50 protein-coding genes and 2 rRNA genes are annotated in these 55,794 nt (G+C 66.2%); 33 read left to right on the forward strand and 19 right to left on the reverse strand.

Annotated elements, in window-relative coordinates:
* Together rrf (AC5O77_RS16840) and rrf (AC5O77_RS16845) are read left to right on the forward strand one after the other, a co-directional pair.
* Positions 1-104: ribosomal RNA gene (gene rrf, locus AC5O77_RS16840) — 5S ribosomal RNA — on the forward strand; the annotation flags it as partial.
* Positions 105-237: 133 nt separating this feature from the next.
* Positions 238-352: ribosomal RNA gene (gene rrf / locus AC5O77_RS16845) — 5S ribosomal RNA — on the forward strand.
* Between the two features lie 496 nt (positions 353-848).
* On the opposite strand, the gene AC5O77_RS16850 is transcribed toward rrf (AC5O77_RS16845), so the two are convergent.
* Positions 849-2,564: a M28 family metallopeptidase gene (locus tag AC5O77_RS16850; protein ID WP_049421206.1), complete on the reverse strand. Its 1,716-nt coding sequence runs from the start codon at positions 2,562-2,564 to the stop codon at positions 849-851.
* 86 nt (positions 2,565-2,650) lie between these two features.
* Positions 2,651-3,313: a DUF4097 family beta strand repeat-containing protein gene (locus tag AC5O77_RS16855; RefSeq protein WP_032129713.1), complete on the reverse strand. Its 663-nt coding sequence runs from the start codon at positions 3,311-3,313 to the stop codon at positions 2,651-2,653.
* Between the two features lie 95 nt (positions 3,314-3,408).
* Between AC5O77_RS16855 and AC5O77_RS16860 the strand changes: the two genes are divergently transcribed.
* Both AC5O77_RS16860 and AC5O77_RS16865 read left to right on the forward strand, forming a co-directional pair.
* The gene (locus tag AC5O77_RS16860; protein ID WP_478058102.1) at positions 3,409-4,707 is read left to right on the forward strand and encodes a murein hydrolase activator EnvC family protein; all 1,299 of its coding nucleotides are present in this window, start codon (positions 3,409-3,411) and stop codon (positions 4,705-4,707) included.
* A gap of 108 nt (positions 4,708-4,815) precedes the next feature.
* Positions 4,816-6,420 carry a S41 family peptidase gene (locus tag AC5O77_RS16865; protein ID WP_494506977.1) on the forward strand — a complete coding sequence of 535 codons (1,605 nt, stop codon included), beginning with the start codon at positions 4,816-4,818 and terminating at the stop codon, positions 6,418-6,420.
* An 83-nt stretch (positions 6,421-6,503) separates the two neighbouring features.
* Here AC5O77_RS16865 and AC5O77_RS16870 read toward each other — a convergent pair whose 3' ends face one another.
* Positions 6,504-7,196: a rhomboid family intramembrane serine protease gene (locus tag AC5O77_RS16870; protein ID WP_019662230.1), complete on the reverse strand. Its 693-nt coding sequence runs from the start codon at positions 7,194-7,196 to the stop codon at positions 6,504-6,506.
* A gap of 226 nt (positions 7,197-7,422) precedes the next feature.
* Here AC5O77_RS16870 and AC5O77_RS16875 point away from each other — a divergent pair, with 226 nt between their 5' ends.
* Together AC5O77_RS16875 and pnuC are read left to right on the forward strand one after the other, a co-directional pair.
* The gene (locus tag AC5O77_RS16875) at positions 7,423-8,772 is read left to right on the forward strand and encodes an outer membrane protein transport protein (protein WP_478058100.1); all 1,350 of its coding nucleotides are present in this window, start codon (positions 7,423-7,425) and stop codon (positions 8,770-8,772) included.
* A gap of 142 nt (positions 8,773-8,914) precedes the next feature.
* Entirely contained in the window at positions 8,915-9,487 is a 573-nt protein-coding gene (pnuC, locus tag AC5O77_RS16880) for a nicotinamide riboside transporter PnuC (RefSeq protein ID WP_032968313.1), read from the forward strand.
* Between the two features lie 118 nt (positions 9,488-9,605).
* On the opposite strand, the gene putA is transcribed toward pnuC, so the two are convergent.
* Entirely contained in the window at positions 9,606-12,824 is a 3,219-nt protein-coding gene (gene putA / locus AC5O77_RS16885; RefSeq protein WP_494506978.1) for a bifunctional proline dehydrogenase/L-glutamate gamma-semialdehyde dehydrogenase PutA, read from the reverse strand.
* Positions 12,825-13,098: 274 nt separating this feature from the next.
* On the opposite strand from putA, the gene AC5O77_RS16890 reads away from it, so the two are divergent.
* From AC5O77_RS16890 to AC5O77_RS16915, 6 genes are read left to right on the forward strand one after another with little or no spacing between them, the layout of a single operon-like run.
* Entirely contained in the window at positions 13,099-13,575 is a 477-nt protein-coding gene (locus AC5O77_RS16890) for a DUF2244 domain-containing protein (RefSeq protein ID WP_004153894.1), read from the forward strand.
* Positions 13,576-13,586: 11 nt separating this feature from the next.
* On the forward strand, positions 13,587-14,540 hold the full coding sequence (coxB, locus tag AC5O77_RS16895) for a cytochrome c oxidase subunit II (protein WP_164162233.1): 954 nt from the start codon (positions 13,587-13,589) through the stop codon (positions 14,538-14,540).
* 59 nt (positions 14,541-14,599) lie between these two features.
* A complete protein-coding gene (ctaD, locus tag AC5O77_RS16900) occupies positions 14,600-16,207 on the forward strand; it encodes a cytochrome c oxidase subunit I (protein WP_004153896.1) in 1,608 nt (535 codons plus the stop codon).
* Between the two features lie 8 nt (positions 16,208-16,215).
* Positions 16,216-16,416 (forward strand): hypothetical protein, encoded by a 201-nt coding sequence (locus AC5O77_RS16905; RefSeq protein WP_317218320.1) that lies wholly within the window; start codon positions 16,216-16,218, stop codon positions 16,414-16,416.
* On the forward strand, positions 16,413-17,003 hold the full coding sequence (locus AC5O77_RS16910; RefSeq protein ID WP_494506979.1) for a cytochrome c oxidase assembly protein: 591 nt from the start codon (positions 16,413-16,415) through the stop codon (positions 17,001-17,003). Before AC5O77_RS16905 ends, AC5O77_RS16910 begins: the two co-directional genes overlap by 4 nt.
* A gap of 14 nt (positions 17,004-17,017) precedes the next feature.
* Positions 17,018-17,893, forward strand: a complete 876-nt coding sequence (locus AC5O77_RS16915; RefSeq protein ID WP_478058097.1) for a cytochrome c oxidase subunit 3 — start codon at positions 17,018-17,020, stop codon at positions 17,891-17,893.
* Positions 17,894-17,913: 20 nt separating this feature from the next.
* Here AC5O77_RS16915 and AC5O77_RS16920 read toward each other — a convergent pair whose 3' ends face one another.
* The gene (locus AC5O77_RS16920; protein WP_010484233.1) at positions 17,914-18,132 is read right to left on the reverse strand and encodes a twin transmembrane helix small protein; all 219 of its coding nucleotides are present in this window, start codon (positions 18,130-18,132) and stop codon (positions 17,914-17,916) included.
* Positions 18,133-18,189: 57 nt separating this feature from the next.
* Here AC5O77_RS16920 and AC5O77_RS16925 point away from each other — a divergent pair, with 57 nt between their 5' ends.
* The 6 genes from AC5O77_RS16925 to AC5O77_RS16950 all read left to right on the forward strand — a co-directional run bounded on the left by AC5O77_RS16925 (position 18,190) and on the right by AC5O77_RS16950 (position 24,041).
* Complete coding sequence (locus tag AC5O77_RS16925) at positions 18,190-18,906, forward strand: SURF1 family protein (protein WP_494506980.1); 717 nt, start codon at positions 18,190-18,192, stop codon at positions 18,904-18,906.
* 109 nt (positions 18,907-19,015) lie between these two features.
* Positions 19,016-19,585, forward strand: a complete 570-nt coding sequence (locus tag AC5O77_RS16930; protein WP_032129724.1) for a redox-active disulfide-containing membrane protein — start codon at positions 19,016-19,018, stop codon at positions 19,583-19,585.
* A gap of 10 nt (positions 19,586-19,595) precedes the next feature.
* Positions 19,596-20,759: a COX15/CtaA family protein gene (locus tag AC5O77_RS16935; RefSeq protein WP_099551635.1), complete on the forward strand. Its 1,164-nt coding sequence runs from the start codon at positions 19,596-19,598 to the stop codon at positions 20,757-20,759.
* Between the two features lie 4 nt (positions 20,760-20,763).
* The gene (cyoE, locus tag AC5O77_RS16940; RefSeq protein WP_010484229.1) at positions 20,764-21,657 is read left to right on the forward strand and encodes a heme o synthase; all 894 of its coding nucleotides are present in this window, start codon (positions 20,764-20,766) and stop codon (positions 21,655-21,657) included.
* Positions 21,658-21,809: 152 nt separating this feature from the next.
* Positions 21,810-22,616: a calcium-binding protein gene (locus tag AC5O77_RS16945; RefSeq protein WP_329893863.1), complete on the forward strand. Its 807-nt coding sequence runs from the start codon at positions 21,810-21,812 to the stop codon at positions 22,614-22,616.
* A 681-nt stretch (positions 22,617-23,297) separates the two neighbouring features.
* Complete coding sequence (locus AC5O77_RS16950; protein WP_478058096.1) at positions 23,298-24,041, forward strand: hypothetical protein; 744 nt, start codon at positions 23,298-23,300, stop codon at positions 24,039-24,041.
* A gap of 117 nt (positions 24,042-24,158) precedes the next feature.
* Here AC5O77_RS16950 and AC5O77_RS16955 read toward each other — a convergent pair whose 3' ends face one another.
* From AC5O77_RS16955 to rpsU, 6 genes are all read right to left on the reverse strand, one after another.
* Entirely contained in the window at positions 24,159-25,130 is a 972-nt protein-coding gene (locus tag AC5O77_RS16955) for a bile acid:sodium symporter family protein (protein WP_478058095.1), read from the reverse strand.
* A gap of 28 nt (positions 25,131-25,158) precedes the next feature.
* Positions 25,159-25,659 (reverse strand): protein tyrosine phosphatase family protein, encoded by a 501-nt coding sequence (locus tag AC5O77_RS16960; protein WP_478058094.1) that lies wholly within the window; start codon positions 25,657-25,659, stop codon positions 25,159-25,161.
* A gap of 28 nt (positions 25,660-25,687) precedes the next feature.
* Positions 25,688-27,427 (reverse strand): DNA primase, encoded by a 1,740-nt coding sequence (dnaG, locus tag AC5O77_RS16965; protein ID WP_012509841.1) that lies wholly within the window; start codon positions 27,425-27,427, stop codon positions 25,688-25,690.
* Between the two features lie 59 nt (positions 27,428-27,486).
* Positions 27,487-28,431: a YihY/virulence factor BrkB family protein gene (locus AC5O77_RS16970; protein ID WP_050509858.1), complete on the reverse strand. Its 945-nt coding sequence runs from the start codon at positions 28,429-28,431 to the stop codon at positions 27,487-27,489.
* 103 nt (positions 28,432-28,534) lie between these two features.
* Positions 28,535-28,978, reverse strand: coding sequence for a GatB/YqeY domain-containing protein (locus AC5O77_RS16975; RefSeq protein ID WP_004153909.1), 444 nt, complete (start codon positions 28,976-28,978; stop codon positions 28,535-28,537).
* A 133-nt stretch (positions 28,979-29,111) separates the two neighbouring features.
* Positions 29,112-29,327, reverse strand: a complete 216-nt coding sequence (gene rpsU / locus AC5O77_RS16980; protein ID WP_002808376.1) for a 30S ribosomal protein S21 — start codon at positions 29,325-29,327, stop codon at positions 29,112-29,114.
* Positions 29,328-29,493: 166 nt separating this feature from the next.
* Between rpsU and tsaD the strand changes: the two genes are divergently transcribed.
* On the forward strand, positions 29,494-30,519 hold the full coding sequence (tsaD, locus tag AC5O77_RS16985; RefSeq protein ID WP_049421188.1) for a tRNA (adenosine(37)-N6)-threonylcarbamoyltransferase complex transferase subunit TsaD: 1,026 nt from the start codon (positions 29,494-29,496) through the stop codon (positions 30,517-30,519).
* Between the two features lie 41 nt (positions 30,520-30,560).
* On the opposite strand, the gene AC5O77_RS16990 is transcribed toward tsaD, so the two are convergent.
* Complete coding sequence (locus AC5O77_RS16990) at positions 30,561-31,214, reverse strand: hypothetical protein (protein WP_032130383.1); 654 nt, start codon at positions 31,212-31,214, stop codon at positions 30,561-30,563.
* A gap of 516 nt (positions 31,215-31,730) precedes the next feature.
* Here AC5O77_RS16990 and folB point away from each other — a divergent pair.
* The 4 genes from folB to AC5O77_RS17010 all read left to right on the forward strand — a co-directional run bounded on the left by folB (position 31,731) and on the right by AC5O77_RS17010 (position 36,416).
* Complete coding sequence (gene folB, locus AC5O77_RS16995; protein WP_025878255.1) at positions 31,731-32,084, forward strand: dihydroneopterin aldolase; 354 nt, start codon at positions 31,731-31,733, stop codon at positions 32,082-32,084.
* A gap of 62 nt (positions 32,085-32,146) precedes the next feature.
* A complete protein-coding gene (locus AC5O77_RS17000; RefSeq protein ID WP_478058091.1) occupies positions 32,147-33,418 on the forward strand; it encodes a mechanosensitive ion channel family protein in 1,272 nt (423 codons plus the stop codon).
* Between the two features lie 128 nt (positions 33,419-33,546).
* A complete protein-coding gene (locus tag AC5O77_RS17005) occupies positions 33,547-35,721 on the forward strand; it encodes a glycoside hydrolase family 3 N-terminal domain-containing protein (protein ID WP_478058090.1) in 2,175 nt (724 codons plus the stop codon).
* Positions 35,722-35,852: 131 nt separating this feature from the next.
* Positions 35,853-36,416 (forward strand): hypothetical protein, encoded by a 564-nt coding sequence (locus AC5O77_RS17010; RefSeq protein WP_478058089.1) that lies wholly within the window; start codon positions 35,853-35,855, stop codon positions 36,414-36,416.
* A 70-nt stretch (positions 36,417-36,486) separates the two neighbouring features.
* Here AC5O77_RS17010 and AC5O77_RS17015 read toward each other — a convergent pair whose 3' ends face one another.
* Positions 36,487-37,653, reverse strand: coding sequence for a PQQ-dependent sugar dehydrogenase (locus tag AC5O77_RS17015; protein WP_478058088.1), 1,167 nt, complete (start codon positions 37,651-37,653; stop codon positions 36,487-36,489).
* 169 nt (positions 37,654-37,822) lie between these two features.
* Between AC5O77_RS17015 and yiaA the strand changes: the two genes are divergently transcribed.
* Positions 37,823-38,278 (forward strand): inner membrane protein YiaA, encoded by a 456-nt coding sequence (gene yiaA / locus AC5O77_RS17020; RefSeq protein WP_478058087.1) that lies wholly within the window; start codon positions 37,823-37,825, stop codon positions 38,276-38,278.
* A gap of 52 nt (positions 38,279-38,330) precedes the next feature.
* On the opposite strand, the gene AC5O77_RS17025 is transcribed toward yiaA, so the two are convergent.
* The 6 genes from AC5O77_RS17025 to AC5O77_RS17050 form a co-directional block, all read right to left on the reverse strand.
* Positions 38,331-38,660: a hypothetical protein gene (locus tag AC5O77_RS17025; RefSeq protein WP_478058086.1), complete on the reverse strand. Its 330-nt coding sequence runs from the start codon at positions 38,658-38,660 to the stop codon at positions 38,331-38,333.
* A 141-nt stretch (positions 38,661-38,801) separates the two neighbouring features.
* Positions 38,802-40,097 (reverse strand): APC family permease, encoded by a 1,296-nt coding sequence (locus tag AC5O77_RS17030; RefSeq protein ID WP_201117951.1) that lies wholly within the window; start codon positions 40,095-40,097, stop codon positions 38,802-38,804.
* Positions 40,094-40,855 (reverse strand): L,D-transpeptidase family protein, encoded by a 762-nt coding sequence (locus AC5O77_RS17035; protein ID WP_478058085.1) that lies wholly within the window; start codon positions 40,853-40,855, stop codon positions 40,094-40,096. Before AC5O77_RS17035 ends, AC5O77_RS17030 begins: the two co-directional genes overlap by 4 nt.
* A 15-nt stretch (positions 40,856-40,870) precedes the next feature.
* Positions 40,871-41,719: a MurR/RpiR family transcriptional regulator gene (locus AC5O77_RS17040; protein ID WP_107432958.1), complete on the reverse strand. Its 849-nt coding sequence runs from the start codon at positions 41,717-41,719 to the stop codon at positions 40,871-40,873.
* Positions 41,720-42,125: 406 nt separating this feature from the next.
* Positions 42,126-43,220, reverse strand: coding sequence for a dipeptide epimerase (locus tag AC5O77_RS17045; protein WP_032130035.1), 1,095 nt, complete (start codon positions 43,218-43,220; stop codon positions 42,126-42,128).
* Complete coding sequence (locus AC5O77_RS17050) at positions 43,221-44,657, reverse strand: SH3 domain-containing protein (RefSeq protein WP_478058084.1); 1,437 nt, start codon at positions 44,655-44,657, stop codon at positions 43,221-43,223. It lies immediately after the preceding gene.
* Positions 44,658-44,789: 132 nt separating this feature from the next.
* Between AC5O77_RS17050 and AC5O77_RS17055 the strand changes: the two genes are divergently transcribed.
* The 9 genes from AC5O77_RS17055 to hglS all read left to right on the forward strand — a co-directional run bounded on the left by AC5O77_RS17055 (position 44,790) and on the right by hglS (position 55,741).
* A complete protein-coding gene (locus AC5O77_RS17055; RefSeq protein WP_478058083.1) occupies positions 44,790-46,280 on the forward strand; it encodes a transglutaminase-like domain-containing protein in 1,491 nt (496 codons plus the stop codon).
* A 51-nt stretch (positions 46,281-46,331) separates the two neighbouring features.
* Positions 46,332-49,334: a TonB-dependent receptor gene (locus tag AC5O77_RS17060; RefSeq protein ID WP_478058082.1), complete on the forward strand. Its 3,003-nt coding sequence runs from the start codon at positions 46,332-46,334 to the stop codon at positions 49,332-49,334.
* Positions 49,335-49,397: 63 nt separating this feature from the next.
* Positions 49,398-50,951 carry a serine hydrolase domain-containing protein gene (locus AC5O77_RS17065; RefSeq protein ID WP_478058081.1) on the forward strand — a complete coding sequence of 518 codons (1,554 nt, stop codon included), beginning with the start codon at positions 49,398-49,400 and terminating at the stop codon, positions 50,949-50,951.
* A complete protein-coding gene (locus AC5O77_RS17070; RefSeq protein WP_478058080.1) occupies positions 50,884-51,597 on the forward strand; it encodes a M15 family metallopeptidase in 714 nt (237 codons plus the stop codon). The genes AC5O77_RS17065 and AC5O77_RS17070 overlap by 68 nt, the downstream gene beginning before the upstream one ends.
* 231 nt (positions 51,598-51,828) lie before the next feature.
* The gene (locus AC5O77_RS17075; RefSeq protein ID WP_012509861.1) at positions 51,829-52,200 is read left to right on the forward strand and encodes a hypothetical protein; all 372 of its coding nucleotides are present in this window, start codon (positions 51,829-51,831) and stop codon (positions 52,198-52,200) included.
* Between the two features lie 232 nt (positions 52,201-52,432).
* Positions 52,433-52,843 (forward strand): EF-hand domain-containing protein, encoded by a 411-nt coding sequence (locus AC5O77_RS17080; RefSeq protein WP_004139214.1) that lies wholly within the window; start codon positions 52,433-52,435, stop codon positions 52,841-52,843.
* 95 nt (positions 52,844-52,938) lie between these two features.
* Positions 52,939-53,691, forward strand: a complete 753-nt coding sequence (locus AC5O77_RS17085) for an HAD family hydrolase (protein WP_049412263.1) — start codon at positions 52,939-52,941, stop codon at positions 53,689-53,691.
* A 31-nt stretch (positions 53,692-53,722) separates the two neighbouring features.
* Positions 53,723-54,211 (forward strand): hypothetical protein, encoded by a 489-nt coding sequence (locus AC5O77_RS17090; protein WP_478058079.1) that lies wholly within the window; start codon positions 53,723-53,725, stop codon positions 54,209-54,211.
* Between the two features lie 165 nt (positions 54,212-54,376).
* Entirely contained in the window at positions 54,377-55,741 is a 1,365-nt protein-coding gene (gene hglS / locus AC5O77_RS17095) for a 2-oxoadipate dioxygenase/decarboxylase HglS (protein ID WP_293796367.1), read from the forward strand.
* Positions 55,742-55,794: the final 53 nt, after the last annotated feature.

Genomic DNA, 55,794 nt, shown 5'->3' on the forward strand with positions numbered 1-55,794 from the left:
TAGCGCTGTGGAACCACCCGATCCCATCCCGAACTCGGAAGTGAAACGCAGCTGCGCCGATGGTAGTGTGGCTCAAGCCATGCGAGAGTAGGTCATCGCCAGGGTTTACACCCAAAACCCCGCTGCTCACGCAGCGGGGTTTTTCTTATTAAGTGAAGGCACTGCATTTTCCGGGTACCTTCCGCCCCAAGGGCAAGATCGCGAAGCTGGCGCTGCAAGCGCTGCTGCAACCGTCTCCCTGGTGAAATTAGCGCTGTGGAACCACCCGATCCCATCCCGAACTCGGAAGTGAAACGCAGCTGCGCCGATGGTAGTGTGGCTCAAGCCATGCGAGAGTAGGTCATCGCCAGGGTTTACACCCAAAACCCCGCTGCTCGCGCAGCGGGGTTTTTCTTTGTGCGCGCGAAATGCGGGTAGTGCCGGCCGCTGGCCGGCACTGCCGTGGCTGCACACCGGCCGGTAGATCCACGCCATGCGTGGATGGCTGTCCCTGCGAAGAGCGGTGCCAACCCCCGGCAGCAGGTCCAGACAGTGCGCGTGGCTGTGATTGCCGGCCAGCGGCCGGCACTACCAGTAGATCCACGCCATGCGTGGATGCCCTCCGTGAGGAACCACGGCGCCAACCAAGGTTGGCAGCTACCAACAGCTGGCCCACACAGCGATCGTTTGCCGGCCAGCGGCCGGCACTGCAAGTAGATCCACGCCATGCGTGGATGCTCTCTGCACGGAACCACGGCGCCAACCAAGGTTGGCATCTACAACTGCAGGGCGCGATCACACACAAAAAAGCGGCGCCCTTGCGGGCGCCGCCTTGGCTTGCTTCAGTACTCAGTCGAGCAAGCTCGACGCTACTTCGCCGCAGCCGGGGCCTTGTCCTTCATCATCGCGTCGCGGGCTGCCTTGAACGGGTTGCCTTCGTACCAGTTCGGCCAACGATCGCCACCGGCCAGTTCCTTGCCGACGCCGTACATCAGCTGCAGGTCTTCCACGGTGCCGTCCAGCTTCCAGGTGGCCGCATCGAACTCGTCCTTCGGGCCGTGGTAGCGGTTGGCGCCGTAGTCGGCTGCAGCCTTGCGGCCCGCGTCCACGCCACCCTCGCGCAGGTCTTCGCCGCCATCGGCGTACAGGGCCGGCACACCGGCCTTGGCGAAGTTGAAGTGATCGGAACGGAAGTAGAAGCCACTCTGTACCGAGGTCTCGCCGTGCAGGGTACGGTCCTGGGCCGCGGCCAGCGGCTTGAGGATGTCTTCCAGCTCCGAGCTGCCGAAGCCGGTGACGGTAACGTCCTTGGCACGGCCGGCCACCGACATCGCGTCGATGTTGATCACGCCGGCGATCTTGTCCAGCGGGAAGGTCGGATGGGCAACGTAGTACTTCGAACCCAGCAGGCCGGATTCTTCCAGGGTCACCGCCAGGAACACCACCGAACGTTCCGGCTTCGGCTCCTGGTGGGCCATTGCTTCAGCCACCTCGAGGATGCCGGCCACGCCGGTCGCGTTGTCGACCGCGCCGTTGTAGATGTTGTCGCCGGTCTCGCCCTCGTGCTTGCCCAGGTGATCCCAGTGCGCCATGTACAGCACGGCCTCGTCGGCACGCTTGCTGCCCGGCAGTACGCCCACCACGTTGCGCGATTGCTTCTGCGCGATCTGGCTCTTCAGATCGACTGCAGCGGTGGCCTTCAGCGGCACCGGCTTGAAGCCGCGCTTGCTGGCGTCCTTGTAGGCCTGCGCCAGGTCCAGGCCGGCACCGGCGAACAGCGCCTTGGCAGCGTCGGCACTCAGCCAGCCCTGCACCGGAATGCGGGCTTCCGGGTCATCCTTGGCCGGCAGGTCGTACTGCGGGCCTGCCCAGGAGTTCTTCACCACATCCCAGCCGTAGGAAGCGCCGGCGGTGTCGTGCACGATCAGCGCGGCAGCGGCACCCTTTCGCGCAGCCTCCTCGAACTTGTAGGTCCAGCGGCCGTAGTAGGTCATGCGCTTGCCGTCGAACAGCTTCGCGTCATCGACATGGAAACCCGGGTCGTTGACGAACATGACGACCGTTTTGCCCTTCCAGTCCTGGCCGGCGTAGTCGTTCCACTTCTGCTCCGGCGCGTCGACGCCGTAGCCGACGAACACTAGGTCGCTGGCATCGACCTTCACCTCGGCCTGGCCGGTACGGGTACCCACCACCATGTCGGTGCCGAACTTCAGCTCGGTGGTCTTGCCGCCCTGGGTGATCTTCAGCACGGTCGATTCGTCGGCCGTAGTCTCGGTCATCGGCACATCCTGGAACCAGCTGTCGCCGTTGCCGGGCTGCAGGCCGATGCGCTGCATCTGGTCGCGGATGTAGTTGACCGTCAGTTCCTCGCCCTTGCTGCCCGGGGCGCGGCCTTCGAATTCATCCGAAGCCAGCGTCTTGACCATCTCGGCGAAGTCGCCGGCGTTGATCTCCGGCGAGAACGCATGGGCCGCCGGCTTGGCAGCGGCGGTGTCGGTGGCCGGCGCGGGCGCCGGAGTGTCTTCGCCTTTGCAGGCACTGAGCGCGGCCGCAGCGGCCAGGCACAGGAGGAGTTTGCGGGGCATCGTCGATTCCTGGAAAACAAAGGGCGGCCGCACCACGTGTACGACCGGTAACAGCGAGTATCACCGAACCGATGGGCGCGGTGTGCTCAGTCCGCCGGAGCGGTTTCGGTGTCGAACGGGATCGGCTCGGCGCCGGTGACCGGGCCGATGCGGGCCGTGCGGTGCACGTACAGCACCACCTCGCGTTCGAACTGCAACGGGCCGTCGACCACGGCATTCGGACCGATGATCACGCGTGGCTTGCGGCTGGCGGTCAGCGAGACGCTGAAGTTTGGCTTGCGCACGTGCACACCGCCCTTGACCTGCGAACCGATGCCCACGGTGATGTCACCGTTGACGGTTTCCACGTCGTTGCCGACGCGGCTTTCGACCAGCCCGATGCCACCGTTCACGGTTTCAACGCCGCCTTCGATCTGGCTGCCGCGATCGCTGAAGATGCTGCCGTTGACGGTGCTGACGCTGCCGTGTGCGATCACTTCGCGGCCCAGGCGTACGCCGCCGTTGACCGTTTCGATCTTGCCGGTGCGCGCGCGATCGGCGACCTTGACCCCGCCGTTGACGGTGTCGATGCTGCCGGTCTCGACGCCTTCGCCGACGCGGATGCCGCCGTTGACGGTGTCCAGCTTGCCGTAGCGCTGGCCGGGTTCGGCGCTGATGCTGCCGTTGACCTTGCTGATGTTTTCCTGCGCTGCCACTGGCCCGGTGACCAGCAGTACGCCCAACAGCAGCGGAATGGAGAGAGCTTTCATGGGGACCTCGATGGATGTGCGGCTGGCAGGCCGCGTGCGGAGATGTCACCATTCCCCGGTACCCCCTGCAACTGCCTGAAGTCACTGGAAAGCCCTTGCGCAACAACGCCTTCCCATCACGCCGACATCACATCGCCGCTGCTCGCGGCGGGCGCTGCCTGCTGTTGGGGCTGGCTTTGGCACTGGCGTTGCCGCTGCCGGGTGCCGCGCAGACCACGCGCGAGACCGAGCGCAAGCTGCAGAAACTGCGCAGTGAGCTGAAGGGCGTGGCGCAGGAGCGCCGGCAGATCGAGGGCCAGCGTGGCCAGGCCTCGCAGCAGCTGCGTGAGGCCGACGAGAAGGTGGCCCGCACCGGCCGAGCGCTTGCGCAGACGGAAACCGCGCTGCGCGAGCAGGGCCACGCCCTGGCCGAGGCCGAACAACGCCGCAGCACGCTGCAGGTCAACCTCGCCCAGCAGCATCGCGAGCTGGCCGGCCTGCTGCGTGCGGCCTACCAGCTGGGCAACCACGCACCATTGAAGCTGCTGCTGTCGCAGGACACGGTGGCCGATGCCAATCGCGCCCTGGCCTACCACCGCTACCTGCAGCGTGAGCGGGCCCAGCGCATCACCACGCTGACCGCCGACCTGAAGGAACTGGAAGCGCTGCAGGCGCAGATTGTGGAGCGTAAGCAGAAGCTGCAGGGGGCGCAGCAGGACCAGAAGCAGCAGGCAGCGGCGCTGGAAGCCGACCGCCGCGATCGTGCAAAGACCGTGGCCTCGCTGGACGAGCGCTTCAAGGACCAGCGCGAGAAGGAACAGGCGCTGGGCCAGGACGCCAAGGCGCTGGAAACACTGCTGGCCAATCTGCGTGCGGCCGCCGCCCGTGCCGAGGCCGAGCGTCGCGCGGCTGCGCGCCGTGCGGCAGCGGAGAAGGCCGCTGCCGAACGTGCCGCACGCCAGGCCGCGGCACAGGGACGGCCGCCACCGCCGACCAAGGTTCCGCCGGCGGTGGCTTCCGCACCGGCCCCGAAGGTGGGGGGCCTGGGCTGGCCGTTGTCCGGCAACCTGCTGGCCCGCTACGGCGGCAAGCTGCCTGACGGGCGTACCAGCAGCGGCGTGCTGATCGGCGCACCGGCCGGCAGCACCGTCACCGCCGTGGCCGACGGCACCGTGGTGTTCTCCGACTGGATGACCGGCTACGGCATGATCCTGATCGTTGACCACGGCAATGGCTACATGAGCCTGTACGCCCACAACGACACCCTGCTCAAGGACGCCGGTGCACGGGTCAGCCGTGGTGATGCGGTGGCCAAGGTCGGCAACTCGGGGGGCCAAGGGGTCACCGCGCTGTACTTCGAGCTGCGTCGTGGCGGGCAACCGGTGAATCCGGACAGCTGGCTGCAGCGGCGCTGAATCCCCGCTCGCCACGTGCGGGCTGGATTCAACGGGAATTTAGCTGTGCTTCGCGCATAATCCGTGCATGTGCCTTGGGCACCATGCCACCGTCGACAGGAGTGATCCATGCGCGCAGCCCGTACCGCCACCCTCTTGCTGGCCCTGTTGCCAGCGCTGTCCTGGGCGCAGCAGACCGCGCCCGCCCCGAGCCAGGAAACCGGCGGGCAGGCAGCGAGCAGCGAGGAGGCGGTGACCTCGAAGGTGCCGCTGGAGGACATCCGCCGCTTCGTGGCCGTCTACAACGCAGTGCGGGCCGCCTACGTCGATCCGGTCGATGACAAGAAGCTGATGCAGGCAGCGGTGCGTGGCCTGCTGCTCGACCTCGACCCGCACAGCACCTACTTCAACAAGGAAGACGCGCAGGCCTTCGACGAACAGGCCAGCGGCGCCTACGAAGGCATCGGCGTGGAGCTGCAGCAGCAGCCGGACAACGCCAGCATGAAGGTGATCTCGCCGATCGACGACACGCCGGCGGCCAAGGCCGGCATCCTCGCCGGTGACCTGATCATCGCCATCGACGGCAAGCCGATCAGCGCGATCGATGCCAGCGAACCGCTGCGCGGACCGGCCGGCAGCAAGGTGGTGCTGACCATCGTGCGCGAAGGCAAGCCCAAGCCGTTCGATGTCAGCCTCACCCGCCAGACCATCCGCGTGACCAGCGTGCGCAGCCGCCTGCTGGAACCGGGCTATGGCTACATCCGCCTGAGCACCTTCCAGGCCGACACCGGTTCGGACTTCCAGAAGCATGTGCAGCAGCTGCAGAAGCAGTCCGGTGGCCAGCTCAAGGGCTTGGTGCTGGACCTGCGCAGCAACCCGGGTGGCCTGCTGACCGCTGCCGTGCAGGTGGCCGACGACCTGCTCGACAAGGGCAACATCGTCAGTACCCGCGGCCGCATCAGCATCAGCGATGCACGTTTCGATGCAACGCCGGGCGACCTGCTGAAGGGCGCACCGGTGGTGGTGCTGGTCGACGCCGGTTCGGCCAGTGCCTCGGAAGTGCTGGCCGGCGCACTGCGCGACAACAAGCGCGCCCGCGTGGTTGGCAGCCGCACCTTCGGCAAGGGCTCGGTGCAGACCGTGCTGCCGCTGGACAACGGTGACTCGGTGAAGCTGACCACCGCGCGTTATTACACGCCCAGCGGCAAGTCGATCCAGGCCACGGGCATCGTGCCGGAGGTCGAACTGAAGCCGGCCGCTACGCCGGCCGAGGATGCACTGCCGGCCAGCCTGAGCGATTACAGCGAAGCGACCCTGCCGGGTCATCTGCGCGGTGACGACGAGGGCACCGAGGGCTATCACGCCGGTGCGGTACTGCCGGGCGATGGCCCGATCAACGACGCGCTGGCCGAGCTGAAGAACCCGGGTTCGGTGGCTGCACGCTTGAAGGCCGAAGCGGCGAAAGTGGATGCGGCCAAGGCTGCGAAGGCCGCTGCCGCGAAGCCGGAGGCGAAGGTAGAAGCGAAGCCAGAAGCGAAGCCGGAAGCGAAGCCAGAAGCGAAGCCGGAAGCGAAGCCAGAAGCGAAGCCGGAAGCGAAGCCAGAAGCGAAGCCAGAAGCGAAGCCAGAAGCGAAGCCAGAAGCGAAGCCAGAAGCGAAGCCAGAAGCGAAGCCAGAAGCGAAGCCAGAAGCGAAGCCAGAAGCGAAGCCCGCACCCGTCCCGGCCAAGCCCTGATTCTGTAGAGTCGAGCCGTGCTCGACTGATCCAAGAACGAGCGGGTGCGCGTGGAGCCGGCCAGCGGCCGGCACTACCAGGGCTCAGAAGCCGTGGCGCTTGCGCAGGCGGCGGGCGATGGCCGCCCGCACGTAGACCCCGTACACCACGCCGAACACGAAGCCGCCGATGTGCGCCCACCAGGCCACCATGCCGAAGCTTGGGCCGATATGGGCGAACACCACCTGCAGGGCGGCCCAGACGCCGATGAGCAGATAGGCCGGGGCGCGTACGAACTCCAGGAACAGGCCGAGCGGAATGACCACGCCCAGCCGTGCACCCGGGAACAGCGCCAGATAGGCGCCGATCAGTGCGGACACCGCGCCGCTGGCGCCGATGATGATCTGGTCCGGGCTGCCCATGGTGTAGATCGCCACCAGATTGGAAACGGCACCGCCGACCAGGAACAGCAGCAGCAGCCGCCACGGGCCCAGCACCCGCTCAGCAGGCAGGCCGAAGATCAGCAGGAACACCAGGTTGCCCAGCAGATGTGACCAGTCCGCGTGCAGGAACAGGGCCGTGAACAGCCGCAGCACGCTGCCGTCCTGCAGGGTCGCCCACCAGTCCAGCGGGTGGGTCAGGCCGGTGGACAGGGCGCCCCAGTCCAGCCAGAGGCTGCCCCGGGCGTCGTCCGGACGCGAGATCGACCACAGGAACGCCAGCCACAGTGCCGCAAACAGCACGGGCGTGGCCCAGCGCAGGGCCGCCTTCTTGCGCGACGGGAGGGAGACGAACATGGGCAATAGCCTAGCGTGCGGGCGCTTACGGCGGGGATTGTCCTGTTCAGCTTCTGGGACGAAAAAAGCGCCTGCGCTGTTATTGTTTCATTAACAGCTCTGGGTAATACTCGCATACGGCGTCGTATGTCGGGAGGGGAATCCGGCGCGCTCCGAAGGGCCCCAAGGCCTGCCGGGCGCAGGCGCACTCAGAGCACCATCACCGCTTACCGGAGAGAGAACTACGATGCAAACCGCTTCCACCATTGCCCGTCTGACCCTGCTGGCCGTCGGCGTTGCCGGTGCGCTGGCCGCCGCCGACGCCAACGCTGCTGCCTTCCAGCTGAAGGAAAACAGCGCCAAGGGCCTCGGCCGCGCGTTCGCCGGTTCCGGCAGCGCCGAAGGCGACGCCTCCATCATCGCCGTCAACCCGGCCGGCATGCGCCAGCTGGAAGGCACGATGGTCCAGGGCGACCTGAGCGCCATCAGCTTCAAGGCCGAGTTCAAGGGCCAGGGCCGCAATGCGGCAGGCCGCCCGCAGACCGGTGGTGACGGCGGCGACGCCGGCATGATCGCTCCGGTCCCGGCTGCGTACTTCCACATGCCGATCGGCGAGAAGGCCCACTTCGGTGTGTCGCTGACCGCACCGTTCGGCTTCAAGACCGAATACGACAACGGTTGGGTCGGTCGTTACAGCGGCCTGAAGACCGATCTGAAGGCCATCGACCTCGGCTTCGCCGCGTCGTATGACGTCAACCCGTACGTGTCCTTCGGCGCGTCGGTGTTCGTCGAGCACCTGACCATCGAGCTGAGCAACGCCGTCGACTACGGCAGCATCCTGGCCGGCGCCGGCGTTCCGGGCTTCGCCCCGGGCAGTTCGGATGGCACCCTGAAGATCGAGGGTGACAACAATGCCGTGGGCTGGACCGTCGGTGGCCTGTTCTCGATCGACGAGAACACCCACATCGGCCTGAGCTACCGTTCGAAGGTCGAGCACAAGATCACCGGTGGTGATGCGACCTTCCGCGACGCCGACCGCGCACGTTCGCTGCTGACCAACTCGCCGCGTACCCGCGGTTGGTTCATGGACACCAGCGGCAAGGCCACGGTGACCATGCCGGCCTCGGCCACCCTGAGCGTGACCCACAAGGTCAACGACCGCTGGACCGTGATGGGCGACGTGACCCGTACCGCCTGGTCGACCGCCTTTGACAGCGTCACCGTCGACTACGCGTCGCCGCAGGCGGACTCGGTCCTGGAGTTCGGCTACCGTGACACCACCTTCGTGTCGCTGGGCGCCGACTACAAGCTGAGCGACACCGTCACCCTGCGCGGTGGTGTTGCGCTGGACCAGACCCCGACCACCGACGCCCACCGCGACGTGCGCGTGCCGGATACCAGCCGCAAGTGGCTGTCGCTGGGCGTGGGCTGGACCCCGTCGGCAAACACCGAGTACAACTTTGGCTACACCCACCTGTTCACCAGCGATCCGAACGTGAACGTGCGTGCGACCACTGCCAACCAGGGCAACTCGCTGTCGGGCAAGTACAAGGTCCGTGGCGACGTGCTGGCGGCTTCGTTCCAGTACAAGTTCTGATTCGGGCCTCGGCCTGACGCAGCACACGGAAGGCCCCGCGCAAGCGGGGCTTTCTTTTTCTGTGGCCACGGGCCATCCACGCGAGGCGTGGATCTACTGAAGATCGCAGCCATCCACGGTGCGGATCCACGACAATAGCGCCATGAACCTGTCCGATCCGAACTTCCAGCTGGAGCTGGCTGCCAACATCGCCGTCGCCGGCTCGATCCTGCTGGCCGGACGCAACAACGTGCACACTTGGTGGCTGGGCATCGTCGGCTGCGCATTGTTCGCCGCTGTGTTCGAGCGTTCGCACCTGTACGCGGACATGGTGCTGCAGTTCTTCTTCATTGCCATCAGCGTGCTGGGCTGGTGGCAGTGGCTGCGCGGCGATCACGGTGCGCCGCTGCCGATCACCTCATTGCGACCGCGTGCATGGGCCTGGCTGGCGCCGCTGGCGGTGGTGGCCACGTTCGGCTACGGCTGGATGCTGACCCGCCTGACCAATGCCTATGCGCCGTACATCGATTCGGCGGTGCTGGTGCTGAGTGTGATCGCGCAGATCCTGATGATGCGGCGCAAGCTGGAATCGTGGTGGGTGTGGCTGCTGGTGAATACCGTTGCAGTGCCGCTGTACTACAGCCGAGGCCTGCACCTGACCTCGATCCTCTACGTAGGTTTCTGGATCAACGCGCTGGTGGCATTGCGCCACTGGCGGCACCTGATGCGGGGGTAGCGCCGAGCCCTTGCTCGGCTGCACCGTGCAAGCCGAGCATGGGCTCGGCGCTACAGGAAACAAGGCACAAAAAACCCCGCTTTCGCGGGGTTTTTCGTTCACCGCATCAACCGGGCGATCAGTCGCCCAGGGTCAGCAGCGAGGCGTTGCCGCCGGCAGCGGTGGTGTTCACCGTTACCGTCTTTTCAGTGGCGAAGCGCAGCAGGTAGTGCGGGCCGCCGGCCTTCGGGCCGGTGCCGGACAGGCCCTGGCCGCCGAACGGCTGCACGCCGACCACCGCACCGATCTGGTTGCGGTTGACGTAGACGTTGCCGACATGGATGCCATTGCTGATGCGGTCGACGGTCTCGTCAATGCGCGAATGCACGCCCAGGGTCAGGCCGTAGCCGGTGGCGTTGATCTGGTCGATCACCGCGTCGAGCTGGTCGCCCTTCCAGCGGATCACGTGCAGGACCGGACCGAACACTTCCTTCTGCAGCTGGCCCAGGTCCTTCAGTTCGTACGCACGTGGCGCGAAGAAGGTGCCATTGGCCGCTTCGGCAGACAGCTCGGCGGCAGCAATCAGGCGCGCTTCGCGGTCCATGCGTTCGGCGTGGTCCTGCAGGATCTTCAGCGCGTCGGCGTCGATCACCGGGCCGACGTCGGTGGACAGCAGGCCGGGGTTGCCGACCTTCAGTTCCTTCATCGCACCGGCCAGCATGGTCATCACCTTGTCGGCGATGTCGTCCTGCACGAACAGCACGCGCGCGGCCGAGCAACGCTGGCCCGCGGAGGTGAAGGCCGAACCGATCGCGTCCTTGACCAGCTGTTCCGGCAGTGCCGAGGAGTCGGCGATGAAGGCGTTCTGGCCACCGGTCTCGGCAATCAGCACGCCGATGGCCGCGTCACGTGCGGCCATGGCGCGGTTGATCGCACGGGCGGTGTCGGTGGAGCCGGTGAAGGCCACGCCGGCCACGCGCGGGTCGGCGGTCAGCGCGGCACCGACGGTGGCACCGTCGCCCGGCAGGAACTGCACCACCTCGGCCGGCACGCCGGCGTCGTGCAGCAGCTTCACCGCGTAGTAGCCAATCAAGTTGGTCTGCTCGGCCGGCTTGGCGATGACGCTGTTGCCGGCGGCCAGTGCAGCAGCGACCTGGCCCAGGAAGATCGCCAGCGGGAAGTTCCACGGGCTGATGCAGACGAACACGCCGCGGCCGTGCAGCTGCAGCTCGTTGGATTCACCGGTCGGGCTGGGCAGCTTCTCGGCGTGGCTGAACTGCTCGCGCGCCTGCTTGGCGTAGTAGCGCAGGAAATCCACGGCTTCGCGCACTTCGGCGATGCTGTCGGGCAGGCTCTTGCCGGCTTCCTTCACGCACAGCGCCATGAACTCCGGCATGCGCGCTTCCAGCTGGTCGGCGGCGTGCTCGAGGATGGCGGCGCGGCTGGCGGCCGGGGTGCGGTTCCAGGCCGGCTGCGCGGCCACGGCGTTGGCCAGGGCTTTCTGCACGGTGGCGGCATCGGCGGCCAGCCACTGGCCGACCACTTCGCGGGTGTCGGCCGGATTGGTCACCGGCAGCGCGGCGCCGGCCGGGTTCGCACCCGGCACCAGCGGGGCGGCCTGCCACGGCTTCACTGCAGCGTTGATCTGCTCGGCGAGGGCGCGCAGTTCGTTGTCGTTGGCGAGGTTGGCGCCCATGGAGTTCTTCCTGTCGTGGTTCTGGCTGCGCAGCAGGTCAACCGGCAGCGGGATCTTGGGATGCGGAATCGATTCGAACGAAGCAACCATCTCGACCGGATCGCGGATCAGGTCGGCGATCGGCACGCGCTCGTCGGTGATGCGGTTGACGAAGCTGGAGTTGGCGCCGTTTTCCAGCAGGCGGCGCACCAGGTACGGCAGCAGGTCCTCATGCGAACCGACCGGCGCATACACGCGGCAGGGCAGGTTCAAGCGATCGGCCGGCACTACTTCGGCGTACAGGTCGTCGCCCATGCCGTGCAGCTTCTGGTGCTCGTACACGCCGCCATTGGCGATGCTGCGCACGGCCGCGATGGTGTGCGCGTTGTGCGTGGCGAACATCGGGTAGATCGCGTCGGCATGCGTGAACAGGCGCTTGGCGCAGGCCAGGTAGGAGACATCGGTGTTCTGCTTGCGGGTGAACACCGGGTAGCCCGGGTAGCCTTCGATCTGCGCGCGCTTGATCTCGGCGTCCCAATAGGCGCCCTTGACCAGGCGCACCTGCAGGCGGCGACCGGCGCGGCGCGCCATGTCGGCCAGGTGGTCGATCGTGTACGGCGTGCGCTTCTGGTAGGCCTGCACGACCACACCAAAGCCATCCCAGCCGCCCAGCGAGGCGTCGGAGAAGACCTGCTCGATGATGTCCAGCGACAGTTCCAGGCGGTCGGACTCTTCGGCGTCGACGGTGCAGCCGATGCCGTAGCTCTTGGCCAGTTGTGCCAGTTCCAGCACGCCCGGCACCAGGTCCTTCAGCACGCGCTCGCGCTTGGCGTGCTCGTAGCGCGGGTACAGCGCCGACAGCTTGATCGAGATGCCCGGGGCGTTGTTGACGTCGCCGTCCGGACGGCCGCCGCGTGCCTTGTGGTCGCCGCCGATGGCGTGGATCGCACGACGGTAGTCTTCCAGGTAGCGCAGCGCGTCCTTCATGGTCAGCGCGCCTTCGCCCAGCATGTCGAACGAGTAGCGGTAATTCGCGTTGTCGCCCTTGTGCGAGCGCGACAGCGCTTCGCTGATGGTGCGGCCCATGACGAACTGGTGGCCCATGATCTTCATCGCCTGGCGCACGGCCAGGCGCACCACCGGCTCACCGACGCGGCCGACCAGGCGCTTGAACGCACTGGGCGCATCGGCACGGGTGGCGTCGTTCATCTGCACCAGCTTGCCGGTCAGCATCAGGCCCCAGGTGGAGGCGTTGACCAGCACGGAGTCGCTGCCGCCCAGGTGCTTTTCCCAGTCGGCATCGGCCAGCTTGTCGCGGATCAGCTTGTCGGCGGTGTCCTGGTCCGGAATGCGCAGCAGCGCCTCGGCCACGCACATCAGCAGCACGCCTTCCTCGCTGCCCAGGTCGTACTGGCGCATGAAGGCTTCGATCGCGCCCTGGTCCTTGGCACGCACGCGCACGCGGCCGACCAGGTCGGCGGCCAGCGCCTGCACCTTGGCCTGCTCTTCGGCGGGCAGGCGGGCCTGCGCCAGCAGCTCGCGCACGTGGCTGGCCTCGTCCTTCAACCAGCCATCGGTGATGGCCTGGCGGAACGGGTTGGGGGGCGCCGGCAGTTCCGGCGACAGCAGCGCGCCGGGACGCGGAGCGTCGTGGGCGGCAGGGGAGGAGGAAGGTGCGTTCATGCCGGTCCGGCCAGTGGAAAACTTGGCGATTTTAATCATTTTTGCGGGTTGCGGAAGTGCCCATCAGCCACCTTCGTGACACGCTGATAGCCCCTAGCTGCGGTGGATTCAGCGTGTTCAGCAAGCTTGGCAGAATTTGTGCTGAATTCGTCATTCGTGCCGCCGACCTCATGCTGTGTTGCAGCATGGTAAAAAGTGTGAATGCACCCTTGCTACCGGCGAGAGGGCGGGGCTACCATCGAGACGTTTCCCGCGGCAGGAACGCGGTTGCGACATGATCGAGGTGCTTCCAGCTCCGGATGGGTCAGGTACGCAGCTGCGGCTGCGTCCCCCACGGGCGCTCGATGCCCGGCAGTTCGTCCTGTTGTTCACCGTGTTGTCGGGTGCGATGTGGCTGGTGTCCGCCCTCGGGTGGTTGGCCGGCAATGCATTCGCCCCCCTGTTCGCGCTGCTGTACAGCCTGGTGCTGGCGGCGGCACTGCGTGCCTTGTGGCGCAGTGGTGAACGGCAGGAGGAGATCCGGGTAGTGCCGGCGTACGTGGAGGTCATCCCCGTACCCGGTGGATCGCCGGTGTTCCGGGCCCACCCCCACTGGGTGCGCCTGCTCACCGACGACGAGAGGGTCCGGCTGGCATCCAGCGGCCGGCAGGTGGAGGTGGGGAGTTTCCTCGCGCCGGCCGAACGTCAGACGCTCGCAGAGACACTTGAAAGCTTGCTCGCCGCCAGCGATGGCGGCAACCGACGACGCTAAGGGTCTAGGCAATGAAGCAAAGCAGCAGGTGGGGCACGAAGTGCGTTGCAGCGGTCGCCGCCATGGTGGCCGGGGGACTGATGCCGGCGTTGGCCTGGGCCCAGGCGGCCGATCCCAAGCCGTGGCAGCTGAACATGGGCAAGGGGGTGACCCAGACCTCGCGCCTGGCCTGGGAATCGAACAATCTCTCGTTGATCATCTGCACGGTGATCGGCGTCATCGTGTTCGGGGCGATGGCCTACGCCATCTTCAAGTTCCGCAAATCCAAGGGCGCGGTCGCCGCCACCTTCAGCCACAACACCAAGGCCGAGATCATCTGGACGGTGATCCCGGTGATCATCCTGATCGTGATGGCATGGCCGGCCACGGCCAACCTGATCAAGATGTACGACACCCGCGATGCCGAGATGACGGTGAAGGTCACCGGCTACCAGTGGATGTGGAAGTACGAATATCTCGGCGAGAACGTCACCTTCACCAGCCGCCTGGACCGCGAATCCGACCGCGTGCGGCAAAGTGGCATCGTGCCGACCCGCGAGAGCCATCCGCACTACCTGCTGGATGTCGACAACCGCCTGGTGCTGCCGGTCGATACCAAGGTGCGTTTCGTCATCACCTCTGATGACGTGATCCACGCCTGGTGGGTGCCGGCGCTGGGCTGGAAGCAGGACGCCATCCCCGGTTTCATCAATGAAGCCTGGACCAGCATCGAGCAGCCCGGCGTCTACCGCGGCCAGTGCGCCGAGCTGTGCGGCAAGGACCATGGCTTCATGCCGATCGTGGTCGAGGCGGTGTCCAAGGAAGAGTTCAAGCAGTGGCTGGCGCAGCGTAAGCCGGCGCCGCCCGCCGAGCCGGCAACGCCGGCGGCACCTGCCGAACCGACTGCACCGACGGGAGAGGCACCTGCAGCGCCTGCCGCTGCTGAAGCCGGCAGCGCGCCTGCCACCGCGGCCAGCGGAGCGTGATGTAAAGCCCGCGGCCGTTCGCGGCCGTGGTGACAACCGATTCTGAGAGGTGTTTTGCAATGGCGCACTCGGCAGTTGGGCACGACGATCACCATCACCAGCAGAGTTTCTTCGAGCGTTGGTTCTTCTCGACCAACCACAAGGACATCGGCACGCTGTACCTGGGTTTCAGCTTCATCATGTTCATCATCGGTGCGGCGATGAGCGTGGTGATCCGCGCCGAGCTGGCACAGCCGGGCCTGCAGTTCGTCAAGCCCGAGTTCTTCAACCAGATGACCACCGTGCATGCGCTGGTGATGATCTTCGGTGGCGTGATGCCGGCCTTCGTCGGACTGGCCAACTGGATGATTCCGCTGCAGATCGGCGCGCCGGACATGGCGCTGCCGCGCATGAACAACTGGTCGTTCTGGCTGTTGCCGGTGGCTTTCAGCCTGCTGCTGCTGACCCTGTTCCTCCCTGGCGGTGCACCGGCCGGCGGCTGGACGTTGTACCCGCCGCTGTCGCTGCAGGGCGGCTACAACGTCGCCTTCAGCGTGTTCGCCATCCATGTGGCCGGCATCAGTTCGATCATGGGCGCGATCAACATCATCGCCACCGTGCTGAACATGCGTGCGCCGGGCATCGACCTGCTGAAGATGCCGATCTTCTGCTGGGCCTGGCTGATCACCGCGTTCCTGCTGATCGCGGTGATGCCGGTGTTGGCCGGTGCGGTGACCATGCTGCTGACCGACAAGTTCTTCGGTACCAGCTTCTTCAACGCCGCCGGTGGCGGTGACCCGGTGATGTACCAGCACATCTTCTGGTTCTTCGGGCACCCCGAGGTCTACATCATGATCCTGCCCGCCTTCGGCGTGGTCAGCGAGATCATCCCGACCTTCAGCCGCAAGCCGCTGTTCGGCTACCAGGCGATGGTGTACGCCACCGCCGCCATCGCGTTCCTGTCGTTCATCGTCTGGGCCCACCACATGTTCACCGTGGGCATGCCGCTAGGTGGCGAGATCTACTTCATGTTCGCCACCATGCTGATCTCGATCCCGACCGGGGTGAAGGTGTTCAACTGGGTCAGCACCATGTGGCGTGGCTCGCTGACGTTCGAGGCACCGATGCTGTGGTCGGTGGCGTTCGTCATCCTGTTCACCATCGGTGGCTTCTCCGGCCTGATGCTGGCCATCGTGGCGGCTGACTTCCAGTACCACGACACCTACTTCGTGGTCGCGCACTTCCACTACGTGCTGGTGACCGGTGCGGTGTTCGCGCTGATCGCGGCGGTGTACTACTGGTGGCCGAAGTGGACCGGGCGGATGTACAGCGAGAAGTGGGCCAAGGTGCACTTCTGGTGGTCGATCGTGTTCGTCAACCTGCTGTTCTTCCCGCAGCACTTCCTCGGCCTGGCCGGCATGCCGCGCCGCATTCCCGATTACAGCGTGGCCTTCGCCGACTGGAACCTGATCAGCTCGATCGGCGCGTTCGGCATGTTCGTCACCCCGTTCATGATGGCCGCGATCCTGCTGTCCTCGCTGCGCAATGGCGAGAAGGCCGAGGCCCGTTCCTGGGAAGGTGCGCGTGGCCTGGAGTGGACGCTGCCGTCGCCGGCACCGGCGCATACGTTCACCACGCCGCCGACCATCCGCCCGGGGGATCTGGCGCATGACGACATCACGCATTGAGGTGGGGCATGCATAACGAAAGCCCGCTCCCGATCGGTAGAGTCGAGCCATGCTCGACTGACGAAAAGCAGCCGACCAACGGTCGGCTCTACCAGGGTGGAAGCATCGAGCAGCAACGCCAGCGCGCCAGGCGCACGGCGATGTGGGTCGGCGCCATCGCCGTGCTGGTCTACGTCGGCTTCATCCTCAGTGGGGTGATCGGCCGATGAGCGACGCACCGGCCAGCACACCGTCACGCAGTGCGGGGCTGCCGCGCCTGATCGGTGTGGCGGTGGCGGTGTTCCTGCTCACGTTCTCGCTGGTGCCGCTGTACCGCATCGCCTGCGAAAAGGTATTCGGCGTGCGCCTGGAGCGCGGTCCCGGCAGCGAGGCCAGTGCCGGCGCCGTGACCGGCAAGCGCACCGTGCGCGTGGAATTCGATGGCGGGGTCAACTCACGGCTGCCATGGTCGTTCCATCCCGAGCAGCTGACCATGGACGTGGTGCCCGGCGAACTCAACGAAGCGCTGTACTTCGCCCGCAATGACAGCCAGCAGGCAGTGGTCGGCAGCGCGGTGCCTTCGGTGGCGCCGGCGCGTGCGTCGGGCTTCTTCAGCAAGACCGAGTGCTTCTGTTTCACCGCGCAGACGCTGCAGGCCGGCGAGAAGCGCGACATGCCGGTGCGCTTCATCGTCGATCCGGACCTGCCACCCGAGATCAAGACGATCACGCTGTCCTACACCTTCTACCGCAACGACGCGCTGTCCGATCGGCTGGCTCCGGCCGCCACCTCGGAAGGCGCGCACGCCGCACCCTGACCCCGGATACCGACATGGCCCAGACACCGACCGACGCCAACGTGTACTTCGTCCCGGCCCAGAGCAAATGGCCGTTCGTGGGTTCCATCGCGATGATGGTGACCATGGTCGGCGTGGCCAGCTGGCTCAACGATGCCAACTGGGGACGCTGGACGTTCTACATCGGCATCGCGATGCTGGTGCTGACCCTGTTCTGGTGGTTCAGCGACGTGGTGCGCGAATCGCAGGCCGGCAACTACAACCATCAGGTCGATGGCTCGTTCCGGATGGGGATGATCTGGTTCATCTTCTCCGAAGTGATGTTCTTCGGTGCGTTCTTCGGCGCGCTGTTCTACACCCGCAACCTGGGCCTATCGTGGCTCAGCGGCGAAGGCCGCGGGGTGATGACCAACGAGCTGCTCTGGCAGGGCTATTCCGCCGGATGGCCGACCAATGGCCCGGCGGCGATCGGTGGCGCGTTCCAGACCATTCCGGCCTGGGGCCTGCCGCTGATCAACACGCTGATCCTGTTGACCTCCGGCGTGACCCTGACCATCGCCCATCACGCGCTGAAGGCGGGCAACCGTCGCCAGCTGCTGATCTGGCTGGGCCTGACCGTGGTGCTCGGCCTCGGCTTCCTGACCCTGCAGGCGGAGGAGTACATCCACGCCTACAAGGAACTGAACCTGACACTGGGCTCGGGCATCTACGGTTCAACGTTCTTCATGCTGACCGGCTTCCACGGTGCGCACGTGCTGCTGGGCACGATCATGCTGATCGTGATGTGGCTGCGTTCGGCCAAGGGGCACTTCACCCGCGACAACCATTTCGGTTTCGAAGCCGCCGCGTGGTACTGGCACTTCGTCGACGTGGTGTGGCTGATGCTCTTCATGTTCGTCTACGTGCTTTGACCGCGCACGTATCGGTGGCCTCAGCCGCCGATGCCGTGCGGTTTGATCCAGCCCATGTAGATGCTCACGATCACCAGTACGATCAAGGCCACCGACACCCCGATGCGGCGTGTCAGTGCGTTGACCGTGCGCTTGGTCTGGCCGCGGTCGACCAGCAGGTAATACAGGCCGGCGCCCAGATTCCAGACGATGACGATCAGAAACGCGATTACCAGCAGGGTCTTCAGCGAATCACTCATGCGCGGCTCGAGGGCAGGGTGGATGGGCCTATCTGACCGCGTTTGCGCGGACTTGTCATGATGCGCCAGCACACGCGCCTGATCGGCTGGCTGTTGGTGCTGCTGGCGATGGCTGCTTTCACCGCGTTGGGGCTGTGGCAGCTGCAGCGCATGCATGCCAAACAGGCAATGTTGGATGCACAAGGTCCAGCCGTGGCACAGGCGCTGCCACTGGCGCAGGCTCTGGCGGCGCCCGGCGCGTTGCACGGCGTGGCCGACCACGGCCGCTTCCTGCCCGGCGTGGTGCTGCTGGACAACCAGACCCGGCATGGTCGCGCCGGGGTGAAGATCTATCGTCCGTTCCGCAGTGACGGAGGCAGCGTGCTGCTGGTCGACCTCGGCTGGCGCGCGCTGCCGCCGGATCGCACGCTGCCGGATGTGCCGGCGCCGCCTTCGCCGGTGGCGGTGCGTGGGTTATTGGCGCCGCCGCCGTCGGCGGGACTGGCACTGGGCCCGGCGTTCTCCGCTACCGATGAGGCCGGGCGTTGGCTGGCCAGCCGTTTGCCCGCCGAAGGCCTGGCGGCGGCGCTTGGCCTACCGGTATTGCCCGACCGCGTCCTGCGCCTGGACCCGGCACTGCCATTCGGCGACGAACGCGATCTGGACCTGCTGCCGAACACGCTGCCGCCGCAGCGTCACCTGGGCTACGCCGTGCAGTGGTTCGGCCTGGCCCTGACCGTGCTGGTGGTCGCGCTGGTGCTGGAGTGGCGCAGGAGGCGTGCCGTGGCCCGGTAGTGCCGGCCGCTGGCCGGCATCCCCTTGGATTCCTGGATGCCGGCCAGCGGCCGGCACTACCGGGGCACCACACCCGCATCCCTTACCCAACCATGAGAAAATGCCCCGCATGAACACTGCTACGTCCCCGCAGGCGCGCGGCTCCGGCCGCCGGACCCTGGTGCTGCTGTTTGCCGTGTTCTTCGGTGCGATGGCACTGGCCGCCGTGCTGCGCTTCTCCGGCTGGCAACCGACCGGGCACCGCAATGCCGGCCAGCTGCTGAAGCCGCCGGTGGACCTGCGCCAGCAGGCGCCGACCCTGGCCAGCGGCCAGCCCTACGCCTGGAACCCCGAGGCCCGTACCTGGCGCCTGCTGGTGGCGCCGGCCGGAGCCTGCGACGCGCAGTGCGTCACTTTGTCGCAGGGACTGGGCAAGGTGTGGCAGCTGTTCGGCCATAACGCCGATAATGTCGAAATCCTGTGGCTGGGAACGCCACCGGCGTCGATCGCCTCGCTGCCCGCGCTGCGGCCGCTGGCTCCGTCGCCAGCACTGCGCGCGGCCCTGCCCGGCGTCGACGATCCGGCTGGCCTGCCGGTCTACGTGATCGATCCGAACGGCTTCGTGATCATGCGTCATGCCCCGGGCACCGACCTGGGTGGCCTGCGCAAGGACATGGCCACGTTGCTGAAACTGAAGTGAGTCCCGTTTGATGAGCCTTTCCGCGCGTCCGGCGCTGCACCGCAATTTCCACCGCCTGGCGTGGTTCGCCATGATCATGACCGCGAGCACGATCATGTTCGGCGCGTTCGTGCGCCTGTCCGATGCCGGCCTGAGCTGCCCGGACTGGCCGACCTGCTATGGCCAGGCCACCTGGCCGCAGCACGTGGAAGAGACCATCGGCCACCCTGCGGCGGAGATCCGCCCGCTGGAGACCCACAAGGCCTGGCGTGAACAGGTGCACCGCTTCCTGGCCGGCGCGCTGGGCATCGAGATCCTGACCCTGGCGCTGCTGGCCACGCGCAAGCGGCGATTCGGAAGCACGGCGGTGGTGACGGCCTGCGTACTGGTGGCCGCCGGCATACCGCTGTACATGATGGGCTGGCATGGCACGGCCAGCGTGCTGGCGTTGATCGGTGAGGCGATCCTGCTGATCGCCGCGCTGCGCTGGAGCAACATCGACCTGGCGCGCGCTGCATTGCTGACCCTGGCGGTGGTGATCTTCCAAGCCTTGCTGGGCATGTGGACGGTGACCCTGCTGCTCAAACCCATCGTAGTGATGGGCCATCTGCTCGGTGGCATGCTGATGTTCGGCCTGCTGGTGTGGATGGCCTGGCGCGCGACGCACATGCCGATCACGCTGGCCGAGGCGCCGAAGCTGAAGTGGCTGCTGCGCATCGGCGTGGCGGTGCTGGTCACCCAGATCGCGTTGGGGGGCTGGGTCAGCGCCAATTACGCGGCGCTGGCCTGCGGCGGTGGCAGCGCCTCGCTGGACAACTTCCCGCGCTGCGCCAACCAGTGGTGGCCGCAGCACAACTTCGTCGAAGGCTTCACCCTGTGGCGTGGCATCGGCGTGGACTACGAAGGCGGCGTGCTGGATGGCGCCTCGCGTATCGCCATCCAGATGGCGCACCGCATGTTTGCGGTGGTGGTGGCCGTCTACCTGCTGTGGCTGGGCGTGCGCCTGTTCCGGTTGCCGAGCATGCGTGGCTGGGCCAGCGCGTTGATCGCGCTGCTGGTGCTGCAGGTCACCCTCGGCATCCTCAATGTGAAGCTGGCGCTGCCGCTGGAAGTGGCGGTGGCCCACAACGGCGTGGCCGTTGCCCTGTTGTTCGTGCTGGTCAGCCTGCTGGCCCGCCTGCGTGCCCCGGACTGATTCCATGTTTTCCAATTACCGCCAGTACTGGGACCTGACCAAGCCCAAGGTCGTTGCCCTCATTGTCTTCACCGCCCTGGTCGGCATGGTCCTGGCCATCCCCGGTGTGCCCAGCTGGGAGCAGGTGCGCGCAGGCGTGCTCGGCTTCCTGGGCATCTGGCTGGCCGCTTCGGCGGCCGCGGCGATCAACCAGCTGCTGGATGCGCACATCGATGCGCAGATGGCCCGCACCTCGTGGCGTCCGCTGGTGGTGGGCAAGGTCAAGCCGTGGCAGGTGCTGGTGTTCGCCGGCGTGCTGATCGTGTTGTCGATGGTCATCCTGGTGCTGTGGGTGAACCTGATCACCGCCGTACTGACCTTTGCCTCGCTGATCGGCTACGCGGTGATCTACACCGTGTACCTCAAGCGTGCGACCTCGCAGAACATCGTCATCGGTGGCCTGGCCGGCGCGATGCCGCCGATGCTGGGTTGGGCTGCGGTGACCGGCATGCAGGGCTCGTCGGACTGGGCGTACTCGTCGCTGCTGGTGCTGATCATCTTCATCTGGACCCCGCCGCACTTCTGGGCGCTGGCGATCTTCCGCCGCGAGGACTACGCAAAGGCGGAGATTCCCATGCTGCCGGTGACCCACGGCGTGGTGCACACCCGCAAGCAGATCATGGTGTATTCGGTGGTGCTGGCGCTGGTCTGTCTGCTGCCGTACCTGGTGGGCATGAGCGGTGCGTTCTACCTGGGCGGCGCGATCGTGCTCAATGCGGTGTTCCTCTGGTACGCCTGGCGCATGCTCAATCCGCCGGACGAACTGTTCTCGATGAAGATGTTCTATTACTCCATCGTCTACCTGATGGCGCTGTTCGCCTTCCTGCTGGTGGACCATTGGATCCTGCCCTGGTTGTAGAGTCGAGCCATGCTCGACTCGGGGGCGGATCCCCGTCGGGGCTCTGACCCGGTCTGATGGTGGGCGCATCCACGCATGGCGTGGATCTACTTGAACCGCGGTTGCTGTGTCGCCATTGCTGTTCCTGACCTCAAGGAAAGGAAGGCGCAGGGATGCATTCGATCTTCCGCTGGACCAGCGCGCTGCTGCTGGCGCTCGGCATGGCCCTCAATGCGCATGCCGACGACACCGCCGTGCAGATCCGCCAGCACGCCGGTGAGCATCGCCTGCTGGTGCTGGGTGAATTTCACGGTACCCGCGAGACACCGCTGCTGGTACGCCAGCTGGTGGACGACTACAGCCGTAACGGCCCTGTCCTGCTGGCCCTGGAACTGCCGCGTGCAGAGAACCCTGCGCTGCACGACTATCTGGAATCCGATGGCGGGGCCGCGGCGCGCCAGCACCTGCATGGCCGCGCGTTCTGGACCGTGCGCGATGACCAGCATGACGGCCGTCGCAGCCGCGACATGCTGGCGATGATCGAAGACCTGCGTGCGCTGAAGGCACAGGGTCGTGCCATCGATGTGGTCGGCTATGACGTCGACAACAGCGATGGCGGCAACCAGGCACGCGATGACCGCATGGCGGCCGAGTTGCGGCGCCTGTACCGGCGACTGCCGGCTGGCGCACGCATGCTGGTGCTGACCGGCAACGTGCACGCCATGCTGCAGCGCCCGCAAGGTATGCCGCCGGAAATGCAGATGTACCCGATGGCGTCGCAGCTGCGGGACCTGGATATCTACAGCGTACGGTTGGGCGCGCAGCGTGGTCAGGCGTGGGGATGCGCGGGCCGCTGCGTGGCGCGGTCACTTCCAGAGCAGGTGGCCACGGCGCCGCGGGTCGATGCCGATGCGAAACGGCCGTACGACCTGTGGGTGTGGATGCCGGAGTTGAGCGTCGGCACGCTGGTGGGCCCGTAACGGCAGGCAACCCATCCACGCATGGCGTGGATCTACTGGTGGTTCACGCCATCGGTGGGAGTAGAGCCACGCCATGCGTGGATGGGCTCTCACGGAACCCGGCGCAGCCAGTGTCGGGTTTCGCCCGGGATGGCTGCAACTGCGCCCATCGACCAAGCCGTCGCGCTGTAGGGTTTTGCCGCGCTGTCAGCTTCCTGCACGCAAGGCGTCACAGATACCGACTGTTCCACCAGACCGGATCATCAACAGTAGATACACAGGTATTGCGGGATGACTCGCAATTCTGTGGAGCAATCAATGAGATGTCATGTTTCTCTGCCCATCGTTCTGTGTGCCGCGCTTACCTGCCTGCCTGGCTGGCAATGCGGCAGCAGAAGTAAAAGCACTGAGTCGGGCCAACTGCATTGGATTCATCAACGAATCCGTGACCTATGAACGGCCCCAGTTTCGCAATTTTCAGGGGGCGGCCGTAACCAGGCACGTTCCCCTCGGGAACATTGAGCCGAAGCATGCTTTCGGTGCGCCTAACAATGGACTGTACTCCTGGCGATTTTACGCAGGCGATGGCAGTGATCCAGAACGAATGGTTGTTCACGGATATCACACATGGGTGCTGGGCGGACGCGTATTTACGCAATCCACGAGTGCGGTCGATTGCCAGCTTTCGGAGTGGTGAGCATCATGAAGATTCTTTGCTTTATCGCATTCTCGCTGGCCATGTCGATGTCAGCTCAAGCATCCCAGAATGAACCTGCTCCCGATGCGGTAGGGAGCTGGCTACACCAACGCGCCATGCAGGCTGCAATGCAGGAGGCCTCGGCAATGGGAAGATCGTCCGCCAGCGTGGGCAGCTACCAGATGGTGAAACTGGCAGACCTTGATGCCCCCCGAGAAGTGAAGCGGCAGCTTCGCGATGACATCGAACGATCCAACGGTGTCGTGCGGGTTGCAGCAGGGAGCATCCCAACGCAGGCCGAAATGCTGGCTGCCGTGCCGCGGACTCACCGCTCAACTCCAGAACTACGCCAGCGCCTGCCGCAGCCACCCAGCAGGCTGGAAAGCAGCCTGCTGGGCGCAGCCGAGATGATTGGCATGGAGCCCAGTGGTGCGTTGGAGGGTGGAAAGTCCTCGGGCTTGAGCCGTTTCTACCGGCTGGAGGGTGTCGGCATCGTGGAGTTCAGCGAGAACAACTTCCTCGCTGCGGGCATGCAGATCGAGGTCATCGCGGAGGCGCAGAACACCGTGGTGGACGGCAAGCCCGCTCACCTCGGGAAGGTTGTGGATAGTGTCGGCCGTACTCGGGTTGAGCTTGCCTGGACGGGAGACAGCAAGACCTACAGTCTGACCGTCACGGGCGAGCCGGGCAGCGACGTGGAGCGCAACGCCCGAGTGCTGCACGACATCGCCGCGGCCATCGTGGATTAGCGGCGGCGTATGCGTCATCCACGCATGGCGTGGATCTACTGCGGGTTCACGCCATCCGCGGTTTGGTAGATCCACGCAGCGCGTGGATGGGCTCTCTACAAAAACCCGCGCGCCCAATCAGGGCGCGCGCTTCGCATACCGCTGCGCGATCACGCCGCAGACGATCAGCTGGATCTGGTGGTAGATCATCACCGGCAACACGATGGCGCCGAGGCTGCCACCCGCAAACAACACCTTGGCGATCGGCACGCCGGTGGCCAGACTCTTCTTCGAGCCGCAGAACACGATGGCGATCTCGTCCTCGCGGTTGAAGCGCAGGCGGCGGGCGATGAAGGTGATCAATGGCATGGCGATGCCGAGCAGCACGGCGGCGACCACCGCCACGGCCAGCAGCGACAGCAGCGGTGTCTTGCTCCACAGCCCTTCGGTCACCGCTTCGCCGAACGCGGAGTACACCACCAGCAGGATGGTGGCCTGGTCGGTGTAGCGCAGCAGCGCGCGCTGCTTCTCCACCCAGCCGGCGATCCACGGCCGCAGCAGGTGGCCGGCCACGAACGGCACCAGCAGCTGCAGCATGATGCCGCCGATCGCGTGCAGCGGATCGTGGATGCCGCCGGAGGTGCCGGCCAGCGCGGTCAGCAGCAGCGGGGTCAGGAATACGCCGAGGATGCTCGACAACGAAGCGCTGCACACTGCTGCGGGCACGTTGCCATGCGCCATCGAGGTGAACGCGATGGACGACTGCACGGTGGAGGGCAGGGTGCACAGGAACAGCACGCCCAGGTACAGCTCCGGGGTCAGCAGCCAGCCCGACAGTGGCTTGAACATCAGCCCCAGCAGCGGGAACAGGATGAAGGTGCAGGCCAGGATGGTCAGGTGCAGCCGCCAGTGCAGCATGCCGCCGATGATCGACTCGCGCGGCAGGCGCGCGCCATGCAGGAAGAACAGCGCGGCGATGGCGACGGTGGTGACATCATCGAGCACGATGGCGGCGGCGCCCTTCATCGGCAGCAGCGAGGCCAGGCCGACGGTGCACAGCAGGGCGATGGTGAAGTTGTCCGGTCGCAGGCGCGACCACCAGCGGGTCATGGTGGGCAGAGTCCTTGGTGCGGAGGGTTCAGGGCGAGGTGACCGGCGTGGCCAGGCGCTGGCGGGTGGCGGCTTCCAGCGACTTCAGGCCAGCACGCTGGCCCAGCTGAAGGGCGTGTTCGGGGCTGGCGTGTTCGTAGCGTGCATTGACCAGGCCGAGCACGGCACCGGCGCGGTTGCCGGAGGCGCAGTGCAGCAGCACCGGCCCCTGGCTCTGCTGCAGGGCCTGGTGCACGGCACGGATGTTGGCTGCATCCAGGCCGTCGGCGCCGGCCACCGGAATGCGTACGTAGCGCAGGCCCAGTGATTCGGCCACGCGGGTTTCATCGAAGCCGCGGTCTTCGCCGGGCTGGCGCAGGTCGATCACGGTGCGCACGCCCTGCGCGGCCAGGGCCTGCAGCTGTGTGGCGCTGGGTTGGCCGCCGGCATACAGGCCGGGGCGGACTTCGTTCAGGGGCGCGTCTTCGGCCAGGGCCGTCAGCGGCAGGCAGAGCGACAACAACAGCAGGCAGGTCAGGCGCAGCAGCATGGTCCTCTCCGTGAAAACGTTCTGCCCGCTACAGGCGCAGTCCGGCGCGCGCCTTCAGCAGCTCGCGCAGTTCGTATTTGTCAGTATCGTCCAGACCCTGTTGGCGCTGCTTTGCCAACAACTCCTCCAGACGTTGCACCAGCAGCTGTTTCTCCAGCTGGGCCACGGCATCGTGCAGTTCCTGGGTCCACATCGCGTCGTCGCCGGGCATCGTCTGCGCGGCCAGCGTGTGCAGTGACGCCTGTTCCTCACGCCCGTCGAAGTGCTCCAGCAGTGCGCCGGTGCTGATGTCCGGGCGCTGCTCGACCAGATCCAGCAGCTCCAGCAGCAGCTCTACGCCCGGCAGGCGCAGGCCCTGGAAGTGGTGCTTGCCGCCCAGCGTCAGCGCCAGCGACGGCTGCTGCAGCAGTACGGCGATCGCGCCGCGTACCAGGCTGCGCTTGGCCACGGGCTGGATCGCTCGCGAGGGCTGGCGTTGCGGCATCGGTGCGCGCGCGGCCTGGGCATTGCCGCCAAGGCCGGTCAGCTGCGCCAGCTGCTGCTTCATCAGGTCGCCGAAGGCGCCGTCGGGAATCTGCGCCAGCATCGGCTTTGCGCGCTCGGCCAGGCGCGCCTTGCCATCGAGCGTGCCCAGGTTGATCTCGCGGGTCAGTTCATCGAAGAAGAACTGCGACAGCGGGGTGGCTTGCTTCAGGCGTTCGTTGAAGGCCTCGGCGCCTTCCTTGCGCACGATGGTGTCCGGGTCTTCGCCATCGGGCAGGAACAGGAAGAAGGCCTGGCGGCCATCCTTCATGCGTGGCAGCACCGACTCCAGCGCCTTCCAGCCGGCGCGGCGGCCGGCGGCGTCGCCATCGAAGCAGAAGAACACATCCGGTGCGTTGCGGAACAGCAGCTCGGCATGGTCCGGCGTGGTTGCGGTACCCAGCGTCGCCACCGCCTGGGTGACCCCGAACTGGAACAGCGAGACCACGTCCATGTAGCCCTCGACCACGATCAGCCGCTCGATCTTCTGGTTGGCCTGGCGCACCTGCCACAGGCCATACAGCTCGCGGCCTTTGTGGAACAGCGCGGTCTCGGGCGAGTTGAGGTACTTGGGGCCGTCGTCCTTCTCGAACACGCGGCCACCGAAAGCGATCACCCGGCCACGGCGGTCGAAGATCGGGAACATCACCCGGTCGCGGAACTTGTCGTAGACGTGACCGCGATCGTTCTTGGAGAACAGGCCGGCGCGGTCGAGCAGCTTCATCCGCCGCTCGTCCTTGCCCAGTGCATCGCGCAGGCCGCTGTAGCCATCCGGTGCGTAGCCGATCTGGAAGCGCGCGCGGTTCTCTTCATCCACGCCACGGCCATCCAGGTAGCTGCGGGCCTTGTCGCTGCCCTGCAGGTTGCTCTGGAAAAACTTCGTGGCCGCCTCAAGCGCCGAGTACAGCTCGCGGCTGTCGTCCTGCTGCTGGGGGCTGCGCGGATTCTCGCTGCGCGGCACTTCCATGCCTGCGCGCTTGGCCAGTTCATCCACCGCGTCGAGGAATTCGAGGCGGTCGTAGTTCATCAGGAAGCTGATCGCGGTGCCGTGCGCGCCACAGCCGAAGCAGTGATAGAACTGCTTGGTGGGCGAGACCGTGAACGACGCCGAGCGCTCGTCATGGAACGGGCAACGCGCTGCGTATTCCTTGCCCTGTCGCTTCAACGGCACGCGGCTGCCCACCACCTCGACGATGTCGGAGCGGGCGAGCAGATCGTCGATGAAAGCGTCGGGGATACGGGCCATGGGCAACAGAACGGGGCGCGGCCGCAGGGCGCGCAGCAGGGGCGGCAGGTTCCCCTAGTTTACTCGCTGGCGGTGCCGGGGCTGGCCTGTTCCGCATCGGCCCCGGCCCTGGCCAGTTGCGCCCGTGCATGCTGCCGTTCGTCGATCACCGCGGTCATCAACGCACCGACGAAGAACACGGCGGTGGCGTAGTAGATCCAGACCAGCGAGATCACCAGCGCGCCCATCGAACCGTAGGCGCTGCCCGGGGCCACCGTGGCGATGTAGACGCCGATGCCATAGCGGCCGAGGGTGAACAGCACCGAGGTGATGGCACCGCCGATGAAGGCCTGGCGCCAGGCCACGCGGCGGTCCGGCAGGTAGTGGTAGAGGAAGGCGAAGGCCAGCGTGTACAGCAGCAGCGAGGTCAGGTAGCCGATCGCCGGCAGTACCGAGGGCAGCTGCGCGAACACCACCTGCAGTGCGGTGGTGGCGGTCATCGACAGGATCAGCAGGAAGCCCAGTGCCAGCACCACGCCGAATGAGAACACGCGTTTGCGCAGCCAGGCCTTGATGCCTTCCAGACGCTGGCCACTGGTGTGGAAGATCCGGTTCAGCGCGTTCTGCAGCTGGGCGAACACGGCGGTGGCGCCGATGAACAGCAGCAGCGTGCTCCACAGCCCGGCCAATGAACCGACGCTGGGCTGGCTGTTGGCGTTGTGCAGCACGGTGTCGGCGACGCTGGCCACGCTGCTGCCGGCTACCGAACCGATCTGGCTGATCAACGTCTGTTGTGCCGGTGGGTACAGCGAGGCGGTCAGCCACAGCAGCAGCACCAGCAGCGGTGCCATCGACAGCAGGGCGTAGAAGGAGACCGAAGCGGCTTGGGTCAGCACGTCGATTTCGACGAAGCGCTTGGCGACGGCCATCGGGAAGCTGTCCTGCAGGCGGTCAGCGTAGTGGCGAAGCCGTGCGGGAATGCCGTGGGGACGCGTGTCGGCGGGGGAGTGCGATTGCTCGACCATGGGGATGTTGTAGCAGCCGGGGGTCGAAGGTGCGGTGAAGCGGGTGCATCAATGGGGTCAGAGCCCTTCCGCGATGCGAAAGGGATCCGACCCCGGCAATGGCTTACGCCAGCTGCTGCTTGACCAGCTTGGAGACCAGACCCATGTCGGCCTGGCCAGCGAGCTTGGGCTTCAATGCGCCCATCAGCTTGCCCATGTCGGCCGGACCGGAAGCGCCGGTCTCGGCGATGGCGGCCTGGATCGCGGCGACGATCTCGGCTTCGCCCATCTTGGCCGGCAGGTAGGCTTCGATGACCACGATCTCGGCGCGCTCGATCTCGGCCAGGTCCTCGCGGTTGGCGGCTTCGAACTGGCTGACCGAGTCCTTGCGCTGCTTGACCATCTTGTCGAGCACGGCGATCACGGCGGTGTCATCCAGCTCGATGCGCTCGTCCACTTCGCGCTGCTTGATGGCGGCGTTGATCAGGCGGATCACGCCCAGCTTGTGCTTCTCGCCCGCCTTCATGGCGGCCTTCATGTCTTCGGTGAGCTGCTGCTTCATGCTCATGAGGAACCTCGTGGTAGTAGGTGGGGCGGGGCGGATGCCCGAACCCGGAAACGCAAAAAGCCGGCGACGCTCGCGCGTGCCGGCTTCGGCTCCATCGCGACAGGCAAGCCCATCGCAATGAAGATGCGTCCGATCAGTACAGGCGCTGACGCTTGGTAACGTCGCGCGACGAGCGGCGCAGCTGACGCTTCACAGCAGCGGCGGCCTTGCGCTTGCGCTCCTGGGTCGGCTTTTCGTAGAACTCGCGCTTGCGGGTTTCGGCCAGCACACCGGCCTTTTCGCAAGTGCGCTTGAAGCGGCGAAGAGCAAACTCGAAGGGCTCGTTCTCGCGGACTTTGACGCTGGGCATGGAATCTCCGGGACACAGTAGAACCGGGTCACGCCCGGCGAGCCGCACATTATAGCGGCGAATAGACAAACTGCAAGCGGCCAACCCTGAATACGGGCCAGAGGTTCGAAAGCAGTGAGACCTGCACGTCCCCCGAGGGGGCGGCAGGGGCGTCATAATAGCAGGCATGCGAGTCCTTGGCATCGAATCTTCCTGTGATGAGACCGGCGTGGCGGTGTATGACACCGACCTGGCCGGCAGCGCGGCCCTGCGCGCCCATGCGGTCTACAGCCAGATCGCCCTGCACGCCGAATACGGTGGTGTGGTGCCCGAACTGGCCAGCCGCGACCACGTCCGCAAGCTGCTGCCGCTGGTGCGCCAGACCCTGGCCGACGCCGGCCTGGGTGTAGGTGATATCGACGGCGTGGCCTATACGGCCGGTCCCGGCCTGGTCGGCGCGCTGCTGGTCGGCGCCGGCGTGGCGCGGTCGCTGGCCTGGGCGCTGGAGGTGCCGGCGGTGGGCGTACACCATATGGAAGGCCACCTGCTGGCCCCGCTGATGGAGGACGACCCGCCGGAAGCGCCGTTCGTGGCACTGCTGGTGTCCGGTGGCCATACCCAGCTGGTGGCGGTGGACGCGATCGGCCAGTACCGCCTGCTGGGCGAGACCTTGGACGATGCGGCCGGCGAGGCCTTCGACAAGACCGCCAAGATGATGGGCCTGCCCTATCCGGGCGGCCCGCAGCTGGCCAGGCTGGCCGAGCAGGGCACGCCGGGTGTCTACCGCTTCGCGCGGCCGATGACCGACCGCCCGGGGCTGGATTTCAGCTTCTCCGGCCTGAAGACCCAGGTCCTGATGGCCTGGCGCGACAGCGACCAGAGCGAACAGACCCGCGCCGACATCGCTCGGGGCTTCGAAGACGCCGTGGTCGAGACTCTGTCGATCAAATGCGAGCGCGCGCTGGAAGCGGCCGGCACCAACGTGATCGTGGTGGCTGGCGGCGTCGGCGCCAACAAGCGCCTGCGCGCACGCCTGCAGCAGATGGCCGAGCGCCTCGGCGGACGGGCCTGTTTCCCGCGGCCGGCACTGTGCACCGACAACGGCGCGATGATCGCCTTCGCCGGCGCGCTGCGCCTGCAGGCCGGCCAGCACAGCCCGCCAAAGGTCGAGGTCACCCCGCGCTGGGACATGGCGACCCTGCCTGCGGTGTAAGCCCCGGAACCGGTAGCGCCGGGCCATACCCGGCGGACGCATTACGGACGCCCTGCCAACGGCGACGCCGCCAATACCGTCGTTGCCCGCTCATGGCGTTGCAACCAGCCCAGCGTATGCGGGCAGCGCGCATGGATCAGCCGCCCGATCGCCGCCAGGTCGGCACCGATGTCGCGTTCCAGGATGGGTTCGTGGTGGGCGATCCGATTGCGCAGGAGGCGGATGCGTCCGATGTCTGCGTGGATGCTCGTGCGGACGACGCTGAGAGCATTCTGTGGCGCGTTCGGCAACGCAATCTTCAAGCCCCGCGTCCAGATGGCTCCCTCGAAGCGCCGCGTGAAAAGCTGCTGCCAGAACGCGAAGCGAAGGCTGGCGATGATCTCCTGAGTGTCCATCCGACGGCCAGCCTGTCTATGGAGATCCTGCAAGGCCGACAACGCGCCATCTGCTGGCATCCGCTGCAGCAGTGCAGGATGCCAGGGCCAGCGCGGCCCAAAGGCATGCGCCAGCGCCGCGGCCACCGCGTTGCGGATTACGATTTCACAGACGTGCAGGGGGGATAGCAGCGCGCCGCACATCTGCATGTTCCATACGTAAAGCGAGGCGGCATCCAAAGAGTGCCGGTCCGCGATACGTTTGTACGTCGCCCACCGTGGGCGTGACAGCGCTGCCTGCAGGATTCGTTGCTCTCTCATCAAATGCGGGACCACATGGCGGATCATCAGCCTGCGCTGGTTGCCGCTGGCGTGATATCGGGCAATGCCGCCGCGTCAGGCAGCAGAATTCCTGTATTGCCATTGGCTTCCTCCAGCATGTCGCGATTGACTCTGGACCGTCGAGGGAATGAACGTCATGATCTGCATCGTGTGCTTCGGGACTCGCGGCTGGATTCCAGCTCCCCCCGAGGACGTTGAGAGGTACCAAAGGGCCCCGCTAGCAGGGCCCTTTGTTTTTTTGGAAATGCGGGCATAGTCGGAATCGCCTCTTGATCCGCAGACCTCACCCGCTTCAATTTCGACGCCTGCGCCACCGGGACTCGCGGCTGTTCAACAGCTCCCCCCGGGGACAAGCGGTAGTACCAGAGGGCCCTGCTAGCGGGGCTCTTTGTTTTTCCCAGTGCCGCATTCCTGCCGGCCACCCACCGCCCGTTCCGGGCAGGCTCACCGTCGTGCCGTTACCATGGCCCCCTGTATTCGGGCTGGTTAAGCGCAATGGACAAGGTTTTCATCGAGGGGCTGACGATCGACGCCCTGATCGGTATCTACGATTGGGAACGACGGATCCGCCAGGACCTGGTGTTCGACCTGGAAATGGGCTTTGACAACCGTCGTCCCGCGGCCTCCGACGACATCGCCCATACCCTGAACTACAAGGCGGTGAGCAAGCGCCTGGAGCAGTTCGTGCGCGAGTCGGAATTCGGCCTGGTGGAAACCCTGGCCGAGCGCTGCGCACAGATCGTGCTGGACGAATTCGACGTGAAGTGGCTGCGTCTGAAACTGAGCAAGCCGGGCGCGGTGCGTGGCGCGCGCGCGGTGGGCGTGATCATCGAGCGCTCGCGGGACTGATCCGGTAGTGCCGGCCGCTGGCCGGCACCCCCAACAACAACGACAACGCAAGGAGACAACTGATGGTGGACGCGGTGGTGGCGGTACAGTGGCTGGAAAAGCTGCAGAACACACTGGAACCCTATCCCGGCGCCTACCTGGCGTTGATGATCACGGCGCTGCTGGTCGCAGCGGGCCTGGCCAACTGGGTGACCAAGCGCATCCTGGTGCGTGGCCTGCGGCGCCTGCTGCAGCGCCTGCCGGGCGCCGAGTCCGGGCGCGGCAGCCACTTGATGCGGGTCATTTCGCGCCTGTCCAACGTGGTGCCCAGCCAGGTGATCGCCTCGGGCATCACCCTCATCCCGGATCTGCCGGAAGGCCTGGTCAAGGTCATCATCAAGCTGTGCATCGTGTGGGCCGTACTGACGGTGTCGATGGCGTTCTCGCATGCGCTGGACGCGGCCAACAGCCTGTACGAGCGCAAGCCCGATGCGCGCAACAAGCCGATCAAGGGCTACCTGCAGGTGGTCAAGATCGTGGTGTTCGTGGCCGCTGGCCTGTCCATCGTCGCCACCCTGCTGGGGGTGAAGCTGGGGCCGCTGGTGACCGGCCTGGGCGCGGCCACGGCGGTGCTGATGCTGATCTTCCAGGACACCATCCTGTCGCTGGTGGCCAGTGTGCAGATCAGTGGCGATGGCCGTGTGCGCATCGGCGACTGGATCGAAATGCCCAGCCAGAACGCCGATGGTGACGTCATCGATATCGCGCTGCACACCGTCACCGTGCAGAACTTCGACAAGACCATCACCACCATTCCGACCAAGAAGCTGGTGACCGAGTCGTTCAAGAACTGGCGCGGCATGCAGGAGGCCGGTGGCCGCCGCATCAAGCGCGCGCTGTACCTGGACCAGCACAGCGTCGGTTTCCTGGACGAGGGTGATCTGGCCTTCCTCGGCGAATTCGCGCTGCTGCGCGACTACCTGCAGGCCAAGGAGCAGGAGCTGGGCCAGTGGAACGGGCGCCTGCGCGAGCAGGGCGTGGCCGAGGTCAACAGCCGCCGGGTGACCAACCTGGGCACCTTCCGTGCGTACGTGGAGCGCTATCTGCGCAGTCACCCGGGCATCCATACCGACATGACCCTGCTGGTGCGGCAGCTGCAGCCGACCACCGAGGGCCTGCCGCTGGAGCTGTACTGCTTCACCCGCAGCACCGCCTGGGGCGAGTACGAGGCGGTGCAGTCGGACATCTTCGACCACCTGCTGGCGATCCTGCCGGCCTTCGGCCTGCGCGTGTTCCAGGCCTCCAGCGACGCCATGTTGATGGCCGGGCAGCGCCAGTTGGCCGGCTCGGAGTAAGCTGCGGTGCCCCTGGCGGGGCCATACGGACCCCGCTGGTGGCTGAAACTGAATGAAGAAACCTCTCGCCAAATCGCCCGGGATCGCTAGAATGCCGGGCTTGTAAACGTTTTCATCAAGGACTGCCGGTGGCCTCCGATCGCATCGAATCCCTCATTGCCCAGATGACCGTCGAGGAAAAGGTCGGCCAGCTGGGTGTCTTCGCGGACATGGTCCGCCCGTTCGCCCCGGACGTGAACCCGGAAGCCAACGTGCGCAATGCCGACCAGGTGCTGCAGCAGGTGCGCGAGGGCAAGGTCGGCTCGCTGTTCAATGGCGTGGGCGCCGAGCTGGGCCGCCGCATCCAGCAGGTCGCCACCGAAGAGAGCCGTCTGGGCATCCCGGTGATCCTGGCCGCCGACGTCATCCACGGCATGCGCACCGTGTTCCCGATCCCGCTGGGCGAGGCCGCCAGCTTCGAGCCGGAGCTGGCCGAGCGCACCGCACGCGCCACCGCCGTCGAGGCCACCGCTGCCGGCCTGCACTGGACCTATGCGCCGGCGGTGGACATCGCCCGCGACCAGCGCTGGGGCCGTGGTGCCGAAGGTGCCGGTGAGGACGTGGTGCTGGGCTGTGCATTCGCAGCCGCCCGCGTACGCGGCTTCCAGGGCAGCGACCTGCGCGCCGCCGATTCGCTGCTGGCCACGCCCAAGCACTTCGCCGCCTACGGTGCGGTGATGGCCGGCATGGAATACAACATGGTGGACATCTCGCCGCAGACCCTGCGCGACGTGCACCTGCCGCCGTTCAAGGCCGCCTTCGATGCGGGCGCGATCACCGTGATGTCCTCGTTCAACGACATCAACGGCGTGCCGGCCAGCGCCAACGCCGAACTGCTGACCGACATCCTGCGCGGTGAGTGGAAGTTCCCGGGCGTGGTGATCTCCGATTACACCGCCGACATGGAACTGGTCGCGCACGGTTATGCCGCCGACGACCGCGATGCCACCGCCAAGGCGTTCACCGCCGGCCTCGACCTGAGCATGCAGAGCGGCTTCTACGCCGAGCACCTGCCGGGCCTGGTCGAGAGCGGCGAGGTGCCGATGGCGGTGCTGGATGAAGGCGTGCGCCGCATCCTGTGGCTGAAGGAAACCATCGGCCTGTTCGACGACCCGTACCGTTCGCTGGATCCGGCGCGCGAAGCCGATACCTCGCACATTGCCGCACATGACGCGCTGTCGCGCGATGCGGCGCGTCGTTCGATCGTGCTGCTGAACAACCGCGACAACGTGCTGCCGTTGCAGAAGACCGGGCAGAAGATCGCGCTGATCGGCCCGTTCGTGCAGGACCGCGAAAACATTGAAGGCTGCTGGACGCTGTTCGGCGACAAGCAGCGCTACGTGGACCTGGAAACCGGCGTTCGCGCCGCCATCGGCGATGACGCGCTGCTGGAAATCGTGCCGGGCTGCGAACTGGAAGTGGCCATCCCCGGTGGCACCGAAGCGGCCGTGGCCGCCGCGCTGCGCGCCGACGTGGTGGTGCTGGCGCTGGGCGAGCCGCAGCGTTACAGCGGTGAAGCGCAGTCGCGCGTGGAAATCACCCTGCCGCCGGCACAGCAGGCGCTGGCCGAAGCGGTGGCGATGACCGGCAAGCCGCTGGTGGTGTTGCTGCGCAATGGTCGCGCGCTGGCCCTGCAGGGCGCGGTGCGCAATGCACAGGCCGTGGCGGTGACCTGGTACCTGGGCACGCAGACCGGCCACGCGGTGGCTGATGTGCTGTTCGGCGATTACAGCCCGTCCGGCCGCCTGCCGGTCAGCTTCCCGCAGGTATCCGGCCAGCAGCCGTACTTCTACAACCACCCGCGCACCGGCCGCCCGGAACTGCCGACCATGTCGGAGTTCAAGGCCCGCTGGCGCGAGATTCCGAACGAGCCGCTGTACCCGTTCGGGCATGGCATCGGCTACACCACCTTCGCCTACGGTGCGCCGCAGCTGAGTGCGGCGCAGCTCGGCTGGGACGACAGCCTGACCATCACCACCACGCTGACCAACAGCGGCGACGTGGCCGGCGAGGAAGTGGTGCAGCTGTACATCCACGACCGCGTGGCCAGCCGCGTACGTCCGGTGCGCGAACTGAAGGACTTCCGCAAGGTGGCGCTGCAGCCGGGCGAGTCGGCCGAAGTGGTGTTCACCCTGACCCGCGAGCAGCTGGCGTTCACCGGCCGCGACGGCGTGCTGCGTGCCGAGCCGGGCCAGTTCGACCTGTGGGTCTGCGCCTCGTCGGCGGCAGGCGAAGCTGTGCAGTTCGAACTGCTGAAGGCCTGATCGAGAAAAAGGGGACGGAGGGGATTAAGTCGTTTGTGCCACTAACGACTTAATCCCCTCCGTCCCCTTTTTTGTTGTCCTCACTGGGGCGGCGCTACCATCGGTGTTCTTGAACCGATGGATGCCCGCGCATGCGCACGATCGCTGTGTTGATTCCCGCCCTGTTGCTGGCGGCCTGTTCGCAGCCGGCACCGCCGGCCGCGCCTGCGGCGGATGCACCACCGCCGATGGAGGCCAGTGCCCCGGCAACGCCTGCGGCACCTGCCGCTGAATCCGCTGCTTCGGCACCGGCCGCGCCCGCAGCGGAAGCGCCTACCCAAGCAGCGGAAGCGCCTACCCAAGACGCACGTGCGCGCATCGAGACGCTGCTCGGCGATGCCGCGCAGTACGAAAAGGTGTTCAACGCCTTCAGGACTGCGGTGGTCGGTGGTGATCGCGCTGCGGTGGTGGAAGAGGTGCGCTTCCCGCTGAATATCGCTAACGGAAAGAAGATCACCGGCCCCGGTGAGTTCCAGCGCAGCTACGAGAAGATCATCACGCCGGCGGTGGTCAAGGCGGTGTCCGAACAGGACTTCGGCAAGGTGTTCGTCAACCAGCAGGGCGTGATGATCGGCGATGGCCAGGTGTGGCTGAACGGGCAGTGCCTGGACCAGGCTTGCACGAAGACCGAGGTGAAGGTCATCACCATTCAATGAACGCAGACGGCCCCGCGTGTGGGGCCGTTGCGGGAAAACGTGCCGGCCAGCGGCCGGCACTACCATCCTGTCAGGTTTTCGGGGTGAGCTTCAGCAGGCGCGCCTTGTTGCCGTCTTCCAGCAGCCACAGTGCGCCATCCGGGCCCTGTTCCACTTCACGGATGCGTTCGCCCATGTTGAAGCGTTCGGCTTCGCGCGCGCTGTCGCCATCGAAGGCCACACGCACCAGCGAGGTGGATGACAGGCCGCCGATGAAGCCGCTGCCCTTCCACTGCGGGAACAGGTTACCGCTGTAGATGACGAAGCCGGCCGGCGAGATCACCGGCGTCCAGGTCACCTTCGGGGGGGCGAACTCCGGGCGGGTATCGTGGTCGGGAATCGGGCGGCCATCGTAGTGGTTGCCGTTGGAGACGATCGGGTAGCCGTAGTTGGCGCCGCGCACGATCAGGTTCAGCTCGTCGCCGCCGGCCGGGCCCATCTCGTGCGCCCACAGCTTGCCGTTGGCATCGAAGGCCATGCCGAGGATGTTGCGGTGGCCCAGCGACCACACCTGCGCGGCCACGCCGCCCTGCGAGGCGAACGGGTTGTCGGCCGGCAGGCTGCCATCGTCGTTGAGGCGGATGATCTTGCCGAGATTGCCGCCCATGTCCTGTGCCGGATCGAACTTCTGCCGTTCACTGGAGCTGATCCACAGCTTGCCGTCCGGGCCGAAGGCGAGGCGGTGGCCGTAGTGGCCCTCGCCGCTGACCTTGGGTGTCTGTCGCCAGATCACCTTCAGGTCCTTCAGCTCACCGCCACCCTTGGCATCCAGCGCCAGCGTGGCGCGTGCGACGGCAGCGCCGCGGGTGTCCAGCGTGCCTTCCTCGGCGTAGCTGAGATAGATCACGTGGTTGCTTGCGAACTGCGGGTGCAGGATCACATCGCCGAAACCACCCTGGCCACCGTAGGCGACTTTCGGAACGCCGGTGATCTCGTGTTTCTGGCCGCTGGCCAGGTCCAGGTGCTGCAGCTTGCCGCGCTTTTCGGTGACCAACAGGCTGCCGTCGGGCAGGAAGGTCATTGCCCAGGGCTGGTCGAAGCGGCTGATCTCGGTGGCGGTGAATGGGCGTTGGTCGGTGGCGGCAGCGGCCGGTGTGGCGGTCTGCGCGCCGCTGGCAGCCGGATCGGCGGCATTGCAGGCGGAGGTGGCGAGGATCGGCACAAGGCCGAGGGCGAGCAGCAGGGGCATGCGGGTCATGGGTATCTCCAGGGCGGGGATGCGGATGGCCGGGCTGTCCCTTGTATACCACTGCAGCGGTGACCGTCGTGGCCCGAAGGTCCTGCGCCCCCCTGTGCGACGGCAGCGGGATCGTCTAGGGTGGGCACGCCCGGGCAAAGCGTGCCCGTCTGCCTGCCAAGGATCTGCAATGAACACTGCCATGCCCCATAAGCCGTCCACCGCCTTCATTGCCGCCTCCTGGGTGGCCCTGCTGCTGGGTGCGGCGGCCTACCTGATCGGCCTGTTCAACGCCGCCACGATGGCGCTCAACGAGAAGGGCTACTACCTGACCCTGCTGCTGTTTGGCCTGTTCGCAGCGGTGTCGCTGCAGAAGAGCGTGCGTGACCGCGTCGAGGGCATTCCGGTCAGTGGCCTGTACTACGCGCTGTGCTGGTTCGCGCTGCTGTCGGCGCTGATGCTGCTGCTGGTTGGCCTGTGGAATGCCACCCTGGCGTCGAGCGAGAAGGGCTTCTACGGCATGGCGTACGCGCTGTCGCTGTTCGGTGCGGTGGCCGTGCAGAAGAACACCCGCGACCTGATCGCCGCCGGTGGCGGTGAAAGCAAGCGCAGCACGGCCGTGCCGCCTCTGCCGGAACAGGAGTGATGCAGCAACGGTAGCGCCGGGCCATGCCCGGCGTTGCCGCATATCGGGTCCGTCAGGGGCCGCGTGCCAGGCGCGGTTCCACCTGCTGCGCTTCCTCCCAGCCACGGCGCACGGCACTGCGTGCCTGCGCCCAGTCCAGGCGGCTGCGGCCACGTTCGCTGGCCCAGCGTGATTCCAGTTCGCCTTCCACTTCCTCGTAGGCGCGGATCATGTCCTGCGCGCGGGCCGAGTGGCCAATACGGTAGGCCGGTTCGTAGTCGTCGAAGAACAGCTGATCGTCATAGTACGGTTCAGAGGTATAGCGCTCGCGCCAGTAGTTGGAGATTGCATCACGCGGCGTGCTGTCATCCGGCACGCGGCCGGGGATCTGGTATTCGGCCATGGGAGGGCTCCGTTGTTGACGAAGCCTGATCGTGCCTACGAGGCGGTTAACGGCCCGGTCCGGCAGCGTGAAGGGCGAGTCTGTAGAGTCGAGCCATGCTCGACTCATGCACCCCAAATCCCAGTCGAGCATGGCTCGACTCTACAGTTCGGGCTTTCGCGGCAGTTTGTAGATCACTGCACCAATGGCAAACGCGACCAGTGCAGCGGCAATGTTCTGCCAGCTCGCACTGGCGAACAGGGCAACACATAGCAGCAGCGCCAATACCGGAATCAGTGGGCCGCCCGGCAGCTTCAACGCACCAGGGCGATCGGCATAGCGCTTGGCCAGCACCAGTACTGCAGCGGCAGTACCGATGTAGGCGAACAGGCGCGTGGTCATCGACAGCAGCGCCAGCTGCACGAACGAACCGGACAGCGCCAGGCCGAGTGCGATCAGGCCCTGGCACAGGATCGATGCGGCCGGCGTATGGAAGCGCGGATGCACCTGCGCCAGGATCTTCGGGCCGTAGCCATCGCGGGCCAGCGCGAACAGGAAGCGCGGGCCCATCATCATCGTGTTGCTGTTGGTGCCGAGGATGGAGATGGTGGCGCCGACGGTCAGGATCAGTGCCAGTGCCTCGCCACCGAAGCCGGCAGCGGCATCGGCCAGCGGCGTGGCCGAGCTGGCCAGGCCGGCCAGCGTGCCCTGCGCCACCACCTGCACCGCGCCGTAGATGACGGTGACGGTGATGATCATGGTGATCAGGGCGAATGGAATATCGCGGCGCGGATTACGGTACTCGCCGGCGGCCGCCGGAATGTTCTCGAAGCCGGCGTAGGCGTACAGCAGCAGCAAGGCGGCTTCGCCCATGCGCTGCAGGTCATGCGGGTCCGGGCGCTGGCCGGAGAAGGCCAGCTGCGGATCGATGTAGAACGCACCGATGGCCACGAACAGCAGCAGCGGCAGCATCTTGCCGATCACCAGCACCACGCCGGTGCGCGCGGCCGAGCGCACGCCGATGATGTTGACGCCGGTGAGGAAGCCCAGCGACACCACGATCACCGCGATGCGGCCCATGCCGGCGCCGGCCCATGGCCAGAAGCGCGCGACCGCATCGGCCAGTGCATTGCTCAATGCGGCCGCCGAGCTGATGCGGGTCAACCAGATCATCCAGCCGATCTCGAACCCGGCGAATCGCCCGAACGCCTCACGGGCATACAGGTAGCTGCCACCGGGTTCATCGAAGTAGCTGGCGGCCTGCGCGTAGCACAGCACCAGCAGGGCAACGACGATGCCGGCGGCGACCACGCCCCACAGGCTGAAGGGGCCGAGCAGGGCGACGGTGGCGGCCGGCAGCAGGTAGATGCCGCTGCCGATCACATCGTTGATCGACAGGCCGACGATCTGCCAGCGGCTGACCGCGCGCTGCAGCTGCGGTTCGTCCTGCGCGCTCAACGGGCGTCTCCGCTCAGTGCGGGCAGCTGCCACTGGGCCTGCAGGCGCTTGTACTCGGCGCGCGGCAGCAGCACGAAGCGCGGCGTATCCTGCGGGCGCAACCAGTCCAGCAGGGCCTGCATGCGCGCCTGCGGCATGGCGGTGCAGCCAGCCGTGGCCTCGCCGGGCTGGCGCCACAGGTGGGCGAAGATGCAGCTGCCCTTGCCGGGCTGGTTGTCCGGGTTGTGGGCGATGACGAAGCCTTCCCGGTAGCGCAGGTCGCCCTTGTTGTGCAGGTCCAGCCGCATCGGCTCGGTGGAGCCCTTGACCGCTGCACTGCCGACCTTCTTTTCATCTACGATGCGGTTGTAGAACGGAGAGCCGGGCACATCCATGCAGTAGCTGCTGTCCAGCATCGGCTGGTAGGGAATGGCCGTGCCGGGGCGTGTAACGGCATAGCCGAACGCGCTGCCCAGCGCGAACACGCCGGCCGGGCTGCGGCCATCGCCTTCCTGTTTCTGCGGGCCGTCGGCCTGCGCCGGATGCAGGCCCAGCCCCCAGGCGCTGCCGGTACGGCCGAGCGCCACCGGGAACGCCTGCCCATGCGCATGCCAGCCGTTGCCATCGCGCACATAGGCCTGCAGTTGCCCCTCGGTGCTGTCCCAGCTTTCGCTGGTGACCACGATCAGCTGGCGCGCGCCATCCAGCGGCGCGGCGTGGGCGGACATCGCTGCAGAAAGCAGCACGGCAATGGTGGCAAGGCGGACCAGCGATTTCATCAACGTGCGCTCCGGTCAGGAATCCAGCAGGTGGTCGATCCGCTCCAGGTTCACCGCGAGCTGCTGCTGGCGGTCCGGATTGGCGTGGCAGAGCAGCACGAACAGGAAATCGAGCAGCGCGTGCATGGCGCTACGGTACAGCAGCTGCGCGACCTGCGGCGTGCGGTCGTGCGCACACACCACCAGCGTTGCATCAGCATGCGCGCGCAGCGGGTTGGCGGTGTGGCGGGTGATGGAAATCACCTTGCCACCCATGTCCTGGAACTGGCGCGACAGCTGCGAAAGCTGGGGCAGGTTGCCGAACTCGGAGAACACCAGCAGTGCATCACCGGGGCGCGCGGCCGACAGGTTGGCCAGCATCAGGATCGGGTCGGTATGCGGCACCACCAGCAGGCCGAGCAGCGACAATCGCATGGCGAACTCACGCGCGTACAGGCCGTCGTCACCCAGGCCGTACACGAACAGCTTCGGCGCGCCGTCGAGCAGCTGCACGATGCGCTCGATTTCCCCGCGCGGGTTGGCCTGGCGGGTTTCCTCTTCGGCTTGTGCCTTGCTGCGGCGCAGGGCCTCGCCCAATCGCAGGTAGTCATCGCCGCTGTCGGGTTCGCTGGGCGCCTGCTGCGGGTCGGCACCGGCGCGAGCCACATCCTGGCCGATCGAGTACTTCAGGTCCGGGTAGCCCTTGAAGCCGAGCTTCTGGCTGAACTTCACCACGCTGGACTGGCTGATGCCCAGCGCGCTGGCCAGCTGTTGGGACGAGTAGTCGCGCAGCAGGTGGGCGTTGTCGAGAATGAAGTCGGCGATGCGACGCTCGATGGCCGACATCTGCCCGCGCTCGGAACGGATCTTCAGCAGGGGCGGCATGCGGGGAGTCCGGGCATGTGTAGGCGCATTGCGGTTGGCAGCGTAGAGCGTGTCATGGAATGGGCCGGGCGGGTGCCAGACGCGAGGGGGGTACGGGGTAGAGCAGAAGCAGGAGCATCCACGCATGGCATGGATTTACTGGGTGCAGCTGTTGCTTTGGACGTTGAGTCCGCCTTGTAGCGAGCCGAGCACCGCAGGTCCGGCGAGGGCGAAGAGGCGCGGGTGTCTGAGCGCAGCGAGTTCCGCGCCGTCCCTCGACGGACCGAGGAGCGCAGGGCACCGACGTGCGCAGCACGTCGGCTCGCGGCTGGCGGAGCGTTTCTTTTGGTTACTTTTCTTTTCGCGAAAAGAAAAGTAACGCCCGACCCAAAGTCAGTTGTACGCCAGGCCAGCCGCAAGGCAGAGATCAACCCAGCATCTCCAGCCCACGCACTTCGGTGATGCCCAGCCCCGGCACGTCGCTGATGCTGATCTCCGATTCGTTGAAGTGCACGCCGCCACTGACCGGGTCGAACTGGCCCAGCGAGGGGCCGTCGAGGTCGACCTTGGTGATCACATCGCTCTTGGCCACCGCCAGGTGCACCGCCGCGGCCACGCTGATGCTGGACTCGATCATGCAGCCGATCATGCAGGGCACACCGTAGATACCGGCGATGTCGGCGATGCGGATCGCGTTGGACAGGCCGCCGGTCTTCATCAGCTTGATGTTGATGATGTCGGCTGCGCGCTGCTGGATCAGGTCCATCACCTGGCTCGGGCTGAACACGCTTTCGTCGGCCATCACCGGCGTGTTGACGCGGTCGGTCACGTACTTCAGGCCACTGATGTCGGCGGCCTTCACCGGCTGCTCCAGCAGCTCGAGCACCACGCCCGCTTCCTCCAGCGTGCGCATGGCATGCACCGCCTGCTTGGCGGTCCAGCCCTGGTTGGCATCCAGCCGAAGCAGGGCGCGGCCTTCCACGGCGGCGTGGATTGCCTTGACCCGTTCGATGTCCAGACCGATGTCCTTGCCGACCTTGATCTTCAGCGACTCGAAGCCGCGCTCGATCGCTGACAGCGAGTCGGCCACCATCTTGTCGATGTAGTCCACGCTGATGGTGATGTCAGTGGTGATCACCGGGTCGCCGCCGCCCAGCATCTGGTACAGCGGCGCGCCATGCAGCTGTGCCCACAGGTCGTACAGCGCGATCTCCACCGCCGCCTTGGCGCTGGTGTTGCGCTCCATCGCGGTCTGCACCAGACCGCATAGGCGATTGAGGTTGGCCACGTCTTGGCCGATCAGGCGCGGCGCGATGAAGTGTCGGATCGCTTCGATGATCGAGCCGTGGGTATCACCGGTGATCACCGCGGTGGCCGGCGCTTCGCCGTAGCCGGTGTGGCCGGTGTCGGTGCGGATCAGCACCACTACGTCTTCCACGGTTTCCACCGTGCGCAGGGCGGTCTTGAACGGTGTTTTAAGCGGCACGCGCAGCATGCCCAGTTCGATGGCAGTGATCTTCATTCAGGGGGTCTTGGCACGCAGGCGTTGGATGTTGGTGATGCGGTCGATGTAGCGGACGCTGTCGCTGGCCATCATCGGCTCCAGCGGGGTGACCGAAACACCATTGAGATGGGCCTGCACACGCTTGCCGTCAGCACCGAACCAGCTGCCGCCCGCCGTATCGTGGATCACCCAGGTGCGGCCGTCGACGTGGCCGATGGCCATCATCACGTGGCCGGGGATGTAGACCAGATCGCCCACCTGCAGATCGGTGACGGCGCGGTCGCGCACGGCCTTGCCGTCCTTGCCGGTGAATGGCACGCGGTCCAGCGCCGGGCTGACCGCCTGCGCGCTGGTATTGCGCGGTAGGAGCACGCCGAAGCTGCGGTAGATCTCGGAAACGAAACCGCTGCAGTCGCGGGTGTCGTAGTCGTGGCCCCAACCGTAGCGCTCGCCGAGGAACTTGAAGGCCTGCTGCAGCAGCAGGCGTGGGGTCAGCGGCAGGTAGTCGGCGGCGGTGTCCTGCGAGCGCGGCAGCAGCGCCGGTACCAGTTTCAACCGGCCATCGGCCTCGCGTACCGGCAGCTGAACCACCCACGCGGCGTGCGCCTGCTGGCCGTTCACCGGCTCTGACGCCGGCCAGTCGGCCAGCACCGGCAGCCGCACGCCCATGTCCAGCTGCAGGCGCGAGACGCGTGGTTCTTCCGGGGTGTAGGCAGTCTGCGCGGTGGCGCCGGTGATGATCCGGTACGGTCCCTTCGCGCCGTAGCCGAGCACCGTGGCCTTGTCGCCGCTGGCGATCGCATCGGCCTCGATCCATGCGCTGTAGCGTTCGCTGTGCACGAACAACCAGCGGCCGTCGGCACTGCGATGGACCACGGCAACCTTGTCGCCGGGGAACAGCGCCGACTCCTGGAAGCGATCGATGTCGGCGTCGCCGACGCTGCTGAAGACGCGTTGGCGGGTGGGGAAGGTGCGCAGCGCCGCGCGCTTCACCACCAGCCCATATTGCGGTGTCGTCTGCGCGGGAATGGACTGCAGGCCCAGATTGGCTTCGGTCGCGCTGCGCAGTGCCGGCGCAATGGCCTGGCCCTTGTCGTTGTACAGAGTGCGGGTGGGCCAGCTCGACAGCGAGGTGATGCTGGCGCGCACCGCCGCCGCATCAAGCTGCGCGGGCAGTGCGGCGATGTCCTGGATGTGGCTGTCCTGTGACCGCATCCGTGCGTTCTGTGCCTCGATCTGGCTGCGGTCCAGGATCGGCACATCGGCGTTGTCCAGGCGCGCGGCCCAGTACTGGGGGGTGAGGTAGGCCTCGTGCAGGCCGATCACATAGGGCAGCGGCGCGCCGGGATCAGGCGTCGGGGAAGCGAGTGCGAAGGCCGGTGCGGCCAGCAGGCACAGGGCCAGGGTCAACCGGCGCGGCCAGTGCCGGCGCGGTTCGCGGGAAGCCAGGATCATGCGCTGCACACCCTCCTCGAATGCCTTTAGGAATATTTATTCCTTTCGGCGTCGAAAGCAAGAATAAATTATTGACCGGTCCCCCGGCCCGTGTTACACAGCCGTTACCACCCGCGCTTGGGAAGTGTCGCTGTGGATCCTGCCGTTCGCAAACTGCGTCTGCCTGCTGCTGCCGGCCTGAGTGCCGCGCTGCTGCTGTGCGCGTGGTCGGCGGGAGCGGAGCCGCCCCCCTCGGCCATCCAGTTCGCGCGCGTCGTGCAGATGATCGACGCGGGACGGTTCTTTGAAGCTCACAGCGAACTGAACACCTGGTCGGCCGCCGACGCGGCGGAGCCTGGCGTCAGTTTCGACGACATCGCGTTCCAGGAAGAACGCATGCGCCGCATCCGCCTGGATTTTTCCCTCGACGAAACCGCCGCCAAGTCTGCCGTGCGCCGCTGGATTCCCGACCTGACCGACGAGGAATTCGCGCGCTGGGATCAGCTCGGCCTGATTGAGCATCTCGACATCGATGGCACGCGTTGGTATTTCAAGCGCGCACCGTCGAACCTGTTCCTGCTCAGCGATGAGGCACGCGCACGCCGCCGCGCGGATGCACCGATGTCGCCGCCGGGCCCGAACGAGGTGCTCAACGCGCACCACGCGCGCGTGCTTGCCGCAGCGGAACAAAGTGGCCGAGCGTCGGTACTGCCGCAGCGCATTGAATTCACCCAGTCGCTCACGGTCAAGGCCGATGCGGTACCGGCGGGGGAAACGGTTCGTGCCTGGATTCCATATCCGCGCGAAATTCCTGGCCAACAGGAACGCGTGCAGTGGCTGGGCAGCACCCCCGGCAGGGCGCGCGTGGCACCAGCCAGCACCCTGCAGCGCACCGCCTATCTGGAAGCCAAGGCGGTGGCGGGGCAGCCGACGCGCTTCGAGGTCCGCTACGCGGTCACGATCCTGGCCCGGCATACCGCGATCGATCCGGCCAAGGTGCAGCCGACACCGGCCGATCCGGCGCTGAAACCCTACCTGGCCGAGCAGCCGCCGCACGTGCGATTCACGCCGGCACTGAAGCTGTTCTCCGACCAGGTGCTGCAGGGGGAAACCCGCCCGTATGAAGTGGTGCGCAAGCTGTTTGCTGCTGTGGATCGCATTCCATGGGCCGGTGCGCGCGAATACTCCACGCTCAGCAACATCAGCGATTACGCGCTGCGTGCCGGACATGCCGACTGCGGCCAGCAGACGCTGTTGCTGATCGCGCTGCTGCGCATGAACGGCATTCCCGCGCGCTGGCAGTCGGGCATGGTGTTCTCCGACGATGGCAGCGGCTACAACAACCTGCATGACTGGGGGCAGGTCTACCTGGCGCCGTATGGCTGGCTGCCAATGGACGTGACCACAGGCGCGCTGGCCAGCGACGTGCCGGCCCTGCGCGATTTCTACCTGGGTGGCCTCGACGGCTACCGCATCGCCTTCAACGACGATTTCGGCCAGCGCTTCGCGCCGGCCAAGCAGCACTTCCGCTCGGAAACGGTCGACTCGCAGCGCGGCGAGGCCGAGTGGGCAGGCGGCAACCTGTACTTCGACCAATGGAGCTACGACTTCCAGTGGCGGGTACTGCCAGCCGGGCAACGCTAGCGCGACACATCGCATTCCACACCATTCAATTCTTGCAGGAGAGAGCAGGGGATGAAGGCTTACAGCATCAAGCGGGCGGCGTTGTGCGTCGCCCTTGGGGCGTGTCTGGGCATGATCGCGCCCAGCGCATTCGCACAGGATGGTTCGGTGGTTGGCCGGCTGGTCACCGATTCGGGCCAGCGCCTGGACGCCGCCACGGTAACCGTGCGCAATCCGGCTACCGGTTTCTCGCGTTCGGTGAAGGCCGACGCCAACGGCAGCTACCGCATTCCACAGTTGCCGGTAGGCACCTACACGCTGGAGGTCGCGGTGGCTGGCGGTACGCCGGCGCAGGTGGGTGAAGTGACGGTGTCGCTTGGCAACGCCACCACGGTCAATGTGCCCGTCTCTGGCATCAGCACGCTGGGTGCCGTGCAGGTGCGCGCGCCGCAGGTCATCTCGATGGTCGACGTGACCTCCACCGATTCGTCCATGAATCTCAGCCGCCAGGACATCGAGCGGCTGCCGGTTGACCAGGACCTGAAATCGGTGGCAATGCTGGCCCCGGGCGTGGTCTCGGGCAAAGGCTCGCTGGGTGCGCAGGGCATCTCCTTCGGTGGTTCGTCGGTGGCCGAGAACGCGGTCTACATCGATGGCCTGAACGTGACCGACTTCTACAACCGCGTCGGCTTCTCATCGGCGCCGTTCGCGTTCTTCCAGGAATTCCAGGTGAAGACCGGTGGCTACTCGGTGGAGTTCGGCCGTACCACCGGCGGCGTGATCAACGCTGCGACCCGCTCGGGCAGCAACGATTTCCACGCCGGCGTCGAGTACACCTTCGAGCCGCGTGCCTGGCAGTCCAGCAAGAACGATCACTACACCGCTGACGGCACGCCGTACATCATCGGCAGCCAGGACAAGCACACCACCAACCGGCTCAACGTGTGGGGTTCGGGTGCACTGGTACAGGACCGCCTGTTCTTCTTCGGCATGTACGAGATCCGCGACAACCGCGCCCAGTACACCAACAACGATGGCAACGTCTTCAACCAGGGCAGCACCAACGATCCGTTCTGGGGCGGCAAGCTGGACTGGCAGATCAACGACAACCACCGCCTGTCGCTGATGGGATTCTCGGACAAGGACAACTGGGCCTACGACGTCTACGGCTTCGACCTGGCCAAGGGCGAGCCCACTGCCAAGACCAACGAGATCTACACCACCAACGGCGGCAAGAACTGGGCCGCCTCCTACAACGGCCAGCTCACCGAAGGCCTGTCGGTGCGTGCGATGTACGGCAAGAACCAGCGCTATGCGTCGCAGCGCAGCATGACCGACCTGGAATGCAACCGTGTGGTGGCAGAGAGCGGACTGGCTCCGGCAGGCGTACCGCTGGGCTGCACCACCAACTCCACCGTGCAGTCGCGCGTGGATGACCGCGAGCAGGCGCGCCTGGATTTCGAGTGGCAGCTGGGCGCCCATCTGCTGCGCTTCGGTGTGGATCACGAGAAGAACGTGTCCACCTATGACCGCTATTATCCGGGCCCCGGTGCGTTCTACTACAACGTCTACAAGACCACTCCGGGTTCGATCCTGGAGAACGGCGGCGTGGTACCAGCGGGCACTACCGCCTACGTGCGCGCGCGGCGCAATGAAGTAGGGGGGGAGTTCGAGAGCACCAATTCGGCGTACTACCTGGAAGACAACTGGTCGGTCACCGACAACCTGCTGCTGAACCTCGGCATCCGCATGGAGACCTTCGACAACAAGGATGCCGAAGGTCGCAGCTACATCAAGATGGACAACATGTGGGCGCCGCGTGCCGGCTTCGCCTGGGACATCAAGGGCGATGGCGCGATGAAGCTGTTCGGCAACATCGGTCGTTACTACCTGCCGGTGGCCAACGTGATCAACATCAAGCAGGCCGGTGGGCTGCTTGATGAGCGCACCTATTATGCTTTCAACGGCTGGGACATCCGCGAGATCAACGGTAGCCGCTACGCCGTGCCGCGCACCGGTGCGCAGATCGGACCGGTGGACAACTCGCAGGGGGATGGCACCGTGGGTGACCTGCGCTCGGAAGTGGACCGTGACATGGATCCGGTCTACCAGGATGAACTGATTCTGGGCTTCCAGCAGATGCTCAACGAGCGTTGGTCCTATGGGGTGCGTGGCATCTACCGCAAGCTGCACAACGCCATCGATGACATGCACATCACAGCCAGCGCGCAGTGCGGCAATGCCGAAGTGGGCTGGGTGATGGCCAACCCGGGGAGGAAGGTCACCGTTTGGGGGGATACCAACTGCGACGGGACCTCCGATGGCTGGCTGACCGTGGACACCAGCAAGGAAGGTTTTGCCCAGTACGATGACCAGGGCAACTACATCGGCCAGATCGGCTGGGACAAGCCGCGTCGCGACTACAAGGCACTGGAACTGCAGCTGGACCGTGGCTGGGACGGCAAGTGGGCGATGAATGCCTCGTACACATTGGCCTATGGGCGCGGCAACGCCGAGGGACCGGTCAATTCCGATACCGATTTCGCCGATACCGGCCGCACCGAGAACTTCGATGATCCATGGGTCAACCGTGGGGGCTATGGCTACCTGGCCAACGATCGTCGCCATCAGTTCAAGCTGCGCGGCAGCTATGCAATCACCGAGAACCTGCTGGTCGGCGCCACGCTTGATGCCCGTTCCGGCGGTCCGATCACGGGGTTTGGCGTGGGTAACCCCAGCGGCAACACCAAGCCCTTCCACAGCTACTACATCTGCGTGCAGAACTGCACCTCCAGTGTTCCTTCCGAGCGTGTCTACGAGCATTCCCCGCGCGGAGGCTACGGGCGCATGCCGTGGACCTACGAACTGGGTGCGAACATCACCTGGAACAAGCAGTTCGGCGAGGCCGACCTGAAGGTCAAGCTGTCCATCTACAACCTGACCAACCAGCAGAAGAAGATGTCGGTGGACCAGGAGAAGGAAAACGCCATTGGTCACATCAGCGATACCTTCCTGTGGCCGACCAGCTTCCAGTCGCCGCGCTATGCGCAGCTGACCGTAAGCCTGAACTATTGAGGCACGATCCGCGCCGTCCCAATGGGCGGCGCGGGTACTGGGTCGCACCGGTGAGGAACACCCATGCATCATCTGCTGATCCTCGCAGCCGCATTGGCCGCACCCTCCGCATCGGCGACCGACACCGCCTCCCTCGATGCCGATGTCGCCGCCGTGGTCCGGGCCGAGCATCTCCCCGGGCTGGCCATGGCGGTGATCGAGAACGGGCGCGTGGTCTATCGCCATGCGGAAGGGGCGCGCGGTGATGGCGCCCGCATTGACGAGGACACGCTGTTCAAGATCGCCTCCAACAGCAAGGCGATGACCGCGGCGCTGCTGGCGAGGCTGGTGCAACAGGGCAAGCTGCGCTGGGACGATCCAGTGCAGCGGCACCTGCCCGGTTTCCGCATGCATGACGCATGGGTGGGCCGGCAGATGCAGGTGCGCGATCTGCTGATCCACAACAGCGGTCTCGGCCTGGGCGCTGGCGACCTGATGCTGTGGCCGGAACCGAACACGTTCACCCGCGCCGACATCATTGCCGGACTGGCGCACTTGAAGCCGGTCAGCAGCTTCCGCAGCCACTATGCCTACGACAACCTGATGTACGTGGTGGCCGGCGAAGTGGCCGCTGCGGCGGGTGGCAAATCGTACGACCAGTTGATGCGCGAGCAGGTGTTTGAACCACTCGGCATGACGCGCTGCCAGGTGGGGGCCTGGTCGGTGAAGCGCGTAGGCAACGTCGCGCAGCCACATGCCTGGCGTCGTGATCGCAATGAGGTGGTGAACGCTGACGGTGCCATCAGCCCGGACCTGCCGTCCATGGCTGCCGGAGGCATCCGCTGTTCGCTGCGCGACATGACGCGCTGGATGCAGGTACTGCTTGATCCTGCCGTGGTGCCGGATTGGTTGGACAGTGAACAGCGCCGCACGTTGTGGACATTACACATGCCGATGCCGCTGGGTGAGCGCCAGCGGCGCTGGGACAACGCGCATTTTTACGGCTACGGCTATGGCTGGCGCGTTTCTGACATGGATGGGCAGTGGAAGGTGGCACACACCGGCACGCTGTCAGGGATGTACTCGTCGCTGGCGCTGCTGCCCGACCGCAAGGTGGGTGTGGTGATGCTGATCAATGGCGAAGGCGAGGATGCGCGTACCGCGTTGATGCAGGCCGCGCTGAAGCGCTTCACCGCAGCGGACGATGCGCGGCCTGCGATGGAGTACCTGGCCGAATTGAAGGCAGACCAGGCAACGCGGGCGGCGACCGGCCATTCGCGGCCGTCCACCGTTGCGGCGCAGGAGACGAGCCGCACGGATCTGCCGCACTGGCAGGGCCGTTACCGCGATCCGTGGCTGGGCCCGGCCTCACTGTGCCCGGGCGCGGACGGCCTGCGCTTCAGCGTGGACAAGTCGCCCCGGCTGCAGGCCACGGTGCTGCAGTTGCAGGGGCGTTGGCTGCTGCGCTGGGATACGCTGGGCGAAGACGCACAGGCCTGGCTGCAGCCCGGTGACGGTGCACCGCCCACACTGGACCTGCGTGCCATCGACCCGGACATCGACTTCAGCTATGACTTCCAGGACTTGCATTTCACTCGTACTGGCGACTGCCCTGGCAGCGAGCGCCAGCGCCGCTGAGCCGCCGCGTGTTTCGCCGGCCACTGATGCCGCCAGCGCCGGATTAGTGGAGATCCGCACGTTGTCGCCAGGCATTGAGATGGACATCCGCTACGCCGGCGCCAACAACTTCACCGGCGCGCGCGTGCCGGGTTACGAGGCCCCCTCGTGCTACCTGCTGGCGCCGGTGGCGAAGGCACTGGCACAGGTGGAACAGGACCTGCGCGCGGATGGCTTTGGCCTGCGCCTCTACGACTGCTACCGGCCGGTGCGCTCGGTGCAGGCCTTCATGGCCTGGGTGAACGATCCGCGCGAGCGCTCGCGCAAGGCTTTGCAGTACCCGGATCTGGACAAGCCACGGCTGCTGACCGACGGCTACATCGCCGAGCGCTCCGGCCACAGTCGCGGTGCCACGGTGGATCTGGGGCTGCTGGATTGCGGCAGTGGTGCATGTAGGCCGATGGACATGGGTACCGACTTCGATTTCTTCGGGCCACGCGCGCATACGCAGACGAGCGGGCTGAGCGCTGCGCAGCAGGCGAACCGCAAGCAGCTGGTGCAGGCGATGGCACGCCGTGGTTTCGTCAACTATCCGCAGGAGTGGTGGCACTACACCCTGCAGCCCGAACCGGACCCGGGCACCGCATACGACGTCCCCGTGCGGTAGGGACATCGGCAGAGGGCGCCGCTGTTGGTAGGTGTCGACCTTGGTCGACACGGTAGATCCACGCCATGCGTGGACGCCTTTCGTTCAATCATCGGAGTACTCGATTTCGATGGAGATTTCGTCCACGCATGGCGTGGATCTACCAGAAACCGGATTGGCGCGATGGCGCGCAGCAGGGCGCCGCCCTGCCGATACCCTTACACTGGCCGCCATCCCACCGTTGCCCACCCGATGAACCTTCCCCTGCACTTTGGCCTGCTCGGTACCCTCGAAGCGGGCGCCATCGCCCTGCTGGTCGGGCTGCTGGTGTACTTCCTGTGGTCGCAGCTGTGCCGGCTGCTGCACTGGACGGTCGGCCACGCCATCGGCTGGTCGTGTGTCATCGCCGTGATCATCTCCGCCGGCATCGATGCCTGGAAGCTGTTCTACATGGGCATCGTGCGCCTGGAGTCGCCCCTGTATGCGCGCCTGTTCCTCGCCACCATCCACGATCCGAACGAACTCGGCAGCCGCGTGGTGCTGGAAATCGCCGGTGCGCTTGCCGGTGTTGCCCTCGGCTGGGTGATGTTCAGTTCGCGGTCATCGGCGCAGAACGTCGACTGACGCAGGTTTTTCGTTGGTTGCCGGTTAAATCAGCCAGCGCTGAATGCGCAGCTTATGAGCCACTCACTTCGTGCTAACCACCGCGCTAAAGCATGCGCCTAGGCGAGTGGTTAATCGTGCGTGTTGACGCCGGTCGCGAGGCAAAATCGATTCAGAAACGCGGTGGCAGGGTAGGTGCCGTGCGGAGACAACACGCCGCGCAACACCACCCAATTGGTAGGAGACACCCCTGATGACTATTCGCAACCGCAAGCCCCTGATCGCCCTGATCGTCGCCGCCGGCAGCGTGCTGGCCATTCCGGCGATGGCCCAGTCGGCCAAGCAGCAGGCCGCGCAGGCACAGAACGAGGCCGCGCAGGCGCAGCAGTCGGCGGCACAGGCAGGGCAGGCGGCTGACCAGGCGACCAACGCGGCCGCAGCGGCTTCGGCACAGGCCAATGGCGGTGGCCAGACCTGGGCCAGCATCGATACCGATGGCAACGGCACCATCAGCAAGACCGAGGCGCAGGTGAACGCAGGCCTGGCCCAGGTGTTCGACCAGGCCGATACCAACAAGGACGGCGAGCTGAGCGCCGATGAGTACAAGGCCTACGTGGCCGCCCAGCAGGCTGGTGCAGGTGCCGGCGCGGCGCAGGGCCGCTGATCCACGCCTGATTCGGGAAGACCGGTGCATGGGGACCCGGGCGGCTGCGGCCGCCCGGGTTTTTATCGTCATCAGCACCCCTGTATCCTTGTAGGATGAACACCCCCACGCCTGCGCCGTCGCGCGCCATCGGCCTGGTCGGTTTTGACGGTGACGATACGCTGTGGAAGAGCGAGGACTACTACCGCAAGGCCGAGCAGGATTATCTTGACCTGCTGTCGCGCTACGTCGACGTGCATGACACGCAGACCGCGCGCCACCTGCTGGAAGTGCAGCAGCGCCACCTGGGCACCTTCGGTTACGGCGTGAAGAGCATGACGCTGTCGATGATCGAAGCGGCCATCGACATCACCGGCCAGCGCATCGAGGCCAAGGACATCCAGCGCATCCTGGACATCGGCCACGACACCCTGCGCCACCCGGTCGAACTGATCGACGGTGTGCGCGAAGCGGTGGCGGCCATCGCCGAGCACTACCCGGTGGTGCTGATCACCAAGGGCGACCTGTTCCACCAGGAAGCGAAGATCAAGGTGGCCAACCTGGCCGAGCTGTTCCCGCGCATCGAGATCGTCTCCGAGAAGGACCCGGAGACCTACGCCCGCGTGCTGGCCGAGTTTGACCTGCCGATGCAGCGCTTCGTGATGGTCGGCAACTCGCTGCGCTCGGACATCGAGCCGGTGGTGACCCTGGGTGGCTGGGGCGTGCATACCCCGTACGCGGTGACCTGGGCCCACGAGACCCAGCACGGCGTGGCCGACGACGAACCGCGCATGGTCACTGCCGATACCGCCCATGATTGGCCGGCCGCACTGGCCGCGATCGAGGCCAAGGCGGCTGCGGCGGCCTGACAGGACCCGGCGGCTGCGGCAGAATCGTGGCATGAACGTCCGACTGCGCGCGCTGTTGTTGTCCCTGCTGCTGGTGCCGGCCACCGTGCTGGCCCAGCAGACCGCCGAGCGTTCGGCGGCCTACACGGTGGAAACCGGTGACCGTTGGGTCGATGCCCAGCTGCAGGACATCAACCACTACGCCGAACGCTACCCCGACGCCTTCCTCGACGAGGTGTCGCGCTATGCCGGCGTACCGCGCGGCTACATCAGCGCGCTGTTCACCACCCATGGCTGGCAGGCCGGGGATATCTACTTCGCCTGCTTCTGGGCCAAGGCCAGCGGCCAGACCTGCCGCGACAGCGTGCGCGCCTTCAGCCAGGACCCGGAGGGCGGCTGGGAGGCGGTGGTGAAGCGCATGCCGGCCAAGCCGGACAACCTGCACTACCGCGCGCTGCGCCACGCCATCGTGGCCAGCTACCAGCACTGGGACCGGCCGATCACCCTGGATGCCACCCTGAGGCGCCAGCTCAAGCGGTAGTGCCGGCCGCTGGCCGGCAACTGCACCCTTCCAGGCATCCCGAGGTTGCCGGCCAGCGGCCGGCACTACCGATTTCCTTCATGTTGCTCTGCATATCGCCGCGGCCCCGCGCTCCGGCGACAATACGGGTTCGAGCTGTTCCCCGTTCCCGTAATCGAGTGACTGATGAGCGCCTCTTTCGTTTCGCCTGATGTGATCCGCCGCCTGTTCGCGCAGGCCATGTCCCGCATGTACCGCACCGAAGTGCCGCTGTACGGCACGCTGGTGGAACTGGTGGAGCGGATCAACGCGCAGGTGCTTGACCAGGACCCTGCGCTGGCCGCGCAGCTGCAGCGCAACGACGAGCGCGCGCGCCTGGATGAAGAGCGCCACGGCGCGATCCGGGTCGGCACCGTGCAGGAACTGGCCACGCTGCGCCGCCTGTTCGCGGTGATGGGCATGTACCCGGTGGGCTACTACGACCTGTCGGTGGCTGGCGTGCCGGTGCACTCCACCGCGTTCCGTCCGCTCACCGGCGCCGCGCTGGCGCAGAACCCGTTCCGCGTGTTCACCTCGCTGCTGCGCCTGGAGCTGATCGAAGACGAAGCGCTGCGTGCCGAATCGGCGAAGATCCTTGCGCGCCGCCGCATCTTTACCGACGGCGCGCTGGCGCTGATCGACCAGGCTGAGCGTGACGGCGGGCTGTCGCAGGCCGATGCCGGGCGCTTTGTCGACGAAGCCTTGGAAACCTTCCGCTGGCATGGCGATGCCACCGTCGATCTGCCGACCTACCATGCGCTGCACAACGCGCATCGCCTGGTGGCCGACGTGGTCAGTTTCCGTGGCCCGCACATCAACCATCTGACGCCGCGTACGCTGGATATCGATGCTGCGCAGGCCGCGATGATCGAACACGGCATGGCCGCCAAGGCGGTGATCGAAGGCCCGCCGCGCCGTGCCTGCCCGATCCTGCTGCGCCAGACCAGCTTCAAGGCACTGGAAGAAGCCGTGCATTTCCCGGACAGCGAAGGGGGCGATGCCGGCACCCACACCGCGCGCTTCGGCGAGATCGAACAGCGTGGCCTTGCGCTGACCCCGAAGGGCCGCGCGCTGTACGACCAGCTGCTGTCGCAGGCACGCGATGCCGGTGGCGAAGGCAGCACCGGCGGCGACTACGGCCAGCGCCTGCAGGCGGTGTTCGCCAGCTTCCCGGATGACCATGACACGCTGCGCCAGGAAGGCCTGGGCTATTACCGCTACCAGCTGACCGATGCCGGCCGCGCCGCGCCGGAGCGCGTGGCCGATCTGCCCGCCGAAGTGCTGGTGGCCGCCGGCCTGGCCACCGCCGACCCGATCGTCTACGAGGATTTCCTGCCGGTCAGTGCCGCGGGGATCTTCCAGTCGAACCTGGGCGGTGAAGAACAGCGTGCGTATGCCGCACACGCCAACCGCGAAGCCTTCGAGCAGGCGCTGGGCGTGGCGGTGAATGACGAGTTCGAGATCTACGAGCGGCTGCAGGCCGAATCGCTGGCGGCGCTGCGCACCGCGTGAAGGTAGAGCCGGCCGCTGGCCGGCTGTTCTGGGGCTGTCTCTTATACACATCT

Source organism: Stenotrophomonas sp. INTA L402-1 (assembly GCF_059295135.1).

Excerpts from the sequence above, each read along its gene's own strand:
- AC5O77_RS17010 (WP_478058089.1), top strand. The coding sequence starts at position 35,853 with ATGCGCACGATCGCTGTGTTGATTCCCGCCCTGTTGCTGGCGGCCTGT.
- tsaD (WP_049421188.1), top strand. The coding sequence starts at position 29,494 with ATGCGAGTCCTTGGCATCGAATCTTCCTGTGATGAGACCGGCGTGGCG.
- AC5O77_RS17045 (WP_032130035.1), bottom strand. The coding sequence starts at position 43,220 with ATGAAGATCACTGCCATCGAACTGGGCATGCTGCGCGTGCCGCTTAAA.
- AC5O77_RS17025 (WP_478058086.1), bottom strand. The coding sequence starts at position 38,660 with ATGGCCGAATACCAGATCCCCGGCCGCGTGCCGGATGACAGCACGCCG.
- AC5O77_RS16950 (WP_478058096.1), top strand. The coding sequence starts at position 23,298 with ATGAAGATTCTTTGCTTTATCGCATTCTCGCTGGCCATGTCGATGTCA.
- AC5O77_RS17050 (WP_478058084.1), bottom strand. The coding sequence starts at position 44,657 with ATGATCCTGGCTTCCCGCGAACCGCGCCGGCACTGGCCGCGCCGGTTG.
- AC5O77_RS17085 (WP_049412263.1), top strand. The coding sequence starts at position 52,939 with ATGAACACCCCCACGCCTGCGCCGTCGCGCGCCATCGGCCTGGTCGGT.
- AC5O77_RS16955 (WP_478058095.1), bottom strand. The coding sequence starts at position 25,130 with ATGACCCGCTGGTGGTCGCGCCTGCGACCGGACAACTTCACCATCGCC.
- cyoE (WP_010484229.1), top strand. The coding sequence starts at position 20,764 with ATGTTTTCCAATTACCGCCAGTACTGGGACCTGACCAAGCCCAAGGTC.
- AC5O77_RS16865 (WP_494506977.1), top strand. The coding sequence starts at position 4,816 with ATGCGCGCAGCCCGTACCGCCACCCTCTTGCTGGCCCTGTTGCCAGCG.
- AC5O77_RS16945 (WP_329893863.1), top strand. The coding sequence starts at position 21,810 with ATGCATTCGATCTTCCGCTGGACCAGCGCGCTGCTGCTGGCGCTCGGC.
- AC5O77_RS17035 (WP_478058085.1), bottom strand. The coding sequence starts at position 40,855 with ATGAAATCGCTGGTCCGCCTTGCCACCATTGCCGTGCTGCTTTCTGCA.
- folB (WP_025878255.1), top strand. The coding sequence starts at position 31,731 with ATGGACAAGGTTTTCATCGAGGGGCTGACGATCGACGCCCTGATCGGT.
- AC5O77_RS17015 (WP_478058088.1), bottom strand. The coding sequence starts at position 37,653 with ATGACCCGCATGCCCCTGCTGCTCGCCCTCGGCCTTGTGCCGATCCTC.
- AC5O77_RS16870 (WP_019662230.1), bottom strand. The coding sequence starts at position 7,196 with ATGTTCGTCTCCCTCCCGTCGCGCAAGAAGGCGGCCCTGCGCTGGGCC.
- pnuC (WP_032968313.1), top strand. The coding sequence starts at position 8,915 with ATGAACCTGTCCGATCCGAACTTCCAGCTGGAGCTGGCTGCCAACATC.
- AC5O77_RS16850 (WP_049421206.1), bottom strand. The coding sequence starts at position 2,564 with ATGCCCCGCAAACTCCTCCTGTGCCTGGCCGCTGCGGCCGCGCTCAGT.
- AC5O77_RS16960 (WP_478058094.1), bottom strand. The coding sequence starts at position 25,659 with ATGCTGCTGCGCCTGACCTGCCTGCTGTTGTTGTCGCTCTGCCTGCCG.
- ctaD (WP_004153896.1), top strand. The coding sequence starts at position 14,600 with ATGGCGCACTCGGCAGTTGGGCACGACGATCACCATCACCAGCAGAGT.
- AC5O77_RS17000 (WP_478058091.1), top strand. The coding sequence starts at position 32,147 with ATGGTGGACGCGGTGGTGGCGGTACAGTGGCTGGAAAAGCTGCAGAAC.
- dnaG (WP_012509841.1), bottom strand. The coding sequence starts at position 27,427 with ATGGCCCGTATCCCCGACGCTTTCATCGACGATCTGCTCGCCCGCTCC.
- AC5O77_RS16925 (WP_494506980.1), top strand. The coding sequence starts at position 18,190 with ATGATGCGCCAGCACACGCGCCTGATCGGCTGGCTGTTGGTGCTGCTG.
- AC5O77_RS17060 (WP_478058082.1), top strand. The coding sequence starts at position 46,332 with ATGAAGGCTTACAGCATCAAGCGGGCGGCGTTGTGCGTCGCCCTTGGG.
- AC5O77_RS16975 (WP_004153909.1), bottom strand. The coding sequence starts at position 28,978 with ATGAGCATGAAGCAGCAGCTCACCGAAGACATGAAGGCCGCCATGAAG.
- AC5O77_RS16910 (WP_494506979.1), top strand. The coding sequence starts at position 16,413 with ATGAGCGACGCACCGGCCAGCACACCGTCACGCAGTGCGGGGCTGCCG.
- AC5O77_RS17065 (WP_478058081.1), top strand. The coding sequence starts at position 49,398 with ATGCATCATCTGCTGATCCTCGCAGCCGCATTGGCCGCACCCTCCGCA.
- yiaA (WP_478058087.1), top strand. The coding sequence starts at position 37,823 with ATGAACACTGCCATGCCCCATAAGCCGTCCACCGCCTTCATTGCCGCC.
- AC5O77_RS16915 (WP_478058097.1), top strand. The coding sequence starts at position 17,018 with ATGGCCCAGACACCGACCGACGCCAACGTGTACTTCGTCCCGGCCCAG.
- AC5O77_RS16935 (WP_099551635.1), top strand. The coding sequence starts at position 19,596 with ATGAGCCTTTCCGCGCGTCCGGCGCTGCACCGCAATTTCCACCGCCTG.
- AC5O77_RS16855 (WP_032129713.1), bottom strand. The coding sequence starts at position 3,313 with ATGAAAGCTCTCTCCATTCCGCTGCTGTTGGGCGTACTGCTGGTCACC.
- AC5O77_RS17075 (WP_012509861.1), top strand. The coding sequence starts at position 51,829 with ATGAACCTTCCCCTGCACTTTGGCCTGCTCGGTACCCTCGAAGCGGGC.
- rpsU (WP_002808376.1), bottom strand. The coding sequence starts at position 29,327 with ATGCCCAGCGTCAAAGTCCGCGAGAACGAGCCCTTCGAGTTTGCTCTT.
- AC5O77_RS16905 (WP_317218320.1), top strand. The coding sequence starts at position 16,216 with ATGCATAACGAAAGCCCGCTCCCGATCGGTAGAGTCGAGCCATGCTCG.
- AC5O77_RS16990 (WP_032130383.1), bottom strand. The coding sequence starts at position 31,214 with ATGAGAGAGCAACGAATCCTGCAGGCAGCGCTGTCACGCCCACGGTGG.
- AC5O77_RS17080 (WP_004139214.1), top strand. The coding sequence starts at position 52,433 with ATGACTATTCGCAACCGCAAGCCCCTGATCGCCCTGATCGTCGCCGCC.
- AC5O77_RS16930 (WP_032129724.1), top strand. The coding sequence starts at position 19,016 with ATGAACACTGCTACGTCCCCGCAGGCGCGCGGCTCCGGCCGCCGGACC.
- AC5O77_RS17040 (WP_107432958.1), bottom strand. The coding sequence starts at position 41,719 with ATGCCGCCCCTGCTGAAGATCCGTTCCGAGCGCGGGCAGATGTCGGCC.
- AC5O77_RS16875 (WP_478058100.1), top strand. The coding sequence starts at position 7,423 with ATGCAAACCGCTTCCACCATTGCCCGTCTGACCCTGCTGGCCGTCGGC.
- AC5O77_RS17070 (WP_478058080.1), top strand. The coding sequence starts at position 50,884 with ATGACTTCCAGGACTTGCATTTCACTCGTACTGGCGACTGCCCTGGCA.
- coxB (WP_164162233.1), top strand. The coding sequence starts at position 13,587 with ATGAAGCAAAGCAGCAGGTGGGGCACGAAGTGCGTTGCAGCGGTCGCC.
- AC5O77_RS16890 (WP_004153894.1), top strand. The coding sequence starts at position 13,099 with ATGATCGAGGTGCTTCCAGCTCCGGATGGGTCAGGTACGCAGCTGCGG.
- putA (WP_494506978.1), bottom strand. The coding sequence starts at position 12,824 with ATGAACGCACCTTCCTCCTCCCCTGCCGCCCACGACGCTCCGCGTCCC.
- AC5O77_RS17090 (WP_478058079.1), top strand. The coding sequence starts at position 53,723 with ATGAACGTCCGACTGCGCGCGCTGTTGTTGTCCCTGCTGCTGGTGCCG.
- hglS (WP_293796367.1), top strand. The coding sequence starts at position 54,377 with ATGAGCGCCTCTTTCGTTTCGCCTGATGTGATCCGCCGCCTGTTCGCG.
- AC5O77_RS16920 (WP_010484233.1), bottom strand. The coding sequence starts at position 18,132 with ATGAGTGATTCGCTGAAGACCCTGCTGGTAATCGCGTTTCTGATCGTC.
- AC5O77_RS16970 (WP_050509858.1), bottom strand. The coding sequence starts at position 28,431 with ATGGTCGAGCAATCGCACTCCCCCGCCGACACGCGTCCCCACGGCATT.